This is a genomic window from Streptomyces sulfonofaciens (assembly GCF_014656295.1).
In the GTDB taxonomy this organism is placed as follows: domain Bacteria; phylum Actinomycetota; class Actinomycetes; order Streptomycetales; family Streptomycetaceae; genus Streptomyces; species Streptomyces sulfonofaciens.
Window position 1 is genome coordinate 286,567 of sequence record NZ_BNCD01000006.1, and the last position, 57,102, is coordinate 343,668.

Here is a 57,102-nt window from a genome sequence, read left to right on the forward strand (position 1 = left end):
CGTCGATGGAGTCGATGGCCACCCCGACCTTGCCGACCTCGCCGTGCGCGAGGGGCGCGTCGGAGTCGTGGCCCATCTGCGTGGGCAGGTCGAAGGCGACGGACAGGCCGGCGGTGCCGTGCTCGATGAGCTGCCGGTAGCGGGCGTTGGACTCCACCGCGGTGCCGAACCCGGCGTACTGGCGCATGGTCCAGGGGCGGCCGGTGTACATGGTCGGGTACACGCCGCGGGTGAAGGGGTACGCGCCCGGCGCGCCGATCCTCTCGGCCGTGTCCCGGCCCTCCAGCGCGTCCGGTCCGTACACCGGCTCGATGGGCAGTCCGGACTCCGACTCGCGCGCCATGATGGGGCCTCCCGCTGGAGCCGCCGGCGAGGGCACCGGCCGGCTCCTCTAGTGATGAGCGTTGGGTGGGTCAGGCAGTGCCTGCGTCCGGCGACGCCGCACTGGAAGGACGGATGGTAAGGGCGATGACCAAAGGCGGAATTGCGCCGATCTTGCGACGGACTGTAGCGGCCGCGGAGCAGCCGGTGGAGGGCCACACGCTGGGACGTTCCTCACAGCATGCGTCCGGGTGGCCGAAACCGCCGAGTTCACGGCGGGACGGGACCGGGCAGCATCCTGGTGGGCAGCCGAGCAGAGCCGGGGGGTCTCATGCGCACATCCGCCCTGTCCTTCGCACGCATCGCCCTCGCCGTCGCGGTGGTCGCGGCGCTCGCGGTGCTGAGCGGGTGCAGACCGGTCCAGGTGACGGGCACGGCGGGCGGTCCCGCGGCGCGTCCACCGGGCTCGGCGGGCACGGCCGGCGGTGCGGCCGGCGGTGACGCCGCGCCGCACCAGGCGCCGGCCGGCCACGCTCCCGCGGCGCAGCGGCCCGTGCTGGTGATGGCCGAGGGCACCCGGAGCGGCCGGGTCCGCGAGTTGCAGGCCCGGCTGCGCGTCCTGTCGTACTTCGACCGCTCACCCACCGGTTACTACGGCACTGTCACGGCCGCCGCGGTCTCCGCCTTCCAGGGCGCCCACGGCCTGTCCCGCACCGGCGGCACGGACAGCGCCACCTGGCAGCGGCTGCTCTCGCTGACGCACGCCCCGACGCACGACGAGCTGTACCCCCCGACGGCCCTGCCGGTCGGCAGCCCGGACGCGCGCTGCCTGACGGGCCGGGTGCTGTGCATCGACAAGGAGAGCCGCACGCTGTCCTGGATGGTCGACGGCAGGGTCCTGTCGTCGATGGACGTCCGTTTCGGCTCGGAGTACGCCCCCACTCGCGAGGGCGCCTTCAAGATCTTCTGGAAGTCCCGCCACCACGTTTCGACGATCTACGACACGCCCATGCCCTACGCGATGTTCTTCAGCGGCGGCCAGGCCGTCCACTACTCGGCGGACTTCGCCGCCCGCGGCTACGCGGGTGCCTCGCACGGCTGTGTCAACGTCCGCGACAAGCAGCGGATCGCCGCGCTCTTCGACGAGGTCAGAACGGGAGACAAGGTCATCGTCTCCTGACCTTCCAGCCGCGCGGGGAACGGCCGCCGGCGCGGGCACGGAAGAAGGCGCGGGCGGGACCGGGGGAACGTGTCCCGCCCGCGCCGATCGCACCGAGCCGCGGGTACGGGGGGAACCCCGGCTCGTGCAGCGCCGATGACCAGTCGGCTCATTTCTTACTGCGTCACGGGCTCGGAAAACGTCACACCGACGGTCGGGCTGGAAGTTTCGGAGGGGGCCGGGGCGGTGCCGGACGCGCTCGGCGAGGCCGCGCCACCGTGGTTGCCGGTGTTCTCGCCGCCGCTTTCGGGGCCGCCCCCCGAGCCGGGGCCGTGCTCCTGGCCGTCCTTGCCGTCGCCGCCCGCACCGGCGTTTCCGCTGGTCTCGTGGTTGTCGCCGGCGCCGTCCTGGGAGCCGTCGGGCCGATCGCCGCCCGCGCCCTGGTCGTCGAGGAGGCTGTCGCAGAAGCGGGCGACGCGCTCCGAGCCCTTGGCGGCGTCCTCCAACTGCTGCTCGCTGGTGTCGTCGAGTTCCTTGCCGCCGCGGTAGTCCTGGCAGGCATTGATCATCTTCGCCCACCAGTTTTCGGCCGTTTCCCCGTGGCGCTTCGTGTCCTTGCCGTGGGACGTTCCCGACGTGTCGCCGTCCGGCCCGCCGCCGGTGCCGCCCGACGGCGGCCGGCCGGTGCCCGTGCCGGGCGCGCCGTCCGGCGCGGAGGGCGCGCTGCCGGAGCCGCGCACCGCCGGGGCCGGGCCCTCGGGCGTGTCCTCGCCGGACACGGAGACGGCCGGTCCCGGCCTGCCGGTGTCGCTCAGCGGGGACGGCACGAGGCCGGCGACGACGGCGGCGCCGCCGAGCATGCAGCCGGCGAGTGTGGCGACGAGCCCGAAGCGCAGCGGCCGCCAGCGCAGGCGGTCAGCGCGCGTAGCGTCGCCGCCCGCCGGCACCGCGGTACCCGGTCCGCCGGCCAGGCGCACGGAGCCGATCTCCACGGCCACCGGCTCGCCGGGGGTGTAACCGTCGCCCGTCCGTGGCTGCGGAATCCGCGGGATCCCGGCGCCCGCGGCCGTGGCCTCGGGCCGTGCCGCCGCGTCGCGGGCCTGCCGGAAGGCGGCGAGCGCCGCGGCCTCGCCGGACGGGGCGGCGGAGGGTCCCGCGGGAGCGGCCTGCGCCGTGGGGTTCGGCGCGGCGCCCGCGCCGTCCGCGGCCAGTGCCCGCAGGGCGTCGAGCACCTGTGCGAGCCGGGCCATCTCGGCGGCCGTCCGGGGGTCGTGACCTGCGCCGTTACCAAGGAGGGCATCGAGAGACGCGCCGGAAAGAAGGCGCTCCGCAGCGTCGCGGTCGAGCCATCTTCCCGGGGTTGGGGGCGGTTCTCCTGCGTCCTCCGGGAAGACACAGCTCTCGTCGGCCATCACATGTCCTTCTGCGTCCGCGCGTGTGATTGCGTCACACCCGCAGAGGTCACCGTACGCGTGCGCGGTCGTGGGCGCGGAACCGAGTCGAGCTCGCCCGCGAGGTCCGAACGGGCACCGTCCGGCGGCCCGTTCAAAGCGCCCTCGGCCGGGTCGAGCAGCTCGGCGAGCCGTTTCAGGCCGCGGTGCGCGGCGGTGCGGACGGCGCCGGGACGCTTGCCGAGCGTGTCGGCGGCCGTCTTGGCGTCGAGGCCGACGACGACGCGCAGCACGACGGCCTCCGCCTGGTCCTGCGGCAACTGGGCGATCAGCGCCAGGGTGCGGCCGGTGGCGAGCGACTCCATGGCCTCACCCGCGGTGTCCGACCCCGACGGCTTCCCGGTCAGCTCCGACTCGTCGCCGCCGACCGACGGGCGGCGGCCCCGCATCCGTATGTGGTCGAGGGCGCGGTTGCGGGCGATCCGAGCGGTCCAGCCGCGGAACCGGTCCGCGTCGCCACTGAACCTGCCGAGGTCCCTGGCGATCTGCAGCCAGGCCTCCGACGTCACGTCCTCGGCCTCGACGTCGCCGACCAGCGTGCGCACGTAGCCCAGCAGCCGCGGGTGCACGGAGCGGTACACGGTGCGGAACGCGTTCTCGTCCCCGTGCTGTGCCGCACTCACCGCGGCGGTCAACTCCGCGTCGTCCCCCAGCACTACGGGCACCCTTCTGTGCGCCTGGGCCGGCGCCGCGTGCGCGGACCGGCTCGCTCGCCGTTTCAGTCGCTCAATCGTCGGTTGCGGTCGGTGGTCGTCTGCCGTGCGGCCCTCGGCCGCCGGGTCCCGGTCGGCCGGGCCATGTGCAGGGTCGAAATCCGGTCATCGGTAGTCGGGGCGTGGTTCCAGTGGTTGGCCTCGTGTCCGTGGTGGTCGCTGGTCGGATGCAGTGTGGTCGGAGTGGTGCCGGGGTGTCCTCGCCCCCGGTCGTCGTGGTACGTCCGTCCGGCTTGGAGGGACGCTACGGCCTGAAAGTGTTCCCGTCCATGTTTGTACAACGTGCAACTAGCACGCGTCGGGGCGGGGTGTGACACAAATGGGCCCGACGGCGCTGAAGAAGATACGGGCCGCCGCGCGGCCCGTGCCGTGCGGCGGCCGGGGCCTCTCCTGTGGGGGGTGGCGGCCCCGGCCGTTGCCACCGGCGGGCCCCACGCGATCAGGGGTCGGCGTGAGGCCCGCCGCCAGGCGGCTGCGCGTCACCGGCGGACGTGACCAACCGGTCAGACGGCCGCGCGTCACTCGGTCCACGATCTCCACGATCCAGCAGAACGCGGCACCGCTCGCCCCGTGCCTCGGCCTACGCGCAGGCTGATGGTCGCTCGTCAGGACGCGGCGAAAGCCGTCCCCAGCGTGGTGACGGCGAGGGTGATCGCAGCCCGTGCAGCGTGGGTCTGGCTGAGGGCGTCGAGCATGACGAAGTCGTGGATGATGCCCTGGTGGCGCACCGCCGTCACCGGGACGCCGGCCTGGCGCAGCTTGTTCGCGTACGCCTCGCCCTCGTCGCGCAGCACGTCGGCCTCGCCCGTGATGACGAGGGCCTCGGGCAGGCCCTTCAGCTCCTCCGTGGTGGCACGTAGCGGCGACGCGGTGATCTCGGCGCGCTGTGCCGGGTCGGTCGTGTACTGGTCCCAGACCCACTGCATGCCCTCTCGGCTCACGTAGTAGCCCTCCGCGAACTGCCGGTACGACGGGGTGTCGAAGGCCGCGTCGGTCACCGGGTAGAACAGCACCTGCTGCAGGAGGGGCACGTCACCGCGCTCCTTGGCCATCAGCGTCAGCGCAATGGCCATGTTCCCGCCGACCGAGTCGCCGACCACGGCGATGCGCGCCGGGTCCAGCCGCTTCTCGCTTCCGTACTGGACGACCCACTGCGCCACCGTGTAGTTCTGCTCGATCGCGACCGGGTAGCGGGCCTCCGGGGCCAGGCTGTATTCGGGGAAAAGGACTGCGGCGCCCGCCCCGACGGCAAGCTCACGCACCAGCCGATCGTGCGTGTGGGCGCTGCCGAAGACCCAGGCGGATCCATGGATGAAGAGGATGACCGGTAGCTCACCGGCGGCCGACTTCGGACGGACGATCCGCACAGGGACGCTGCCGGTCGGGCCGCCCTCGACAGAGATCCACTCCTCGTCGACGTCCCGCTTGGCGACATCCGTCGTCTGTACCTCGTCCACCACCTTGCGGCCCTCGGCCGGGGACAGTTCGAACAGGAAGGGCGGACGAGAGGTGGCCTCGGCGAAGGCTGCGGCTGCGGGCTCCAGGACGGGGGCCTCGGTGCTTGCGGCGGGCGTCTCAGTCATGAGGTGTCTCCTTCGGAGGGGTGCCGGTCGTTACCCACCAACACAGGGGGAACCAGGCACTCATTCAGTGAGTGCACGTTGAACGGGGGGTTCAAAATCGTGTACCAGGGTGCTGTCGCCCGAACGGAATCCAGTGATGAGCCCCCATCCCGAACAGGCAGGGAAAGCCTCTCCCGGCTCCTCGACGACCAGTTGTGCATCGCGTTGTATGCCGCGTCCCCTGCAGTCACGGCATTTCACCGTCCGCTACTGGAGGAGGAACTGGGCCTGATCCATCTGCAGTACCTCGGGGATTGCGACAACGTTCCCTGCAAACGCTCCAGTTGAGCTATGGACGCTGACGCGGCTTGAGGCGGCGGATCTTGTCCGCCGGGAGCGCAGCGTGGGCAACGAGCGGACCATGCGCACCACCCAGACCAGGGCCGTCGGCGCTGCGCGATCGCACCCCGTGCCGTTACGGGCGCGGCCGGACCGCCACGAGACTGGACGACAAGGACTCCGGGCGCACCGAAGCCACCCTGCGCACACTCCAACGTCCCGGCGCGACCGACCACGTCGGCGAACCCGGCACCACCCAACGCGTCACGACGCGTTCGTCCGTCTGCTCTCGGGAAGCCAGGAGGACGGGGGCCCGTCCGCCCACTGCTGCGTGCCGAGCGGGCTCATGCCCCCGTGGTACCTGAGCGGGTGCGCTGGTAGTAGCGCGCCACCCGTGCCCGGTTCCCGCACAGGTTTGCAGTACACCACAACCGGCGCTTGGTCTCCGCCAGGAACAGCATCGAGCAGTCGGGATTGGCGCAGCGGCGCAGACGGGCCATGCGTTCGGGATCGGTGATCAGTAGCACGGTCTCGCGGGCGATCGCGGCCAGCGGGGCGTTGCCGCCCGTCTCGACGTGCCAGCGGGTTTCGGCCTCGACCTTCGCCCCGTCGCTCGCGATGCGAACACTGGTGGGCACTGCGGCGGCGAGCGCGTTGACGTCCTCCACGGACGTCGCCTGGGTCGACCGTCCTTCGAGGTGGGAGTCGAGGAGGTCCCGAACGGCGTTCCGCAGCCTTCGGGAGGTCATGGGGTCCGGTGGCGGTCCGGTCGGCAGGCGAGCGGCCTGCACCTTCCACCAGCGCGCCGCGGCGGACGGATCTGCCAGCAGATCCGTCCACGGGTCGGTGGTGGTCACGAGCGTGTCGGCGAAGTCCACGGCCACGGATGATTCGCCCCCCATGGGGAACCCCGCCCGCTGAAGTTCGTCAAGCGAAGGACTAACGGTCACGCACCGAGTGTACCCATAAGCATCGTCTCATAACCAGACCTCTTCAGCGACCCAATCTGTTCAGGAAGGAGCACACAGAGAGGCTGCTTGCATCGAGTGACTAACGTGTATACCTTCCAGCTATCCATTAAAGCTCAGGACGGCGAGGAGGGAGAGTTCCTCGCCGTCGCCTGCGAGAGGTGAAGTCATGCCTGCCATCCGCCACCGGTTTGTGAACGTCGACGGCCTGAACGTGTTCGTGCGAGAGGCCGGAGAAGCAAGCGAGCCCACACTGGTGCTGCTGCCGGGGTACCCCTCCAGCACCGCGGCCTTCGTCCGTCTGATCGATCGCCTGGCTGGCGACTGGCACACCGTCGCCATCGACTACCCCGGCTTCGGCCCGTCGGACCCGCTGCCCGGCAGCCCCACCTTCGACAAACTCGCCGAGGTAACGGGCAAGACCATCGATGCACTGGGCATCGGCGACTACGCGGTCTACATGTTCGACATCGGCGCCCCGGTCGGCTTCCGCATCGCCCTGGAGCACAACCAGCGGATCAAGGCGATCATCTCGCAGAACGCCAACGCCTACACCGAAGGCTTCGGCCCCGGCGCCGCGGCACTGACCGACTGGTGGCAGGACGAGGAAGCCGGGTCGGCAGCGGTAGACAGCTTGGTCAGCCTGGACGGCACCCGCCTGCAGTGGGGTATCGGCGCCCGCGATGCGGAGCACGTCAACCCCGATCAGGCCGTCGCCGATCAAGCGGTCATCGACCTGCCCGGTCGCGCCGACTACATGAAGTCTTTGCTGTGGGACTACCAGAACAACCCGCCCCTGTACCCGGCATGGCAGGGCTGGCTGCGTGAGCGCCAGCCCGCACTGCTGGCCATCTGGGGCAAGAACGACCCCATCTTCATCCCAGCCGGCGCCGAGGCCTACGCCCGGGATGTCCCCGAAGCCGAGGTCGTCCTGCTCGACACCGGTCACTTCGCCCTGGAGGAAGAGGTCGACCAGATCGCCGCCCGCACCGGTGGGCTGCTGCACAAGGCATTCGCCTGAGCGTCAACGGCCACCACGCGGGTGTCTTCGCCATGCCTGCGGGCCGGCCGGAAGCCGATTCTCCCCTTCCGATGGACGTTCCCTCGCTCAACGACCGACCGCAGGCGCCCTCACCAAGGCCGCCACTCCCCCACAGAATTCGTCCCACCTCTCCAAGGAATGCATCATGACCTCAGGTTCCGCACGCCCGACCTACGTGATCCACGGTGTCAACGGCGCCCAGGGCGCCCCTGTCGTCGCTGCTCTCGCTGCAGCCGGCAAGTCCGTGACCGCCCTGACCCGCAACCCCAACGCCGTCGTACGAGGCGCCCAGCGCGTCCTGGCCGCCGACTACTCCTCCGCCGCCGACCTGACCGACGCCTACCGAGGCGCCGAGGGGGTCTTCGTCCACCTGCCTGCGATGGCCGCCAAAGAGGACCGCGAAACGTTCGCCCACAACATCCTCACCGCTGTTCGCCAGGCCCGCCCGGACCGCATCGTGTTCTCCACCAGCGGCTTCCCCATCGACCCAGCCATCGGCGGTGCCTTCGCAACGCTGGCCACCGGCTTGGCCGACAGCGGCGTGTCCCACGCGGTCATCGCGCCCGAACTCTACTTCGAGAACCTGCTGATGCCGTTCATCATCGACTCCGCGCGTGAGCGCGGCGTACTGCCCTACCCGATCCGGCCCGACTTCCCCGTCTCCTGGGCCTCCCACCTGGACATCGCCGACGTCGCCGCCGCCCTGCTCGACCGCACGGACGTCACCGGCGTGGTCTCCGTCGGCCAGTACCCGGCGGTCACGGGACCGGAACTGGCCGAGGCCTTCAGCACTCGGCTCGGCCGGAAGGTGGTCTTCACCTCGATCACTCCTGAGGAGTTCCGTGCTTCACTGGCTCCGCTTTTCGGGGAGCAGGCCGCCGCTCAGATCGCAAACAACTACGAGGCGATGAGCGCTCTGCCCGGCCGCTCGATCGCGCCGGAGACTTCCGCCCAGAAGCTGCTGGGAGTCACCCCCCGTACGCCCAGCCAGTGGCTGGCCGACATCGGCATCTGACCAACGCCCCTGCCGGCTCCGGCCACGCCTTCACCTGATGCCCGAGAGTCCACGCAAAGCGGAAGCAGGTGGGCTGCCTGCCGACTACCTGTCGCGTGGCACGGGGCCGGGACGCGGGTGTGTCGTGCAGCTTCACCCGCGTCCGGAGGTGGTCGCGTCTCCGGCGGCACAACGAGCAGCCTCGTGGGTCCTGCACCGAAGGCGGCGCTGCTGATCCGTCGGCCGGCGCCCATGCCGCCCGACTCCCCGTTGAGCCGGTCGGTCAGCGGCAACCGGTGCCGTCGCGAAGCGTCCCAGAGGGCGCGGATTGAGCAGTGCCGCCTGCGCAGCGGGTCCCGCCGAAGCGAACGCGGCCGCCAAAGCCGACTCCAGTTCTGGATTCGGGACGGGCTCGATCATCTCGGAGCAACGGTCGAGATCCGTTTGGTGGTTCCGCCCGACCCCGTCGAGGGCGGAACCCTGCAGGCGTGCGATCAGCCGGCGTGCTCCTTGAGGTAGGAGACCAGCCCGATGACGTCCTCTGGCACAAGGCGACCGATTGCCCCGTTGGAGTACACGGCAGTCAGGACACGACCGTCAGGACCGAGGACGAAGCCCGTGGACTGCAGATACTCAGGGTCTTCGTTGACGAATGCGCCTGTCGCCCGGGCGATCGCGCGAGCATCCGCGCTGTGACCGACCGGGAAGGTCAGTTTGTGTTTCGCCACGAGCTCCTTCGTCGTCACCTCGCTGTCGACCGAAAGCGCGATGACCTTGATCCCTGTCTCCGCGAGCCGATCGCCCGCCCGTTGGAAGGCTCTGAGCTGCGCGTTGCAGTAGGGGCACCACGAACCGCGGTAGAAGAGGACGACACCGTATCCGCCGGCGAGTTCCTCACGGACATCAAGGGTGCCGCTCCCTGCTACGTTCACGGCCATGGCCGGAAAGGCATCGCCGGCATTCAAGAGACTCACGGTTTTCCTCTCGTCGAGAAGTCGATCGGTCGGGATGGACACACCTCGGACGTGATCGGATGCACATCAGCCCCGCTGTGTCCCGGCGGGGGCATATCTCGCCTTCAGGACGCCTGGACAATCGTGGGCGTGAAGAAGGTTCCGTTCTCGTGAGGCGACGCAGTGCGCGTACGTACCGGCGCCAACCAGGCGAACGCACTCCATGAGTAGTGAGCCCCACGACCCGGGCCCGGCCGGTTCCCGAGCAGCACCGGTGATCAGAACAGCCCTTCCGCCCAAGGCCGTCCTGCCTCCTTCGATCACGGGTACGCCTGGCCTTCGAGCGGTCACGTCCTCCTATATGCGCCACGGGATCGCGGATGCTTACCAACGCAATGCAGCCCGCTGAAGTGGGGGTGCAGGTGTGCTCGAAGAACCGGAGGTGAAGCGGCCACAAGTCGCACCGTTGCAGGCCAGAGGCACCTTCTCGCGTGCGTGGCCACGGCTCGGACAGCCCACGCCCTGAAGTCTCGACGCTAGTTCAGCCAGTCCACCGCTCGCCGCAGCAGGTCGAGGAGCTGATCGTGCTCCTCGGTCGAGAACAGCGCGAGTATCTGCTCGCTCACCGCGACGGCCGCCGGGGCGAGGCGGACGATGAGTTCCCGCCCCTCTTCGGTGATATGCACCACTTTGCGCCGCCGATCGCTCGCGTCCCGGGTGATACTCACCAGCCCTCGCCGGTTCAACCGTTCGAGCAGCGGGGCTGCGGTCGACTTGTCGAGATGGGCCAGAGCGCCGAGGGTTCCCTGATCCATGTCGCCGTGAGCGTCCAGGAGAGCCAGCACGGTGAACTGGGGCCCCGTGAGGTCCTGGTGCACTCGCTCGTACCAGAGTCGGGTGTGTATCTGGTTGAGCCGACGCGCCAACGGCCCCACGCCCTGGACGGCGTCGAGGGGGGCGCAGTGGGGCGGATCCTGCCGGCTCATGGTCACTCACTTCATCGCGGTTGCTTTAGGACGTACACCTAGCGTATCTTGCCGAAAGGACGTGTACGTAGTAACTAATAGCGACGGGATGGTGCTGACAGGTGAGCTGTCACGGGTGACAACCGGAACCACCCGCGGACACCGAGATGCGGTTCCACCTGAAGGCTGGAGGGTTTCTCGGCGCAATCATCCCTCGTCGCAACCCGCACTCGACGCCGAGCGCATACAAGAAGTGTTGTGCGATACCGGATGACGTGCTGCCATTTCGCCTGTCGAGCACGTAAGCGAATTCGCCTTCTTATGCTTCCCCTTCGAGAAGGACCATGATGAACCCCTCATCACCCAAGCCCACTATCGTGCTCGAACACGGGTCTTTCGAGGACGGGTCGATCTGGAACGGAGTCATCCAGCGGCTCCAGCGCGACGGCTACCCGGTTGTCGCCGCCGGCAACCCGCTGCGGGGCGTGGCAGTCGACGCCGCTTACCTGCGCAGCGTGGTGGACAGAATCAAGGGCCCTGTGATCCTGGTGGCCCACTCCTACGGCGGAGCGGTCATCACTGAGGCCGGCGCGGACGACCCGAAGGTCGAGGGCCTGGTCTACGCGGCCGCGGTAATGCCCGCGGCGGGCGAGAGCTGCATCCAGTTGATCAAGCGCTTCCCCGGTAGCTCGTTCCTCTCGTCCGTCGAGCAGGTCCCCTACACCCTGCCCGACGGAACCAGCGGGACGAACCTCTTCTACCAGGCCGGCAAGTTCCACAGCCAGGTGGCCGCCGATGTGTCCGCGAACGAGGCTGCCCTGATGGAAGCCACCCAACGCCCCATCGACATGACAGCCCTGAGCGAGACGCTGACCTCCGCCGCATGGACGAACAAGCCGGTCTGGCAAATCATCACCACCCAGGATCTCGCCATCCCTCTCGCCGAACAGAGATTTGAGGCAGATCGTGCCCACTCCCGTGTCACCGAGGTGGACTCATCCCACGCCGTCACCGTCTCTCACCCGGACGTCGTGACCAACGTCATCGAACAAGCGGCCCGCGCAACCATGCACTGACGGGAGTCTGCTGAACGGCGGTTCGTACGACATACCCTTCCAGGGTCAGGGAATATCTCCTCGCTTCTCCCTTATCCCTCCCCCGCGACGACCATGCTGCGCGGCGACGCGGTAACCGGCGCCATGGACGGCCCAAGCCGACCGCAACCGTTGAAGGCGACCGCCGCGGCACCGTTCCAGAGACTGGGGCGACTGCCGGAACGGGACAACGGGCCGGCGGCCCATCGGCCCGCAGGAGGACGTGAGATTGAAGAAGGCATCTCCTCTGCCGGCATACGAGGAGCGAAGAGGTGAGTCATGGATTCAGTGAGTCGTCTGTTGCACATGGCAGGGCTCGTGGCCAGCCTTGACGGCCACTTCCTGCTGGGTGAGGCCACCCGTCTCGACGTGCCCCGGTTCCGCGAGACTCAAGTGCCCTTCCATGTACTGCTGGAAGGCGAGTGCACGCTGGAGGTCGGCACCAGCCTGCTCGATCTGCACCCCGGAGATGTCGTGCTGATCCCAAGCGGTATTCCCCACCGCCTGACCACCCGGGGGAACGTCAGACCGCGCGGTACGGTCGAAACTCCCGGCGACGTCTTCGTGACCACACGCAGCCAAGGCGGTGGAACGACGGTGATCGACATGTTCTGCGGTCACTACTCGTTCCGCACGGGCGCCGGCCGACTGCTTCTGCGGAGCCTGCCGGAACTGGTGCACGTCCGCTTCGGACAATCAGATCACAGCGACGAGGTACTGCGGATGCTTGGTGACCTCATGCGCAGCGAGGCGCGGCGTGAAGGCGAAGGCACAGCGGTGATCCTCTCGGCGCTGTCCACGGTCCTTCTGGCCATGGTGCTGCGAACCGTGCAGGGCAAGTCCGTCAAGTCCACGTTGTGGGCGGCGGCGGCCGGCGGCCGCGTCTCCCGAGCCGTCGAAGAGATGCTGAACGACCCGGGACAGAACTGGACGATCGACCGGCTCAGCCGTGTGGCGGCAATGTCACGTTCGGCGTTCCTACGGCACTTCACCCAGGAGACGGGGATGACCGTCGGTGGGTTCCTGACCAGGGCCCGGCTGATGGCCGCGGCCGACCTGCTCGGCACCACTGATGCGACGGTCGCCACAATCGCCCGCGGGGTCGGCTACCAGTCCGAGTCCGCCTTCTCCCGTGCGTTTCGAACCGAGACAGGAACGTCGCCGGCCCGGTTCCGACGTGATCAGGCATCAGGTCGGACAGAGGGCAAGTCGAGGGGAGAACAGGTCAGATGACGATGGTGCCGGCTGACCCGCTCCAGGACGTGGAAGCCCACCCGGACGAGGGCTCACCACACGGCCCCCGCACCGGTATGGCAGGGCAGGCCAGCAAAACGAGTAGCCGTCGGGATGGGTTTCCCACAGCAGCAGGGATGAACGTTGCCTCCCGGCTCATGCTTCGCCACGCACCCGGGTGCCACTCAGGTGGCCACCCAGCCTCTTGCACGAACGGAACTCGGGGAGACAGCCGTGGAACAACTGAACGGGCAGCACACCGGCACTGAAGATTTGCTGTTCACCCCCTTCGACATTGGCGCTGTCAGACTGAGAAACCGGACCGCGCTGTCTCCCATGACGCGCATAAGTGCCACCGAGACCGGCCTCGTGACCGATCTAAACACCCGTTACTACGCGGGCTTCGCACGGGGCGGATTCGGGTTGATCATTACTGAGGGCATCTATCCGGACACCGAGTACAGCCAGGGGTACCTGCATCAGCCCGGGCTTGCGACACCAGAACACGCCAGGGCATGGCGACCGGTGGTGGAGTCGGTGCACGCCGAGAAGAGCGCCGTATTCGCCCAGCTCATGCATGCGGGCGCACAGTCACAGGGGAACCGCTACCGCGATGAATCGGTCGGCCCGTCGTCCGTGGCTCCACGCGGCAATCAGATCGCCTTCTACCGGGGTGCCGGCCCCTACCCCACCCCCAGACCCTTGGATGCACATCAGATCAGGGACATTCGTCGCGGCTTCGCGGAAGCAGCCCGCAATGCCCTGGCCGCGGGTTTCGACGGGGTCGAGCTGCACGGCGCCAACGGCTACCTCATCGATCAGTTCCTCACCGACTACCTCAACCACCGGGAGGACGCCTACGGCGGCACCGTCGAGAATCGGGTGCGTCTCGCCGCCGAGGTCCTGGACGAGGTGCTCCAGGCCGTGGGTTCGGAGATCGTGGTCGGTATTCGCATCTCCCAGTCGAAGGTCGGCGACTATGACCACCGATGGGCCGGCGGCGAGGAGGACGCCGAGGCGATCTTCACCACGTTGGCCCGTACCGGTGCGCACTTCGTGCACACCACCGAGTACCGGGCCCTCCAACCCGCGTTCACGAACAGCACCGCGACACTGGCAAGCCTTGCGAAGAGGTTCAGTGGGCTTCCGGTGATCGTGAACGGCCACCTGGGGGACCCGAGGGCTGCCCGGTCCGTACTGGAATCCAGAGCCGGCGACCTCGTCGCGATCGGCAAGGGTGCTCTGGCCCAGCGTGACTGGCCCCGACGCGTACGCGATGGGTTGGAGATCGCCGGCGAGCCGCACCCCGACACGTTCCGTCCACTCGCCACTATCAAGGACTGGGAACTGGAGCTATGACATAAACACCGGGGCGGAACGCAAATGGGACTCGAACGAGTACTTCCCGACGGTCGTGCGGCCCACCCGGAAGTGGCTGAAGCACTCGCCGCCGGCAGGCGGATACAAATTCCACCGAGCCGACAGCAGACCTATCCATAACGGAGATGCAGATCATGCAGCAGAAGAACAGGCCCTTCGAACTTGCACATGTACAGATGCGCGCCGTCGAGCTCGGTGACGGGGTCCACGCAGTCATGGCAACAGACGTCGACGAAACAGACCACACGGCGACCAACGCCGGCTTTGTAGTCGGCAGTTCGGGCGTGTTGGTGATTGAATCACTGACCAACGGCCGCTTGGCGTCCCAAGTAATGGGCGAAGTGCGCAAAGTAACCCCACTACCCATTCGATTCCTGGTGAACACCAGTTACCACGGCGATCACTGCTTTGGGAATTTCGCCTTTCCTTCGCAGACGGTGATCATTCATCATACGGCGACCAAGCGCGTTATCGATGAGCGCTTCGAAAAGGATCGGGCCTTCATGATCGACTTGCTCGGCACAAATGCCGGAATCGAGGAGGCGGTAGCCCGCTCGGCGGACATCACAGTCTCCAGCTCATGCTCCCTGGACCTGGGAGGCAAACATGTGGACATCGAACACATCGGTTTCTGCCAAACGGACGGCGACCTGATCGTTCGCATGCGCGAGGACAACATCCTCTTCGTGGGAAACATGCTGCAGGCACCGCCTCCGGCATTCCCGTGGCTGTTGGACGGGCGAGCCGAAGAAGCGCTCATCACCTACCGCCGCCTGTACGACATCGTCGATGATGACACTCTGATCGTGCCTGGTCACGGCAGGACCATGCGTCGCGCCGACATCATTCACTCGATCTCTTACATTGAGAAGCTGTGCGGCCTGGCAAGGGATGTCCGGAGTAGGGAACTGCCGACCGACCAGGTCAACGAGGCGCTCGCGATGAAGGAGTACAGCGACTACAGCATGTATGAATTCATCCACTTCCAGGTGAATATTCCCGCCGTACTGAACACGAAGTGAGCCGCACTGCATTCCGCGACATTTCCGATGCATCTCCGCGAACCGGCCAGAATGATTTCGTAACCGAAAAATAGCTGTCCTTGAACGGGCGATGACACCATGGCGCCTGGCGGGCGGTGGTCAGCCTGCGGATCGGCGACGGCGCGGTCGGCCGTACCGCCGCGCCGCAGCACCGACCGGATGCTCACCAGTGCCGGGCTGACGTCTGAGCGGGGCAGGCTGGTGGATCAGTCGTGAGGACTCACCGGATGTCAGGAGAGACACGGCCGGTTTCCCAGGAGCGCTCCCGTGATCAGGCGCGGCGGCTCCCCGCCGGTTCTCAAGGTCGTCCTTCCCTCCGACGACGCCGCCAGAACCCCCGGGCCAGGAATCAGTATTCCACCGTTCCACTCGTTACAGTGAGCGTTTTCAGCGTTGCCTCTCCAGGGTGAGGACGGCTTTGGCGATGACGGTCCTGCGGTTGGGGATGGTGCGGGATCTGCGCAAGATCTGCCAGGACTTCAGTCGTGCCATGCCTCGTTCGACAGGTGCCTGGCCTGCGGCCAGGGCCCGGTTCCGGGCCGCGGTCAGGAGGGCACGCGCTCATGCTGGGCGTAGTGAACGCCGACGGCAGTATTGCGTCCGGCTCCCTGATTAAGGACCACGAGGATCCGACTTTCTTCCGGCAGGCCGGTCAGGTCGCACAGGCGTCCGCCGCTGTGATCGCGGCCGTAGGGCGCCGGTGATCAATTGTGCGGCCCGGCCGGGAGGTCCGGGCGCCCGTCCGCAGGTCGGAGGCGCGCGGGGTCGTCCAGAAAGGAGCTCCTTGGGCGGTCTCAGGGTGGGGACCCGCGAGGGGGCCCGCGGAGCCGTCCACGACGTGGGGTCCGCGGAAGGGCTTCGTGCAGGGAGCCGCGAGGGGGCGCGCGTTACGGCCGCCGCACGGCATCGACGGCCAGCCGCAGGATGCGGTCACGCTGGGCGTCGGAGCCGAAGGGCGAGTTGGTGACGCCGATGACGAAGCGCATGACGTCGTCGATGTCGACGTCGTCGCGGGCGGCGCCGGCCTCCTGGGCGGCGGTCAGCAGGCGCCCGCCGGAGGCGAACAGCGCGTACTTGCAGGCGAGGAAGGCGCCCGAGGAGCGGTCCAGGGCGGCCAGCAGGTCGCGCTTGGTCGCCATGTAGGTGACGAAGCGGCGAATCCACTCGGCCAGGGCCTCCCCCGGCTCGCGGGTGGCGGCGAACTCGTCGCCGTAGCGGCACAACTCGTCCACCTCGGAGACGTAGACGGCTTCGGCGAGGTCCTCGCGGGTCGGGAAGTGCCGGTAGAGCGTCGCCGCACCCACGCCGGCCCGCTTGGCGACGTCCGCGAGCGTGACCTGGGTGCCGAGCGTGGCGAACAGGTCGCGGGCCGCGGCGAGGATCGCGTCGAAGTTCCTGGCCGCGTCCGTGCGGTGCGGTCGGCGCGCGGCCAGGAGGTCGCTCACTGATGTGACCATGCCCGCTCGGTCCCCGCCTGTCGTGGAGTGCTGCCGTCGACGCCCCCTCGGCCTTGCCCCCGCCGGCCTCCTGCCGCGGCGCGGTAGGTGGCCGGCGGGGGCAGACCGAGGGCAAGCCGGTCTCCACTATAGGCGGGCACCGCGGGCGCGCCCCCTGAGCTGCGTCTCCCCCGGCCGGGCGCCGGTCAGCTCCGGCCCGGCACGGGGACGGCGAGCGTCTCGTCGGTCGGTTCCGGGGCCAGCGCGGTGAGGGCGGCCACCTCGTCCTGCGTGAGGCGGACGTGCGCGGCGGCGAGGTTCTCCCGCAGGTGCGCGGGGTCGGTGGTGCCGGGGATGGGCAGGGCGTTCGTGGTGCGGTGGAGCTGCCAGGCCAGCGCGATCTGCTGGACGGTCGCCCCGTGCCGGTGCGCGATCGGCTCGACGGCGGCGCGGATCGCGTCGCCCGCCTCCCCGGTGGGGATGGCGGTCGGGCGCCACGGGGAGAAGACGATGCCGTGCTCCTCGGCGACGCGGCGCACGGGCCCACCGAGGCGGATGGCGAGGTTGTACGGGACGGTGACCGCGGCGATGTCGGTGAGGGTGAGCGCGGTGCGCAACTGGGCGGCGCTGACGTTGGACAGGCCGATGTGGCGGATCACGCCCTCCTCGCGCAGGCCCGCGAGGGTCTCGACGGCCTCCTCGAAGGGGACGTCGGTCATGGACGGGGTGTGCAGGTAGTACAGGTCGATGCGGTCCAGGCCGAGGCGGCGCAGGCTCATGCGGGCGGCCTGGCGCAAGTAGGCCCGGTTCCCGACGGCCCCCATTTCGGTGAATCCGGGGCCGCCGCTCACGAAGCCGCCCTTGGTGGCGATCACGAGGTCGTCCGGATAGGGGTGCAGGGCCTCGCGGACGAGTTCCTCGTTGGAGTGGGGCCCGTAGACGTCGGCGGTGTCGAGGAACGTCACGCCCTGGGCGACGACCTCCCGCAGCAGGGCGACGCCCTTGGCGTGGTCGGGGTAGGGGCCCCAGAACTTCGGGCCGGTCAGCTGCATGGCGCCGTAGCCGATGCTGCCGAACGTGAGGTCGCCGCCGAGGGTGACCGTGCCGGGCGTCGGGCGGGTGGCCGGAGTGTCGGTGCTCATGGTGCCTTCCGGGGGAGCGCGAGGAGTGACCTAGCCGAAATGGAGGCCAACTCTCACATTAGTGAGAGTTGGATTCCATTTCAAGCGGGTGCGGGCCGTCGCCGATGGCCGGACGGGTGGATCCGGGCGCTCTCGCCGCCGGGGGACGGTGGCGGGCGAGCGGGCCGGGAAGGCGAGCCGGGACGGAGCCGGGACACCGGGGCGAAGGACCGGCGCCGGAGCCGGGTGGACGAGCCGGCCGGAGCGAGCCGGTCCGGGCGGCAACCCGTCAGCGGCCGAACGGGGCGGGCCTCCTACTCCTCCAGTTCGACCAGCAGTGCTTGCCGCTCCGCCGCCTCCCGCTCGAGAACAGCCTCGTGCACAGCGCCGTCCCTCCGGCTTCGGTGGGGGTGCCCGATCCCGATCCCCGGCCGTGCCGGTGGCCTCTGGCTGGCCCGCCCACTGATAGGACAGTTACTGAGCGTTTTAAGGGTGACCACTGATCGGGTAACGGCGCGATGTGGGCGTCGGGGTGCGCAACGGACAGGGCTACCGGGCCGTTGAGGGAGGTGTTTCAACGCCTCAACTCAGCAACACGGGAGCCCTGTTGGTTCCGTACCCTGCCGCACTCGACCTGCCCCACGCCCTGGTCGAGTGGGTCACGATGCCCATCGGACGCTGCGCGAGCACGATCCGGACTTCGTCCTCCTGGACGGCACCTTCGCAGAATGTGACCGCGTCGGCGACGGCAGGGCCGACTACTCCACGAAGCACAAGCGGCACGGGGTCAGCGTGCAGGTCGTCACCGACCCGGCCGGACAGATTCTGTGGCTCTCGCCCGCGCTGCCGGGCAGGACCCACGATCTGACGGCCGCCCGCACCCACAAGATCCTCCGGATCTGCGAACGCCAGGGCGTCCCGGTCCTCGCCGACATGGCCTACATCGGCGCCGGCGACTGGGTCACCACCCCCAAACGCCGCCCACCACGCGGCGAACTCACCCTCACCGAGCGAACCCGGAACCGGGCCCTGTCCGCGGCCCGGGCACCCGTCGAACGAGGCATGGCACGACTGAAGTCCTGGCAGATCTTTTGCAGATCCCGCATCAGCCCCACCGCATGACCGTCATCGCCAAAGCCGTCCTCACCCTGGAGAGGCAACGCTGAAAACGCTCAGTGAGCCACTGGCCGCATTACACATCTTCGCCGGCAGGTGCTGTTACGGTCCCCCCGGAGCCGGACGTGGCATTCCCTGATGGAACACCTGGACAAGAGGTTCTTGTGGAAATCGGTTTTGTGCTTCCCTATCTGCACAACCTGGCTCACCAGGTCGCCCGGACGGCCGAATTCGCCCATGAGGCCGAGAGGGCCGGCGCGGCAAGCCTGTGGGTGGGGGATCGTAACTTCGCCGCCGTCCATCCCAAGAGCGGTGCCGGCGGCCGGGGCAACGCCATTCCTGTTGAGTACAGGACCGCTGCGGATCCATTCGTCGTGCTCGGAGTCGCGGCCGCCGCCACCGAATCCGTCCGTCTGGGTTCGCACGTACTGATCGCACCGGTTTACCCGCCCGTACATCTGGCTCGGTCCCTGACCACCATCGACTTGATCAGCGGCGGACGTCTGATTCCGGGCTTCGGTGTCGGCTGGTCTGCGGAGGAGTACGAGGGGGCGAACCTGGACTTCTCGAAGCGCGGCGCTCGGATGGATGAGCTGCTTGACGCACTGGAGCTGCTATGGACACAGGACCCGGCCGAGTACCACGGTGAACACATCGAACTCCCGCTCCAGCACGCTCCGCTGAAGCCGGTGCAACGGCCCCGTCCGCCGATCTACATCGGCGGGTTGTCTGAACGCGCGCTGAGACGCATCGGCCGTCGCGCCGACGGCTGGCTGCCGATGTGCAGCGTGCCGGCCTTCGTGGACACCGACATGATGCTCGCCCAGCGTGCACTGATCGACGGATTCGCCACCGAGGCCGACAGGGACCCGTCGGACATCAACACGATCATGCGCGTCAACATCGTCCAGGGAACGCCCTTGGGTCAGGTCGCCGATGCCATCGAGTCTATTGCAGATCGTACCCGTATCAACCATTTCATGGTCGAGTCGACATCCCTCCCGGACATCGACGCCGCGCTGGAGCTAGTCGCCGCGGTCCTGGCACTGGTTGGAGGCGAATGAGATGCCCGCTGGGCTGCTTGGTGACTTCCGCGGCCTCGCCAGTGCGTCAGACACCACATCGGAGGTCGGACTTGGCCTAGGTCAGATGGACCCTTCCGTTCAACGCCTCGAAGTTGCCGGCGCGGAAGGCGCTGGTCAACGCGCGGACGCCGGCAATGGAACGAGCGAAGAACTCCTGCGCGACAATCCTCAAGTCGCTTTGCGTTCGCATAATGGACGAGCATCTTGGTGGGAACGCAGTCGACGTTGGGGCAGGTTCCGCCATACATGTTCTCGGACCGCTCGACCATGACCACGCGCCGCCCGGCATCGGCGAGCACACGAGCAGCGGTCTTGCCACCCTTGCGAAAGCCCATGACCAGGACGTCCGCGGTGAGCTCTGTGGTGATCTCCATGCACCGAGTCTCCGAGGCGACCACTGGTACAAATAGACCGACCGTCCCACCTTCCTGCCTGAGAGTTCCACTACTCGGTCAGTCGCCTGCCGCGCCAGGCGTGGCCGGCCGGGCCGGGCCGTCCCGGTCACGGAGCGGTGGCCCTCGGCCGGCGGATCGCCGGGGCCGCCGTCCGGCGAGGCCCGGCGACGCGGCAGGCTCCCAGGTGGGATCGGAATGATCCGCTACAGCAGGCACCGCACATCGATCAGCGAGCCTTTCAGGACGTCGCCCACCTCTCGGCACCACCCGGATGGTCATCCCTGGCAACACCACACGTGTCCTGGCCGACCGTGTAGGCGCGTTCACTGTCAGGGCATATCCGCAGGGGGTCAGCAGGGGGTCAGGACGGGCACTGGACGGCCGGCACCGATTGCAGGCCGAGAGTCCTCAGCGGCCGGTCCGTCGCGGGTCACGGCCCGCTGTCACGGCGTGCGGTCCACTTCGTGGGGGCGGTCCGTACGCTTTTGATCGTGACGGCACCCAGGTTCCCACCCGCAACTGCATCGTCACCGAGCAGTCAGGGACGCCCCCTGTTGCCGTGGCCGGCCGGACAGGGGCCGTGCTCCGGCGGCATGTCACGTCGGGTGCCCCTGAGGCATGCCGCTTCACCTGACGCGTGCGACGCCCGAGTAGATGGCGCTGACCTCGTACTCGGGCGCGGGGGTGTCCTTGTACCACTCCGGAGCCGTGACGAGGCCCGGGTCCACGAGGTCCAGGCCGTCGAAGAACCGCTCCACCTCCGCGCGGGAACGGAAGCGCGAGGGGACGCTGCTCGCGTAGGTGTTGTTCTCGCGCTCCTCCGGGAAGAAGTCCATGCTGCCGTGCGACAACACCAGGTAGCTGCCCGTGGGCAGGGCCTCGACGAGGGTACGGACGATGCCGTAGGGGTCCTGCTCGTCGAGGACGAAATGCAGCAGCGCGACCAGCGAGAGGGCGATCGGCCGGTCGAAGTCCAGGAATTTCCTGGCGTGTTCGAGGATCCGCTCCGGCTCGCGGGCGTCGGCCTGGATGTAGTCGGTGGCCCCCTGCGGCGCGCTGATGAGCAGCACCTGCGCGTGGCGCAGGACGAGGGGGTCGTTGTCCGCGTACAGGATCCGGGACGCCGGGTTGATCTCCTGTACGACCTGGTGGAGGTTGGGCTCGGTGGGGATCCCGGTGCCGATGTCGAGGTACTGGTCGACGCCGTCCCGGGCGACCCAGGCGACGGCGCGGTGCATGAACGCACGGTTCACGCGCGCCGCGTCGCGATACAGGCCGGGTATCCGTTCCCCGAGTTCGCTGTCGACCTCGTAGTGGTCCTTGCCGCCGAGCAGGTAGTCGTAGACGCGTGCCGGGTGTGGCCTGCTGGTGTCGACCTGGGAGTTCGGGCTCATCGGGTGACTCCGGTGAAGAGCGTGGGGGGCGGGGCAGCGGCGGGAGCAGGCGCAGTGCAGCCTCGGGAGGGAGCAGACTCCATGACCGGTTCCGTGGGCCGCTGCCTTGGAGGAAGTCTGCCACAGGCAGATATCCGGGAAGCAGGGGCGACAGACGCTCCCGGCGTCCGCGGCCGCGATGTGACCGGACGACGGGCCCATCACCTGCATCCGGTGGAAGCCGGTCCGAGGCACGTACCGGGACCAGGTCCGTGCCCGCTCCCCCGGCCGGCCAGCAGCGGCGCTGCGGCCCACGACTCAACGCGGCGGTCTCGCCGGCATCCCAGCACTCAGGAAGGAGCGGGGGGATGACGGGTGGGGGGCCCAGCGCGGGAAGCCCCTTCCGGAGCCCGTGACCGGACGCGCCCAGAAGCACCCGATCGGACGCGCCTGAATGGGCACCGTGCGCGCACACACGAAGAATCGGGAGACATGAACGGCTCCGGAAGCTTCCGTGCCCGTTGGAGGTGGCCATGCTCGCTCAACTGCGGCCCGACCGCACCCGCCGTACCACCCGCGTCCGGTACTCGGCCTACCGCAGGTACCCCGCGTTCATCGCCGCAGGACTCCTGATCCTGACCAGCCCTGTCGTCGGCTTGCAGGGCGAGCCTACTGCGTCGGCCCCGCTCCCGTACGGACCCGACACCTGTAGGCCGGGCCTGGTGTGGCGCGAGGCAACCCCTCAGGACCACGTCTGCGTCAACCCCGACGTCAGGCGGTTCACCCGGATACAGACGCAGGAAGGCGAGCAGCACCGGGATCCCCAGGATCGTACCTACGGCCCGGATACCTGCCGGCCGAACTTCGTGTGGCGCGAGGCAACTCCCGACGACCACACCTGTGTCGCCCCCCAGGTCCGCGAGGCCAAGATCAGGGAGAACATCGAGGCATCGCGCAACTGGGAAGCCACCAACAGCAAGACCCCTGGACGATATGACACCAGCCCGTTCGTGCGCCCCGATGAGGTCGCCGCGATCAGGAGCGCCTACTCGGGCCGCGACGACCTGGTCATCGAGGCACAACCCGGCCGCCCCCTGCACCGGAGGTCGGCGACCGTCCAGAAGCGGGGCTACGAGGACATCAAGAGGTTCCGTTTCGTACGGCGGGGCAACGCAGCCGCCTATCAGAACGCTTTTCAGATCATGAACATCCAAACCGGGCTGTGCCTGAGTGTGGCAGGCGGTCGCACGGGCAACGGGGACCGGGTCCTCAGTGGTGCCTGCAACTGGCATCCCTCCCAGACCTGGTACTTGCAGCGGCGCGACGACGACCGCTGGCAGATCCGCGCCATGCACAGCGAGAAGTGCCTCGACGCGCACAATCCGGCTCTCGACGTACCGCCCGAGGGAACCTACCTCCAACAGTGGGACTGCCTCGGCGGGAAGAACCAGGCCTGGCTCTACCCAAGCCTCTGACCCGGCCGCAACGGCGAACAGACGGCACGACAGCCGTCCGGAGCCGGAGCCGGAGCCGGGGCCGGGGCCGGAGCCGTGCAACGACGACAGACGCCGCATCCGCGAGCCGAACCTCACCCCCGCCTCGACCTGCACCACAACCGCTCCAGCGCCGTCACGAGCACCGGCGGCCCCACCCTCCCCGCTCGGGCCCTGCCCGCCGTCCATGACTCCGGTCGGGCCAGGGGCCGCGGTCCCGGCCGCTGCCACCGGCGGCCCCCACCCGATCAGGGGTCGGCGTGGGGCCCGCCGCCAGGCGGCTCAGTCCCAGGTCGGATGCCGCCGGCCGTCGTCCACCGTGACCGACGGCGCGGACCCGGGGAAGTCCGGCGACAGCGCGCCGCAGGGTTCCAGCTCGCCGAGCACCAGACCGGCCAGGTACCCGGTCAGGTCGCGCTCGACCTCCTCCCAGCCGTTGTCGGCGCCGCACACCACGACCGTCCACGCCTCGGGCCCGTCCGGGTGCGTGCGCCAGTAGAAGGTGTCGCCGTCGATCGAGCCGCCCCAGGGCATGAGGCCGCGCGGCCGGGGATAGGGCAGGTGGCCGCCCGAGTCCCCGGTCGTCCAGCAGACCTCCAGCTCCTGGAGGCAGTCGCGCATCCCGTCGACGTACCACCGCTCCCAGCCGGGCCGCGGCATCCGGATGCCGAGCCGGTCGTCGATCACCAGGCCCTGGTAGCGGTGCACCAGTTCCACGTAGTCGCCGGGCAGCCGGGTGCCCAGCTCGCCCGCGATCAGCCTCCAGTCGACCGCGCGGCCCGCCGCCGGATCGTGTCCGGATCCCGGAGCCCGGTTGCGCCGGGCCGTCCGGGCGGCGCCGTGCCGCGATGACGGCGGCCGGGACGGCGCCGGCGGCCGCGACAGTTCCGCCAGTGCCGGCAGTGCTCGCTCCAGCATCTCCAAAGGCATGACGATCGCCCTCCCCACCGTGTCGGCACCGGGCGCCACGGCCTTGCGGCCCGGCCGTGCGCCGGGCCCCCGCAGGCCCGGTGGTGCGCCCGGCTCGACGGCGTCACGCAGTCGCCGCCATGGCCGCCCGGTTCTTCGATGACCAGCGCACGAACAGCGGGAAGTGTCACGCACGCCCGGCACAGGCCCGGTACACGCCCGGCGTGCGCCGGGTACGGCGGCCACCTCCGCTGCACGGCCGGATGGAGCGCACACGGGTGGCCGCACCGCTTTCGCACGCGTCCGCACCGCCTTTCGCACGAGCCCGCACCGCCTTTCGCACGCGTCCGGCGGGACGGCCGAGCGCACGGGACGGCCTGCCCGGTGAGCGGTGCCGGGTGGCGGGGTGCCCGGGTCCCCGGGTGCCGAGGTACCGGGGTGTCCGGGATCCCCGGGGCGCCGGGTGCCGAGGTGTCCGGGATGCCGAGGTACCCGGGGTGCCGGGCCCCGAAGTGCCCGGGGTGCCGGAGTCCGGAAGTGCCCGGGGTGCCAAAGTCCCGGGCGCCAGGTGTCGGGCGCCGGGGCCGTGCCACGGCCGCCGGGGCCGGGGCGCCGCTCCGACGGTCATCGCACCCGGGTCCGGCGGGACACCGCGGCGCGCAGGATGCGCCGGCCCTCCGTGGAGGTTTCGAGCGCCTGGCGCAGCGCACCGGCGCCGTGCTCGGCCAGCAGGGTCAGGATCTCCGACTGGCGGCGCAGTTCGGCCGCGGCCAGCGGGGTGATGCCCTGCGTGCGGCCCTCGCGGTACGCCGCCACGGGCGCGGGGTCCCCGCCGGAGCCGTCGAGCAGAGCGTGGACGCGCAGGGCGGCCAGCGAGCAGGCGTCGGCCCAGGAGTGCAGCGCCTCGTCCTGCGCGCCGGCCCCGGAGCCGATCGGGGCGGGGACCGGGGGCAGGTCGGCGGGCGCGGTGTCGAGCATACGGAGCACCAGCGCCCTGCCCTCGGCCACCGGCGCCGCCCCCTGGGCCGCCCCGGGCGCCTGGGACGATCCGCCGTCCGATGTGTCGAGCACGGCCCGGGCCGCCGCCAACCGCTCGGGCCAGCCGTGGCCGTCGGCGAGGCTGGACCACAGGGGGCGCAGGGTCTCGTCGCCACCGCCCAGCAGCGGCAGGCAACGATCGAGGCAGGCAAGACCGGTCGTCGCCAGTCCCCGCTCGTCGGCCGCGGCGATCAGTGCCACCAGGCTCATGACGTCTTCCTCTCCGCAAAGGGCACGTTCAGAACTGCGTGCGCCCTTGCAGGAACGTCACTTCCCTGCCGCTGCCCAGGTGGCCGGAGTGGTCCGCGCTGCGGGTCGGATCCGGGGGGCGAGAGCCCGGATCCACCGGCAGCGCGGCCGCTCCGCTGTCTCCGCTCCCGCTCCTCAGCCGCTGTGCTGGACGGCTCGGACCACGACGCCGGTGACCGCCTCGGGGTCGGACACCATCGACAGGTGCGGGGCCTTCACCCTGACGGTGCGGGAGCCTGCTCTCTCGGTCATGACTTTCTGCTCCGCCGGAGGAAGAACCCTGTCCTCGGTGCCGATCAGCGCCCAGGACGGAATGGTCTTCCAGGCCGGTTCCCCAGAGGGCTGGTTCAGCACGCTGGCGGCGATGGGCCTCTGTCCCGCCGCCAGTACCGAGGCCCTGTTGAGGGGTACACCCGCGGCGAAGAACCGGGGGAACAGCTTCTGCTTCACGTACAGGTCCACGTCTCCGCCGCCCTTGGGGATGGGCACGGAGTTGAAGACCGTGCTGGGGTCCGAGACGGCCAGCACCGATCCGGGCTCGGCAGCGGTGAGCTGCCCCACCGTCTCCCCCTTGTCGGGGATGAAGGCGTCGATGTAGACGAGCGCCTTGATGTTCTCGTTGCCCGTCGCGGCGTTGGAGATGACGAATCCGCCGTAGGAGTGCCCCGCCAGCACCACAGGCCCGGTGAGGGTCTTCAGGTACGCCCGCAGATTGGCCGTGTCGGTGGCGACCCCGCGCAGCGTGTTGGGAGGAGCCAGGACGGTGAACCCGCGCCTCTGGAGGCGCTCGGTGACCTCGGCCCAGCTTGAGGCGTCCGCCCACGCCCCGTGCACCAGAACGATCGTGGGCGTACGGGCCTGTGACGGCCCACCTGCGGACGCGTGACCGGTGCTGGCGGACGCACAGCTTGCCGCCAGGACGAGTGCTGTGCTCGTCGCCAGCGAGACCAGGGTGAACTGCGGCTTGTTCTTCACGTGAGTCTCCCCTTCGTCTGGTTCATCGGGCGGATCCGGAAGTCGGCATGCGCACGGAGGTCCTCGTCGAGATGAGGATGGGAATGGGGATGGGAATGGGTGCCGGCATTCGGTTGCCGGCTGGGCCCACAAATGAAAGAGAGTCCTACGGACTTGGACGATTCCCTGCTCTTGCCTCCATGGATGCATTCCGGACTGCCGCCCGTTCCCGGTCGGTTTCACCGGGCCACGGGTATTCAGGGAGATGCATCTCGGGCTTCATCTGCGACGAAGCCGCGCTATCCGCTCCGATCGTCCGTGTCATATTACTTCGGCACCCCCCGACCCGCTCGCCGAGCAGGACACGGGGAAGCGCAGGCAAAAGGTCGGCCGCAACCGATCACCGAACGGCGCAGCCGCAGTGCGCGTCCGGTGGGGATGAGCAGCCCCGCTCCCGGTGCGCACAGGACGAGCCTCTCGCCGGTCGCGCGACGACAGCCACCGCGGCGGTGTCCGTCACGGGGTCGTGGTCGTCGGCGTCCCGGGGTCCGTGGACGGCGTCGGCCCTCCGGGCGGCGTGTGCCCGTGGTGCGGCGGTGTGGGCGTCGCCGAGGAAGAAGAAGGCGACGGCGACGGCGACGACGTAGACGTCGGGGACGGAGAGGGAGAGGGCGCGGTCGAGGTCGTACGGTCGGCAGACGGTGAGGGGGACGCCGTCCTAACCCGTCCCCTGTCTCCCGCGGAGTGCTTCTTCCCGTGCGCCGCCGTCCGCGACGAGGCGGTCCGTGCCGACCGGCCCGGCACCGGGGGGCCGTCGGCTGCCGTGCGGTGGGGGCCCGCGGAGACGGCCGAAGGGGACGTGTTCCCCGCCACCGGGGAGTGCGCGCGCCCGGAGGGCGGGGCGTTGCCGGGGCCGAAGGCCGTGGCCGACAGGCCGAGGACCGCCGCCGAGGAGAGCACCGCGACGGCCAAGCCCGCCAGGAGCCGCGGTTTGCGCAGCGGGGCCCCGCGCTTCTCCCGCGTCCCCTCTTCGCGCTCGCTCCCCGGCGGCGAGCCGGCCGTGGCAGCCGTGGCAGCCGTGGCAGCCGGTAGGAACGCCTCGCGCTTCCCTGCCGGTTCCCGGCGGATGCCGCATGCCTGCGGGGTGCCGAGGAAGGCCATCGCCTCCTCGGCCGTGGGCCGCTCCTCGGGCCGCTTCGCCAGCAGCCGGAGAACGAAGGCGTCCAGCGCCTCGGGTATGCCGCTCCTGTGCCGCCCAGGAGGCTCGGCCATGACGTCGACGTGCTGGTAGACCACGCCCGCGGCGGTGTCGGCGTTGAACGGCGGCCTGCCGGTGAGGAGCTCGTACAGGACGCAGCCCAGCGCGTAGACGTCCGCCGGGGGCCCCGCCGGCCGGCCCAGGCAGCGCTCGGGGGAGAGGTAGGCTCCGGTCCCGAGGATCTGACCCGCCGTGGTCACCGAGCCGGTGCCCTCGTCGGCGAAGCGTGCGATGCCGAAGTCGGCTATCTTGACCGTCCCGTCCGTGGCCAGCAGCAGGTTCGCCGGTTTGACGTCCCGGTGTATGACCCCCTGGCGGTGGGCGGCGGCCAGTCCCGCGGCCACGTGCCGGCCCGCCTCGGCGGCGCGGCGCGGGGCGAAGGGCCCGTCCGCGGCGATCTCGGCGGCGAGACTCCGGCCACCCAGCAACTCCGTCACCAGATACGGCCGGTCCTGTTCGACCCCGGCGTCGTACACGGCCACGACGTGCGGGCTGTTCAGTTGCGCGGCGGTTCTGGCCTCCAGGCGGAAGCGGGCCATCGCCGCCTCGTCGCCCTGCCGGCCCAGCAGCAGCTTGACCGCGACCGGCCGCACCAGCACGTCGTCGACGCCCCGCCACACCTCGCCCATGCCGCCGCGGCCGAGCGGTTCGAGAAGGCGGTACCGGCCGGCCACCGTCCGCGCGGGGCCGGCTGCCGGGGAGGGGTGACTCCCGCAGCCGGAGTACGGCTCTTGCCTGGTTCGCCGGGTCCCAGGATGGGTGAGCACGTGCTCCTGCGACCGTCGGGAGAAGTCCGCCATGCTCTTCGCGTGCCCGCCCGGCGGGAGGGCACGCCACCCACCGGCGCCGGACCTCCGGGACCGCGCGGCATCCCGTGGCGGGTCTTTCGCGGAGGGGAGGGCGGGGCGGCGCGCAGGTGAGGCTCAGCCCCGGGGGGCCACGGCGGCCATGGCGCGGTCCAGGGTCCCGGCGAAGCTGTCCTTGGCACCGCCCGCCAGCCACGCGTGCTGTGCGGCCAGCAGACAGCCGAACGCGGCTCCCGCCACGGCGCCCGGCACGGGGTCGTCGGCTCCGTAGGGGCGTCCCGATGCCTCGGCACGCTCGCGCAGGGCGCTCACCACGGCGTCCTGCATGCGCTGGAGCTTCTCCAGGTAACTCGCAAGGAGCCCGCGGTGGGCGAAGACGATGCGCTGCATCGGTTCGGCGACCTCGTGTTGTCCGGGGGCGTCCACGTACGCCACGAGCAGGTCGAACGTACGGCGCAGCGACTCCCAGACGGGCTCGGCGGCGGGGCGTGCGCGCAGCGCGACGAGCATGTCCTGTGCGACGAAGTCGAACTTCCCGACGACGATGTCCTCCTTCGTCGGGAAGTACCGGAAGACACTGCGGCGGGACATGCCGACGGCCGCGGCGATGTCCTCGATCGTCGTGTTCTCGTAACCGCGGGCGACGAACAGCCCGTTCGCGGTCTCGACGATCTCCTGCTGGACCGCGCGACGCGTGCGCTCCCTCAGTCCCGGTTCTCTGCCACCCATGATGACAAGGACCCTAACACGCAGGGCCTAACTTGACACCGGGTGACACATCCAGCCTACAGTGCCGATCCAGACACAGTGGGCACCCGGTGGTTGCCCCATCCCTCCAGGAGGCCGGATCATGCCCAGGACCATCGTCATCACAGGAGCCAGTGACGGCATCGGCGCGGCCGGTGCCCGCCGACTGCACGAGGACGGTCATCGTGTCGTCGTCGTGGGCCGCGACCCCCGGCGGACGACCGCCGTCGCCGAGGAACTGGGCGCCGATCACTTCCTCGCCGACTTCACGCGGCTCGACGACGTGCGCGAGCTGGCCGACTCCCTCGACCGGGCGCACCCCCGCATCGATGTCCTCGTGAACAATGCCGGCGGCATCTTCGGCACCCGTACGAGGACGGTCGACGGATTCGAGAAGACGTTCCAGGTGAACCACCTGGCCCCGTTCCTGCTGACCTCCCTCCTCATGGACAAACTGCTCGCCAGTCATGCCTCCGTGATCCAGACCTCCAGCTCCGGGGCACGCTTGTTCGGCAGGCTGGACCTCGACGACCTGGAGCACGACCGGGACTTCACCCCGCATCTGGCGTACGGCACCGCCAAGCTGGCGAACATCCTGTTCACCCGGGAACTGCACCGTCGCTATCACGCGAAGGGTCTGGCTGCCGCCGCCTTCCATCCGGGAGCGGTCGCGACGAGTTTCGCCACCACGAGCGAGAGTTTCATGAAGCGGATCTACCGCAGCCGCCTCGGCCGCGCGTTCATGGTCACCCCCGACAAGGGGGCCGACCAGTTGGTGTGGCTCGCCGAGACCGCACCGGGCGACGGATGGAGTTCCGGCGAGTACTACGAGAAGCGGAAACCAGCCCGACGCCGAAACCCGCAGACGACCGACGAGCTCGCCGTCGCACTCTGGCGCCGTTCCGCCCGGCTCCTGGGTCTCCCGGAAGACTGACCGCCGCACTCCGGCACCGGCGTACGCGACGCCACGGCACGCACGGGCACGGCACGGCACAGGCACGGCAGGGCGTCACGCGCCCGGGCCGACGCCCCGGCCGGCCGCCGACGGGGGTCGAACGGCGGTGATGCCGACGGGTGCCGAGCGGCGAGAAGCCGACGGGTGTCAAGCGGCGAGAAGCGGCAAAGCGGAGGTGGTCACATTCGGGGCCTGCCGCAGCAGGCCCGCCCGTCTTCGGAAAGGACTGCCGGCCATGGGACACGGCGGGAACATCATCCAGGAACTGACCACCGACCACCGCGAGGTCGACGAGATGTTCGAGCAGATCGAAGGGCTGCCCGCCGGTGACGAGAGGCTGCGCAAGCTCGCCGATCAGCTCACCATCGAACTGGTGCGCCACTCGGTCGCCGAGGAGGAGTACCTCTACCCGGCGGTTCGCCGCCACGTCGACGGCGGCGACGACCTCGCGGACAGGGAGATCGAGGAACACGCCGAGGTCGAGCGGATCCTGAAGGAGTGGGAGGGCTGCGAACCCGGCGACAGCCGGTTCACGACCCTCGCGGCACAACTGAAGGAGTCGGTCACCTCGCACGTGCGCGACGAGGAGAACCGGCTCTTCCCCCAGCTCGCCGCCGCCTGCTCCGCCGAGGCCCTGGACGAACTGGGCGAGAAGATCCGCTCGGCCAAGAAGACCGCCCCCACGCGGCCGCACCCCTCGGCACCCGACACCCCGCCCGCGAACAAGCTCCTGGCTCCCGGCGCGGGCATGGTCGACCGCGTGCGGGACATGATCACCGGCCGCGGCCGCTGAGAGCCGGCCGGTCCTGCCGCCGCCGGGTCGCCCGTCGTCCACGACGTCCCCTCCGCACGGTCGTGGGAGATCGCCGGCGCGGGCGATCCCGGCCCGCGGCGGCCACGAGGTGCCGGTGAGAGCCGGAAAGTTGTCGGCGGACAAGTTTTTTGAGGCGAAGACGGTTTGCCGGCAGCGCGGCGGGTCAGAAGAGTGATCACAGTGCTTCGGACAGCAGGCACCGCCGCGGGAGGCCGCGCACCCAGTGCGCCAGGTCCCCGGAGTGTGCCTGTCGCCCTCCCGTGTGCCGCCTGAAGGCAACAAGCCGGGAGGGACACAACCGATGAGCGCCACCCCCGTACGCGCCCGCCGACGTCACGACGACGCCCCTGACACCGCAGCCGAGTTCGAGCGGATGGCCGCCCTGCCCGAGGGGCCGGAGCGGGAGGCGCTGGCAGGCAGGCTGATCTCCGCGTGGCTGCCGATGGCCCACCGCCTCGCCCGCCGCTACCGCGACCGCGGCGAGAACCTGGAGGACCTGGAGCAGGTCGCCGCCCTCGCCCTGGTCAAGGCCGTCCACCGCTACGACCCCTCGTACGGCACCCCGTTCGAGCCGTACGCCATCCCCACGATCGTCGGAGAGCTGCGGCGCCACTTCCGCGACTCCGCCTGGGCCGTGCACGTCCCGCGCCGGGTGCAGGAGCTGCGCAACAAGGTCCGCGCCACCATGCGACAGATGCCCACGGCAACGACGACCGTCGCCCGGATCGCCGAAGCCGCCGCGATGAGCGAAGAGGACGTGCTGACCGGCATGGAGGCCATCCACAGCTTCCGCTCCCTCTCCCTGGACGCCGAACTGGCCGGTACGGACCAGGGTTGCTCCCTCGCCGACACCCTCGGCAAGCCCGAAGGCCGGTACGACACCGTCCTCGCCCGCGAAGCCGTCAAGCCGTGCCTGCACCGGCTGCCGGAGCGGGAGCGGGAGATCCTGTACATGCGGTTCTTCCGCGACATGACGCAGTCCCGCATCGCCGAGGAACTGGGCATCTCCCAGATGCACGTCTCCCGCCTCATCACCCGGAGCTGCCGCAGCATCCGCGAGCAGGTGGAAGCCGAGCCGACGCGGCTCCCGACCGCCGCCTGAGACCGCGCGACCGGCCGCCCCGGACCGCGCGCCCAGCCGCCTCGGACCGCGCGCCCAGCCGTCCGCGCCTCGCACTCCGCACTCCGCACTCCGCCGAAGGAGACCAACGTCGTGCTCATGGCCCACCCCGCCCTTGTGAACAACCTCATCCAGCAGTACGAGGCCCTCCGGGCCCTGCACGCCGAGAACGGCAGCCCCCGAACCCGGCAGCGTCTCGAAGACCTCGCCTGCTCCCTGTGCGTCACGACCGGGACCCGCGACGTCGAGGCCGCCCTCGTCGCCGCCCGCCGCCGGCTCCACGCCGGCCACGGGGAGGAGGACTGCCTCCTCGCCACCTGACCGGCCGGCCCGTTCGCCCACCACCGCCATGAACACATGAGCACCAGTACCCGCAGCGACACCAGCACCAGCACCGTCCGCAGCCGGGCAGCCGGGCAGCCGGGCACCGGCGCGGTCCGGCTCCGGGGCCGCTGCCGCCGTCCCGGCGCACGGCCGCCGGGCGCCGCTCAGTCGCCCAGCCGGTGCGCGAGGGCGCGAAACCGCTCCCAGGTCAGCGGGGGCCTGCCGGGGTCCCAGAGCTTCTGGACCAGCGCCCGCAACGGCATCCGGATGCCGGCCGCCACCTGGTCCTCGGTCTGGGCGTCGGCCTGGTCGCACCAGACGGCGAGGGAGCCGCCCACCACCTGCCGGTCGTAGCGCTCCGGCACCGGCCTGGTGCCGCGCAGCACCAGCGGGGTCCAGTCCTCGTAGATGCGCCGTCCGGTGGGGTAGCGGAAGCCGTGCGGCTGGCCGAGGACGTAGTAGAGGAACTCGTCGTTGTAGTTGATGAGCTGCCGGCCGGTCCTCAGATACGCCACCGGGTCGCGCGCACCGGGTTCGCGGCCGGTCCAGTACGCGACCTGGAGCGCCTTGTCGGGCTGCACCTTGCCGCCCGCGAAGAACCCGTCGTTCCAGGCGCGGACGGTGCGGTGGGCGCGGCGCAGCGTGGCGGCCCGGTCGTTCAGCCAGCCGGTGGCCAGGTCCTGGACCCGCGCCCCGCGGCCGTACCGGCTGCGGGCCGCGGCGGCGAGGGACGGGTAGGCGGTCTGCGGATCGCTCGCCAGCAGGGCGGTGTACTCGTCGCCGCCGAGGTGCCAGTAGCGGCCCGGGAACAGCCGGGTGTACTCCTTCAGCAGGTCGTCCACGATCCTGGCTGCGGCCGGGTCGGCGATGTCGACGGCACCGCTCGGCGCCCTGCCGTCCGCGCCGCGCAGTTGGAGTTCCGGATGGGCGGCGATCACGGCGCCCAGGTGGCCCGGTGAGTCGATCTCGGGGACCACGTTGATGTGCCGCGCATCGGCCAGGGCCACGATGCGGCGCACCTCCGCCTTGGTGAGGTGGTTGCGGGAGACCACCTCCGGGTGCGAGGTGGAGGCGATCCTGAAGCCCTGGTCGTCGGAGAAGTGCAGGCCCAGCTCGTTGTACTTGAGGTCGCCGAGCTCACGGACCAGGTTCTCGATCCAGCCGGCGGTGAAGGGCTTGCGTGCGATGTCGAGCATGAACCCGCGCTGCGGCTTGGCGGGACCGTCGCGGACCACGCCCTCCGGTGCGGTGCCGCCCGCGTGGACCTCCTGCTTGAGGGTGCGGGTGCCGTAGAAGACACCGGCCTCGGCGGGCCCCGCGATCCGCACCCGGTCCCCGCGCACGGTGAGGGTGTAGGACTCGGGGCCGCCCGAGCCCGACGCGAGGGCGAGTGCGACGTCTCCGGCGCGCGCGCCGGTCCGGCCCGCGTAGCGCAGCCCCAGCTCGCCGGCCAGCAGCCGGCCCTCGTCCGCGAGCCGGTCGTCGCCGACCACCACCCGGCCGTCCGGGCCCGGCCGCCAGCCGGGGCCGTGCGCGGGCGTGGCGGAGCGTACCGACGGGATGGTCCTGGGCGGCTCGGACAGCGGGTACGAGTGGGTGGCGGTCGGGGCGGGCGAGCCGCCCGACCGGCCGCCGCCGGTGGACCACAGGGCCAGGGAGAGGGCGGCCGCCCCGGCGACGAGGACGCCGGCGCCCACGCCGACGGTCCTGCCGTTCATCGGCACACGTCCTTGTCTCCCGTCCCGTGCGATGAGGCCCTTCCGGACGCCCGGCGCGCGCGTCCGGCAGCGCGCCCGCGAGCCCGGCCCGCCCGCACCGACCCTAAGCCCCGCCACCGGCCGGCCGTCCACCCCACGCCACGAAAGCTCCCGTACGGGTGATGTGCGCGCACCGGCCGTCCGACCCCCGCGGGGCCCCGTGTGACGCGGCACTCCCCCGCCGCAGCCGGTTCGGGCGGGCGCGGGCGTTCCGGGCGGCTGCCCGCGGCCGGAGCGCACGCCCGGTGCGCAACGGGGTGCGCCGGTGCGCGGGACGGCCTCAGCCACGCCGGCCGGATAACCCGTACGTGCCCCCTTTGACCGTCGGATGGACCAGGGCCGCCGTGTGGCGCCGGCCCGGGCGCCGGACGTCCCGCACGATGGCGGCAGCCGGTGGACCACAGCCGGCCGGGCCCGAGTCGGCGGCGCAGCCGGCGGGCTCCCGTCCCGTCCCCGGAGGGTTCTTCCGTGCCGGCTGGAACGCTGTACCGCGGCCGGGAAGGCATGTGGTCGTGGGTGGCCCACCGGGTCACCGGAGTCCTCATCTTCTTCTACCTCTTCGTCCACGTCCTCGACACCGCGCTGGTGCGGGTCTCGCCGGACGACTACGACCGGGTCATCGCCACCTACAAGACGCCGGTGGTGGCTCTGCTGGAGTACGCGCTGGTCGCCGCCGTCCTCTTCCACGCGCTGAACGGCCTGCGGGTGATCGCCGTCGACTTCTGGTCGAAGGGCGCCCGCTACCACCGGCAGATGCTCTGGGGCGCCGTCGGCGTCTGGGGGGTGCTGATGGCCGCCGCGCTGTACCCGGTGCTCGGCCACGCCACCCGTGAAGTGTTCGGGAGCTGACGGCCGTGCCCACCGACGTCACCAGCGGCGCGGGCCGCGCCCCGGCGGAACCCGGCCCCGGCCGCGGCAGGGGTCCGGGCCCCGGCCACCCGGCTCCCCTCGTCGAGCCGCCGCGGCAGCGCACGACCCGCACGCCGAGGTCGACCCGCGGCAACTTCGAGATGTACGGCTGGCTGTTCATGCGGGTGTCCGGCGTGGTGCTGGTGCTGCTGGTGCTCGGCCACCTGCTGATCCAGCTCATGCTGGACGGCGGCGTGTCGAGGATCGGCTTCGCGTTCGTCGCCGGGCGCTGGGCCTCGCCGTGGTGGCAGGTGTGGGACCTGCTGATGCTCTGGCTGGCGATGCTGCACGGCTCGAACGGCCTGCGCACGGTCATCAACGACTACGCGGAGCACACCGCGACCCGGCTCTGGCTCAAGGCCCTGCTGTACACCGCCACGGCGTTCACCGTCCTGCTGGGCACGTTGGTGATCTTCACCTTCGACCCGGACATCACCTAGAGCGCCGGGCCGAGAAGACCGAGGTGACCATGGAGTACGGGCAGACCCGGCAGCTACGGCAGGTCCACACCTACGACACCGTGATCGTGGGGGCGGGCGGCGCGGGGATGCGGGCCGCGATCGAGGCCGCACCGCGCTGCCGCACGGCGGTGCTCTCCAAGCTCTACCCGACCCGCTCGCACACCGGCGCGGCCCAGGGCGGCATGGCGGCGGCGCTCGCGAACGTGGAGGAGGACAACTGGGAGTGGCACACCTTCGACACCATCAAGGGCGGTGACTACCTGGTCGACCAGGACGCGGCGGAGATCCTGGCGAAGGAGGCCATCGACTCCGTGCTGGACCTGGAGAAGATGGGCCTGCCGTTCAACCGCACCCCGGACGGCACCATCGACCAGCGACGCTTCGGCGGCCACAGCCGGGACCACGGCGAGGCCCCGGTGCGCCGCTCCTGCTACGCCGCCGACCGCACCGGCCACATGATCCTCCAGACGCTCTACCAGAACTGCCTCAAGCTGGGCGTGGAGTTCTTCGACGAGTACTACGTGCTGGACCAACTGCTCACGGAGGTGGGCGGCGTCCGGCACTCCGCGGGCGTGGTGGCCTACCGGCTGGCGACCGGCGAGCTGCACGTCTTCCGGGCCAAGTCGGTGATCTACGCGTCGGGCGGCTGCGGCAAGTTCTTCAAGGTGACGTCGAACGCGCACACGCTCACCGGTGACGGCCAGGCCGCCGTCTACCGCAGGGGCCTGCCGCTGGAGGACATGGAGTTCTTCCAGTTCCACCCCACCGGCATCTGGCGGATGGGCATCCTGCTGACCGAGGGTGCCCGCGGCGAGGGCGGCATCCTGCGGAACACGCACGGCGAGCGGTTCATGGAGAAGTACGCGCCCGTCATGAAGGACCTGGCCTCCCGCGACGTCGTCTCACGCGCCATCTACACGGAGATCCGCGAGGGCCGCGGCTGCGGGCCCGAGGGCGACCACGTGTACCTGGACCTGACCCACCTGCCGCACGAGCAACTGGACGCGAAGCTGCCCGACATCACCGAGTTCGCCCGCACCTACCTGGGCATCGAGCCGTACACGGACCCGATCCCGATCCAGCCGACCGCGCACTACGCGATGGGCGGCATCCCCACCACCGTGCACGGCGAGGTGCTCGCCGACAACACCGCGGTGGTGCCGGGTCTGTACGCGGCCGGCGAGGTGGCCTGCGTGTCGGTGCACGGTGCCAACCGGCTGGGCACCAACTCGCTGCTGGACATCAACGTCTTCGGCCGCAGGGCGGGCCTGGCCGCCGCCGCGTACGCCGCCACCGCCGCCCTGCCCGAGCTGCCCGAGGACCCGGCCGGATGGGTCGAGCGGCGGATCGAGGGGCTGCGCGAGGCCACCGGCTCCGAGCGGGTCGCGGTGCTCCGCGCCGAACTCCAGGAGACGCTGGACGCCAACGTCATGGTCTTCCGCACCGAGCAGACCATCGGGGCGGCGCTGGCCAAGCTCGCCGAGCTGCGCGGGCGCTACGCCGAGGTGTCCGTGCAGGACAAGGGCCGGCGGTTCAACACCGATCTGCTGGAGGCCGTCGAACTGGGCAACCTGCTGGAGCTGGCCGAGGTGATGGCCGCGTGTGCGCTGGCCCGCAGGGAGTCCCGTGGCGGCCACTACCGCGAGGACTTCCCGCACCGGGACGACGTCCACTTCATGCGCCACTCCATGGCGTACCGCGAGGTGGCCGCGGACGGCACCGAGTCCGTCCGGATCGACTACAAGCCGGTGGTGCAGACCCGCTACCAGCCGATGGAGCGCACGTACTGACGGCACATCCGCGCGCGGCCCGGCCGGGGCCCGCACCCACCGGCGGCGGCCCCACCCGGGCGCCGCACCCGCCCTACCGACACCAGCCGTCGCCCGGCCCGGACGACGCACCAGGGAGTGAGCAGTGAGGGAGCGTACGCACTGATGGCCACCGCCGCCCCGGACCCGGGCGCCGCCCAGCCGGACGCCGTTCCGGTCAGCCCGTCCCCCGGTGCGAACCTGATGGCGGTCACCTTCCGGATCCGCCGTTTCGACCCCGAGGCCGCCGCGGAGGCGTTCTGGCAGGACTTCCGGGTGGAGATCGACCCGAAGGAGCGGGTGCTGGACGCCCTGCACTCGATCAAGGGCGAGCAGGACGGCAGCCTGACCTTCCGGCGGTCCTGCGCGCACGGCATCTGCGGCTCGGACGCCATGCGGATCAACGGCCGCAACCGCCTGGCCTGCAAGGCGCTGGTCAAGGACCTCTCCCCGCAGCGGCCCGTCGTCGTGGAACCCCTCAAGGGCCTCACGGTCCTCAAGGATCTCGTGGTCGACATGGAGCCCTTCTTCCAGGCCTACCGGGACATGCTGCCGTTCCTGGTCACCAGCGGGAACGAGCCCACCCGCGAGCGGCTCCAGTCGCCCGCCCAGCGGGCCCGCTTCGACGACACCACCAAGTGCATCCTGTGCGCGGCCTGCACCTCGTCCTGTCCGGTCTTCTGGAACGACGGGCAGTACTTCGGTCCTGCCGCCATCGTGGGCGCGCACCGGTTCATCTTCGACTCGCGGGACGAGGCGGGCGAGCGGCGCCTTGAGATCCTCAACGACAACCACGGCGTCTGGCGCTGCCGCACCATCTTCAACTGCACGGACGCCTGTCCGCGCGGCATCCAGGTCACGAAGGCGATCCAGGAGGTCAAGCAGGCGCTGGTCACCAGGCGGCTGTAGCGTTCCGCGGGCCGCGGCGCTCAGCGCGGTGCGGCCGCGGCGTGCTGGGCGGCGAGCCGCACGAGGGCGTCGGCCGCTCCGTAGCCCTGGTAGCCCGCGTCGCGCTGGACCAGTTCGAAGAACAGCCGGCCCATGCTCTCGGTGCAGCAGTGCAGGAACGCGCCGCCGTCGTCCCGGTCGTGGAGGACGCCCGGCTCGCGCCAGGCGTCCAGGAGGTCGTCGGGCAGCTCGAAGCGGGCCGCGAGGTCGTCGTGGTAGTTGCGGGGGATGGCGAGGAGCCGGCCGCCGGCCGCACGGAAGGCGCGGGCCGTGGCGACGACGTCATCGGTGGCCAGCGCGATGTGCTGGGTGCGGGGCCGGTGGGCGGCGCCGGAGCGGGCAGGGCGGCGGCGCCCGCGGCCTCCTGGAGGGCGAGCAGGGAGCGGCGGGCGTCGATGGCGGTCGGGCCGGGGTCCGCCTGCCTGAAGACGTCGTTGAAGACCTCCAGGGACAGCGGGCCCCGGTAGCCGGCGGCCAGCGCATGGGTGAGCAGCGCGGGCAGGTCGAAGCCGCCCTGCCCCGGGAAGCAGCGGTGGTGGCGGCTCCACCGGAGGACGTCCATGGCCATGATCGGGGCGTCGGCGAGCTGGAGGAAGAAGATCTTCTCGCCGGGGATCGCCTCGGTGCCCCGTGGGTCGCCGCCCCGCGCCAGGATGTGGAAGCTGTCGAGGCAGACGCCCAGCGACGGGTGGTCCGCGGCCTCGACGATGCGCCACGCGTGCTCGTAGGTGCTGACGTGCCGGCCCCAGGCGAGGGCCTCGTAGGCGACCCTGACGCCGTGGTCGGCGGCGAGTTCGGCGAGCCGGTGCAGGTGTTCGGCGGCCAGGGCGTCGTCGTCGACCGCCTGGCGGTCCAGGCTGGAGCAGACGAGGACCGTGTCGGCGCCGAGCCGCCGCATGGTGCGGAACTTGTGCCGGGCGCGGCGCAGGTTGGCCGCGAAGTCCGCCTCGGGCACCGCCTCGATGTCGCGCATCGGCTGGTAGAGGTCGACGCCCAGGCCGAGGTCGGCGCAGCGGGCGCGGACGTCCTCGGGGGTGAGCGTGGCCGGCCGGCAGGTCGTTCTCGAAGATCTCCACGCCGTCGAAGCCGGTCCGGGAGGCGGAGGTGAGCTTCTCGGTCAGCGAGCCGCTCAGGCTGACGGTGGCGATGGCGGTGCGCACGGGGCGCTCCTTTACGGTGGTGGGTGATCAGGTGCGGGCGGGCGGGGCGCCGGTGAGGTCGGCGAAGTCGGCGAGCATCCGCGCGCGGTCCGGTTCCAGGCCGGTGAACAGCCGGAACGCGTCCGCCGCCTGGTGGACGGCCATGCCGCCGCCGTCCAGGACGCGGCAGCCCAGGGCGCGCGCGGCCCGCAGCAGCTCGGTGTCGAGCGGCCGGTAGACGATGTCGGCGACCCACAGCCGGGGGTGCAGCAGGCCGGCGGGGAGCGGGATGCCGGGGTGGGCGGCCATGCCGGTGGGGGTGGCGTGCACGAGGCCGTCGGCGCGGGCCAGCTCCACGGCGAGGTCCCGGGGCGGCCTGCTGTCCGCGCGGGCGGCGCCGACGTGCTCGTTCAGCGCCGCGGCCAGGGCGTGGGCGCGCTCCGGCACCGTGTCCACGAGGGTGAGGTGCCGCGCCCCCAGGCCGAGCAGGGCGTGGGCGACGGCCGCGCCCGCACCGCCCGCACCGAGCTGGACGACGTGGTCGAGCGGGGCGTCGAGGCCGTCCGCGAAGGCGCCCGCGAACCCGGTGACGTCGGTGTTGTGGCCGACCGCGCGGCCGTCCGGCGTGAGGACGACGGTGTTGACCGCCCCGAGCACGGCCGCCTGCCCCGAGAGTTCGTCGAGGTGCCCGATGACGTGCTGCTTGCAGGGGTGGGTGACGTTCAGGCCGGTGTAGCCGGTGTCGCGGGCCGCCCGCAGCAGCCGTCCCACCCCGGTGGGCGGGATCCCGAGCCGGTCGATGTCGAGGATCCGGTAGAGGTAGCGCAGACCGTGCCGGTCCGCCTCGCGCTCGTGCAGTGCCGGGCTGAGCGAGGGACCGATCCCCGAACCGATGAGGCCGACGAGGTGGGAGTCCTGGGCCACGCTGCCTCCCTGAATAATGTACGAACTGGTTCGTTATGCATATCAAGCACTCCGAGCCCCGGGGAAGCCCCCGGTACGGGACACGGCCCGGTCCGGTAAGTAGCGGCCCGATGCCAGGGCAGCCCGATGCGGGAGCGGCCCGGTCCGCGGGCGGCCCGGCACCGCGCGGGAACCCCGGACACACGGCGGTCCGCGGGACAGGTGCGCCTAGGATTCGGCGGGAGGCCCGGGCACGCCGACCGGACCGCCGACCACGCCCCGCGTCACCGAGGATGCAGATGCCCCCTGCCGAGAAGCCGGCCGCAGGCCGTACGCGGGACGCCGCCCGCACCCGGGCCGAGATCCTCGACGTGGCCACCGCGGAGTTCGCCCGGGCGGGCTTCACCGGCGCCCGGGTGGACGAGATCGCCGCACGCACCCGCACCACGAAGCGGATGATCTACTACTACTTCGGCAGCAAGGAGCAGTTGTTCACGGCCGTGCTGGAGCGGGCGTACGCGGTGATCCGGGGCGCCGAGCAGGACCTGGACGTCGAGCACCTCGATCCCGTGGCCGCCATACGCCGGCTGGCCGAGCTCACCTTCGACCACCACGAGGCGCACCCCGACTTCATCCGGCTGGTCAGCATCGAGAACATCCACGAGGCGGAGCACATCGCCGCCTCCGAGAAGCTCAGCCGGCTCAACTGGCCGGCCATCGACGTGATCGCCCGGATCCTGGAGAACGGCCGGGACAGCGGCGCGTTCACCGCCGACGTGGACGCGGTGAACCTGCACGCGATGATCAGCTCGTTCTGCTTCTTCCGGGTTGCCAACCGGCCCACCTTCGCCGCCCTGTTCGGGCGCGACCTGCTGGCCGCCGGGGAGCGGGAGCGCTACCGCGCCATGCTGGGCGACATGGTCATCGGCTATCTGACCGGCGGCGCCTCGTCCCGGTGAGGGCCCGGCGCGCCCCTGCGCCGGCGCCCCCCGCACCGGCGCACCGCGTGCACGGCCCTTGACACCCGCCCCCGGGCGCAAGCAGCATCCGCCCCACGACACTATGAACTATCTAGTGGGTTATTCATGGTTCCGGTGCGCGCCGCCTTCGCCCGCCGTTGCCGCGAGCCGCCCGTCCCCGCAGCCGAAGGAGTTCGCCGTGCCCTCCTCCGCCACGCCGCCCGACGCCTGCCGGGCGCAACCGCGCCAGGCGGCGTTCGCCGCCTGGCTCGGCAGCGCCCTGGAGTACTACGACTTCTTCGTCTACGGCAGCGCGGCCGCACTGGTCTTCCCGAGGGTCTTCTTCGACGCCTCCTCACCGGCGGACGCGACGCTGCTGTCGATGGCCACCTTCGGCGTCGCCTACGCGGCCCGGCCGGTCGGCGCGCTGTTCCTCGGGCACTTCGGCGACCGCGTCGGCCGCAAGAAGATCATGGTCTTCACGCTGGTGCTGATGGGGCTCTCGACGTTCCTCATCGGCTGCCTGCCCACCCGCGCACAAGCCGGCGGCCTCGCGCCCGTCCTGCTCGTGCTCTGCCGGATCCTGGGCGGCATATCGGCAGCGGGCGAGCAGGCGAGCGCGAGCTCCATGACGCTGGAGCACGCCCCGCAGGCGCGCCGCGCCTACTTCACCAGCTTCACCCTGAACGGCACCCAGGCCGGGCAGTTGCTGGCCACCCTGGTCTTCCTGCCCGTCGCCGCCCTCGGGGACGACGCGCTGCTGTCCTGGGGCTGGCGGCTGCCGTTCCTGTTCAGCGTGGTCGTCGCGGTCGTCGGCTACGTCATCCGCCGCACCCTAAAGGAGCCGCCCGCCTTCACCCGGCAGGCCGCGGCGGACGGTGTCGACCGGATGCCGCTGGTGGCGCTGCTGCGCGGGCACTGGGCGGACGTGCTGCGCGTGGTCGGCGGAGCGCTGGTGGCCTCGGTCAGCACGGTCTTCACCGTCTTCTCGCTCGCCTTCGCCACCGGCGACCAGGTCGGCATGGACCGCACGTTCATGCTGTGGGTCGGCGCGCTGGCCAACCTGGTGGCGCTCGGGGCGATCCCGCTGTGGGCCGTGCTGTCCGACCGGATCGGGCGCAGGCCCGTGTTCCTCGTCGGCGCGATCGGCAGCGCGGTGCTCATGTTCCTCTACCTGTGGGCGATCGCCGCCGGCTCCTGTCCGCTGACCGCGCTGCTGGGCGTCCTGGCCTTCGGCGTGGTCTACAGCGCCGCCAACGGCGTCTGGCCCTCGTTCTACGGCGAGATGTTCCCGACGCGCGTGCGGCTGTCCGGGGTCGCCGTCGGCACCCAGATCGGTTTCGCGCTCTCCGGCTTCGCCGCCGCCTTCGCCGCCCGGATCGCAGGACCGGACGACGACTGGGCCGCCGTCGCCCTGTTCACCGCCGCGCTGTGCGTCCCGCCGGTGATCGCCGCGCTCACCGCGCGCGAGACCCACCGGGTGCCCACCGACCGGCTCGGCCACCGGGCGGGCACCGCCGTACGCCCCGTCACGGCCGACTCGGAACCGGCCCCCGGCCGGTGACCCTCCCGTCGTCCGCGCCGGGTCGGCCGGGGCGCCGGGCCGTACCGCCGGGGCGCCGGTGGCCGTCGTTCACGCCTGGCGCGAGGCCAGCTCCACCACCGTGATGTCCGACGGGGCCCCGACCCGCACCGGCGGCCCCCAGGCCCCCGCGCCCCTGGTGACGTAGAGCTGGGTGTCCCCGTAGCGTTCCAGTCCTGCGACCGTGGGGTTCGCCAGGGCGGCGAGGTAGTTGCCCGGCCAGAGCTGGCCGCCGTGGGTGTGGCCGGAGAGCTGGAGGTCCACGCCGTACCGGACGGCGTCGTGGATCACCACGGGCTGGTGGGCGAGGAGGACGGCGGTGCGCGACCTGTCCCGGTCGCCGAGGGCCGCGCCGAAGTCGGGGCCCTGCCCCTGGCTCTCGCCCTGGATGTCGTTGACCCCGGCGAGGTCGAAGCCGGGCAGCTCGGTGCGGGCGTTCTCCAGCGGGATGAGGCCCAGCTCGCGGACGTGCTCGACCCACTGGCGGGCACCCGAGTAGTACTCGTGGTTCCCGGTGACGAAGTAGGTTCCGAACCGGGCTCGCAGCCCTGCCAGCGGCGCCGCGGCGGGGCCCAGGTCGTGCACGCTGCCGTCGACCAGGTCGCCCACCACCGCGATCAGGTCGGGCTGGGTGGAGTTGACGGTGTCGACGACGCGCCGGGTGAAGTCGCGTCCCAGGATCGGCCCGAGGTGGATGTCGCTGACTACGGCGACGCGGAACCCGTGCGCACCGCGCGGGAGTTTCGCGAGCGGCACCGTGAGCCGCTTGACCCGCGGCCCGCGGAGCACCTGGTACGTGCCGTGGCCGACGGTGCCGAGGGCGGCGGCCGCCGCGGCCCCGCCCACGAGGCGGGAGACGAGCAGCCGCCGCGAGGGCCCTGACGAGCCGGACGGACCCGACGGGCCTGACGGGCCGCCGTCGGGAGTACCGGGAGCCCCGGGCCCTTCGGCGAGGCCGGCCGGCTCCTTGCCGGGCGCCGTCTCCCGTGCGGCCCCGCGCTCGTGCGCCGCCGCCTCGGCCGCCGCCGGGCCGGCCGCGCCTGCCTCCGGCGCGGACCGCGCTTCCGCGGAGGGTCCGCCGTCCGGCGCGGACCGCGCTTCGGGGGAGGGCGCGCCGCCCGCCGGGAGCGCCGTCGCCTGCCCGGCCACCGGTGCGGCGCGCCGCTCCAGCCAGCGGCGCAGCAGGGGCCGCACGAGTTCTCCCACGACCACCGCGAGCAGCAGGTACAGCGAGAGGGCCATCCACAGGAACCCGGGCCAGCCCAGCACCCGCTGCAACCAGAAGGGCGCCCCGGCCCGTTCGCCGACCAGCGCCCCGACCATCAGCAGCGGCCCCACGACGAAGAGGGCGGAGCCCGCCCTGCGCAGCGCCGACCCGTCGGCCGTGGTGTCCCGCACGAGCCGGTGCCAGACGTACCGGTACAGCGCCACGACGACGGCCAGCGCGACCAGCCCGGCAAGCACCCCCACGATGACCACAGCGCCCGTACCGCCCCTCACACCCTGTGCACACGACCGAGGCGCATCCTACGGCGGCCGCGCACCGGGCGGTCGGCCCGCCCCGGCCGCGGTCGATGACGCCCCGGCCGCGGTCGATGACCCCTGTCCGGCGCCCGTGCTCCGCCCGGGCACGGCCGCGGGAGCCGGGTGTCCCGGCACACCGGCCGCCGGGGGCGGGGGCATCACGACCGCGTGACCGGGACTGGCCTCGTGTGCCGGCTCGCCCCGTGCGGGGGCAGGAGTCCTTCATTCGAGGAATTCCGCCGTGTACAGCGAACACAGCTCCCGCAGAATCAGCGCCAGGGCCCTGGCCTGGTCGGCGGCGGATTGCAGCCCCTCACCGGAAGTCAGGCTCAAGCGGTACCGGGCCTCGGTCACCGTGCCTGTCGCGTCGGTACGCCGGGACGCGGACCGAAGTTCCGTGATCCTCGGAGCGGTGTGGGCAACCATGGACCGGAGGAACTCGCGCAGTTCGTCGGAGAGGGCGAGGACGTCCCTGTACCTGGGCAGGGGGCCCGACACCATGGCCAGTGCCTGATCCGCCGCGGCCAGCACCCTTTCCGGATCCACGCCGGTCGGGGCGCCGGGGACGCCCACGCGGGAGTCACCGGTCATGATTCCCCGGTGGCAGTCCGGACGCGGAAGGCCTTGGCGCGCTCACGGCTCCACCGCCACGTCCATCAGCACGTCCAGCAGGTGACAGGCCACGTCCCGAATCTCGGTGCGGGTGGCGGTCGGGTTGTCCAGCACGTCACCGGCCGCCCTGACAATGCCGGCGAGGCCGTCACGAAGGGGAGCTGCTTCTTCCTCCGCCATGTCCTGGAGCAGCGACCCCGCGCCAGGACTGGAGATCAGCAATCCCCCGCCGGGCAATCTCCCGACGTAGTCCCGGTTCATGCCTTGCAGAACGAGGGGGAGCCGGGTGCGGCCCGGGAACACCTCACGGGGTGCGCCCGCTTTCCCTTTCCCCGTGCGGCTGTGGTCGATCACGTTGCCTCCTACCAGGCAGCAGGCCCCGGGGCACTGACACGTTCCGGGGCACATCCGTGTGGATGCCCAGGTAACCGTGGGCGGCGGTCTGATGACCCGGTGACCGGCGGTGACTAGGATGACGGTCACCAGTCATCGGGAGTTGGCGTGGACGAGTTCAGCGGCACGGTGCGCAAGGCTCTTACCGACCGAGGTGTCAGCATCCGGGCTGCGGCAAGGCAGTTGCACTACGATCCGGCTTACTTGAACCGCGTGGTCAACGGCAGGCAGGCAGCTTCCCCCGACCTGATTGAAGCCCTGAATGAGTTCCTGGGCCTCTCGCTGAACGTTCCCGAAGCACCGCACGATGACGAAACAGACGCATGGGAATTGACACGGCGCGTCCAGTCCAGCGATGTGGGGCCGGCAACGTTGGAGCGGCTGGAAATGGCGTTCGACGCCTTGGCCGTTGCCTACCCGCGCACGTCACCGGAAGTGCTGCTACAACAGGTCCGAAAGCACGCGGGGTACGTGGCGAAGCTGCTCGACGGCAGAAAGACGCTTTCAGAACACCGTCGGCTGCTGGTGCTCGGTGGCTGGCTTTCCTTGCTGGGGGCAACGGTCCACATCGACATGAACCAGAACTCAGCAGCGACAGCGAGGCTACAGACGGCTGTGACGTTGGCGCGGGAGGCAGGGCATGCCGATATCCAGGCGTGGTGCCTTGAAACCGAAGCGTGGCGAGTACTGACGGCCGGAGAATTCGAACGTGCCGTCGAACTCTCCCGTGCTGCCCAGGCCACAGCCCCCGCCGGCTCCTCGGCCCTGATTCAGGCGACGGCACAGGAGGGGCGTGCACAGGCGCGGTTGGGTCGGTCGCGAGAGACACACGCGGCCATAGAGCGGGTACAGCAGATGTCGGCGGCACTGGGAGATCCAGGAGCCCCTGAGCACCATTACCAGTACGACCCCGCCAAATCGGTTTCGTACACGGCGACCACCCTTGCCTGGCTCGGGGACTCCGCCGCGGAGGCCTACGCGCGGGAGGTCGTCGCCCGTCTCGGACCGGGTGACGACTTGTCCCGCTGGCCCCGCCGCGTAGCCTCAGCGCACATCGATCTGGCGCTCGCACTGCTCGCTGCCGATCGGCATGACGAAGCGTGTGAGTCGGCACAGAAAGCCCTTCTCAGCGGGAGGGTGGTGCCGAGTAACCACTGGCGCGCGCTGGAAGTGGTGCGGGCGGTCGAGAGCCGTGGACTGCCCGAGGCAGCCGGCCTGCGGGAGGCGTACCAGGACATGCGACGGCCCAAGGCGCTGCCCTGAGGACACGGCCACAGCCGAACGGTCCCTCGACCGCGGCAGCACTTTCCCAAAGGGACCGGCCTGTCAGCCCGCACTCGCGAGCACCCCGGTCATGAAGACGTGCGGGCCCGGACCCGGCCCGCATGTCCCAAGTCCGGTTGCAGCGGCGGTGACCGGGGACTGCATCGAGGTCCACGGCCCAGGGCTGCGTCGTTCAGGCGGTGCGCCCGGGTTGATGCGGCTTCAGGAGCCGGAGGCGGACCACGGGTGGTCGCCGGGTGCTGACGCGGCGGCCGGCGCGACCTCAGTGATCACGAGGTGTCGAGTCCCGCTCACCCACGGCGGAGGACCGTGCCTGCCGCTCGTCCTCCCCCGCACTCCACCAGGTGTTCTTCAGCCGGGTGGGTGGGCCGTCACGCATCATGGGGTAGGCAACTCGAACCACACCGTTTTTCCCCTGCCGCTGGGCGAGTTCCCCCACACGCTCGCCAGCGCGGAAACGATGAGCAACCCCCGCCCGCCCTCCGCCTGGTCGGACTCCGCGCTGCGGAACCGCTGCCGGGCTGGTCGTGGATCACTGTCGCGGACCTCCACCCGGATACAGCGGTCGTACTTGCGCACATAAACGGATACGTCACTGCCGCCGTGGACCAGACCGTTCGTCACCACTTCCGACATGAGCAACTCCGCCTCATCAGCGACGGCGGCCAGCTCCCATCCCTCCAGCCATACCCGCAGGAGCTTCCGTGCCTTGTTGGCGCCCCGAAAATCGCCGCGGTAAAGGTGCAGTTGGCGCAGGTTATGCATATGCCGGAGCGGAGATCCTTCGTACCGCACCAGAAGGAGTGCCGCGTCATCGCTTCTCCGTGCCGAGTGGGTGTCCGGCTCCGAAATGAGGCGGTCGGCCAGGGACTCCAGCTCGGACCCGGTTGCCTGTATCGCGCTTTCGAGCTCGTCCGTGGCGAGTTCATGGCCCTGGCCGGTTACGCCGTCGGTGTAGAAGGCGAGGAGGGTTCCCGTGTCCAAACTCATTTCCGATGCCGTGAACTCGAAGCCGGCATCCACTCCGAGCGGCACACCGGCGTCAGGCTTGTACGTGCGGAATTCCCCGTCTCCGCTTCGGACGAGAGGGACCGGGTGGCCGGCCGTGGAGATCCGGGCCCTTCCCGTGTCGGGTGCCAGCCAAAGACAGCAGCAGGTCGCGAGCAGACCGGACCTGAGGTCGCACAGCAGACGATTGGCACGCGTCAGTACGGCAGCGGGGCCGTGCCCCTCGGCCGCGTAGGCCCGCACCGCACTGCGCAACTGCCCCATGACGACCGCGGCCTGGGTGTTGTGTCCTTCGACGTCCCCTATCACGACGCCGACACCGCCGCCCGGCAGGTCGAACAGGTCGTACCAGTCCCCTCCGAGTTCGATCCCGCCGGTAGCGGGGCGGTACCTGCTCACGCTCAGCACGCTTGGCAGTTGGGGGAGGGTACGCGGCAGCAGGGTCTCCTGCAACTGCCGGGCCAGGGCGTGCTGCGCCTCGTGCCATCGCGTGCGTTCCAGGGCGTCGGCGAGCATCGACGACAACGCGATGAGGGTGTGTTCGCCGACCTCCTGCCTGCGGGCATCAAAGCCGATGGAAACGGCACCGATCGTGTACTCGCCAACCGCCAGCGGCAGGACCTCCCAGAAGCACTGCCCTCGCTCTTCTTCACCACGGAGCCGATCGCGGGTGCGCGGATCCGTTCGCTCGTAGGAATAGGGGCGCCTGTGAGTTATCGCCTCTGATTCAGGAAGCGCTGCGGCGATCGAGGCACCGTTCAGTGATTTCAAGTATTCGCTGCTGCATCCTTCGGCGTCGAGAACGACGAGCCTGTCCCCGGAAGTCAGGCTCACCGCTGCCGCGCTGGCCGCAAAACCGTGAACAATGCGTTGGATCGCCAGATCCGCGGCCTCCTCGGGACTCGTCGCCTTGTTCAGCAGTATGGCGAGTTTGTTCAGATGGAAGAGAAGGGGCGCGTACCTGTCGCTGCCTCCCGTCCGGGTTTCTCCTGCAATCACGAGCGGAACATCAGGAGGAACGAGCGAGACGCCTTCGCGGTCCAGCGCACTCAACCGCGCGGCGAGTCCCCCCGCCTCTTCCCGCAAATACTCGGCACTGTCGTCGCTGATGGTGCAGCCGTGCGGCCAGTAGGCGCTCAATGTACCGTATGTTTTTGCTTCACCAGAGATCAGCGGTGCGGCCGAGATCGCATAGTAGAAAGGACTGAATGAGAGAATACCCGGATCCTGTCCGACAAGATCCCGTGCTGTTCCTCTCACTACCTTTCCGCTTCGGTATGCCCTTGCGGACGGATAGACGTCCTCCGCAGCCGGAATCTTCTCGAGCAAGCCGATCCCCATCGGCGTCACGGCAACCAGACCGGCGCGGACAACAGGCGCATGGGGCGCAGGAAGGTACACGGCCACGCCTATTGCGTCCAGCTCTCGCAAGGTCCGCAGTCCGACCTCGGCGAGTGCGCGGTCGCGTTCGGACAGGGTGGATGCAACTTCTGCGGATTCCAGGGGAATCGAGAGGCCCATCGCCACGCTCCGTCCTCTGCCCTCACTCACTCACTCACAGTTCCAGAGTACTGCGCGAAGAGTGGTACAGCCATCGAGCATCAGACCACCCCGATACTGGCCGGGAAATGAGCTGCGGCTGATTCTTCCAACACCAGGCGTTCCCTCTGTGCATGCATTGTTTCGACCATGCGGACATGCATGACGCAAAGGCGGGGAGAGAGCCACATCACCAAGATTTCCGTGCTGTTTTTCGGCCGAATTTCCGGCGCCCAGGGCATGCGACGTCCCAGGGACGTGGCGCTCGGGTGGGACGTGCCCCCGGTCGAGCGCCTGATGCCGAGCCCGCTCAGTGGACGGTTGGCCTCGCGGGTGTCGCGGCGGAGCTGGACGACGCCGCCCTGGGACGTGGACCTCGTACCCGAATGCGTCCCGTCCGCGACAGCGAGTGCCCCACCGGCCCCGGCCGTGCTCTTCCCGGTCGGAAGCCGGGCCACCTTCGCGGCCGCCGTCAAGGCCGGGTCGCCGCCCCACGGAGATCCTTGCCCACAGGGAGCGCAGGAGGCCGCGGCCGCCCCGGTCGGGCTACGGCCGCCGGCCGGCCGGCACGCTCGGGTCCGGGTCCGCAGCGGGCTCCGCGGGGGTGCGGCCGGCCGCGCGGTGCGCCCTGACGCCCCGCAGGCCGATCCCCCCGATCACCGTGCCGAGCGCGAAGGAGACCACGGCCAGCGCCAGGTGGACCCAGAAGTAGGCGGTGGGGTGGCCGGCTGCGTCGAAGGCGAGGCCGCTGCCGTCCTGCCAGAGGTTCTTGGCGAAGGTGACCCAGATCACCCAGCTCCAGACGCCGAAGGCGAGCAGGAACCAGGAGGTGCGACGGCTGAGCTTCATGCCGCCAGTGTGCCGTAGCCCCTGGCGGAGCGGGACCGCGGCCCGCTCCGCCAGGGGTGGGGGCACCCGCCGCGGCGGTCACCCGGTGGTCACGCCGGTGGTCACCCGGTGCCACCCGGTGGTCGTGCGGTGCCCGCGGCCGTCACGGGGTGTTGTTGGCCAGTGCCAGCAGCCGGTCGTGGGAGCCGTTGAACCGGTCGCGGTCCACGGCGCCCGAGACGCCCCCGACCGCGCCGGCGTCCGTGTACTGCCAGACCGTCCACGCACCGAAGCCGCCCGGGAGACTGGGGCTCGACGCGGTCGTCCAGTGGGCGACCCACAGCGGGGTCAGGGCGGCCATGCCGTTCCACGAGCCGGTGCAGGAGTTCCACCAGCTCGGGCTCGTGTAGATGACGATGTCCCGGCCGGTCCTGTTCTTGTACGTGGTGTAGAAGGCGCTGATCCACGAGCGCATCGACGCCTGGGACAGGCCGTAGCAACTGCCCTCGATGTCGAGGACGCCCGGCAGCGTCAGGTTGTCCCTGGACCAGGCGCCGCCGCTGCTGGCGAAGTAGTTCGCCTGGCTCGCCCCGTCGGAGACGTCGGGCCGCGCGAAGTGGTACGCGCCGCGGATCACTCCGGCGTTGTAGGCGTTCAGGTAGTTCGTGTTGAACGTCGGGTCCTTGTACGTGGTGCCCTCGGTCGCCTTTATCCAGGCGAACTCGATACCGGCCGCCTTCACGGAGGACCAGTTGATCGACCCCTGGTAGTGCGAGACGTCGATGCCCGCGGGGTAGGCGGAGAGGTTCGGGCCGAGCACGCCCTGCGCGTCCAACTGGAGCGTCCTCGTGTCCGGCTTGAAGTCCTTGCTGTCCTGGACGTAGCCGACGCCCATGTAGCCCTGGCCGAGCGGCACGGCGGCGCCCGAGGGCTGCGGCCTTGCGGAGGCGGTGCCCGCCGCCATGGTCAGGGTCAACGCGGCGGTGGCGCCGACGACGCCGGCCACGGTGAGTCTTCGCTGCACGCCCTTCGCGAAACGGAATCGGGAGAACAAGGCTTCCTCCTGGCGCTTCTGTGGTGTGGGAGGGACAGGGGTGGAGAAGGGTGCTCGTGCTGTGGATCTACCCGCGTAGCCGACGGGACGGCGCGATCCGCGCGACCGTCGGCAGGGGGTCGCCCGCGGGGGGCCGGAAGTGCCTCCGGCCCCCCGGGCCGTCAGGGGGTGTTGTTGGCGAGGGCAAGCAGCCGACTGCGGGTGCCGTTGAACTTGTCGCGGTCCACGTTCCCCAAGACGCCGCCGACCCGGCCCGTGCTGGAGTACTGCCAGACCGTCCAGAAGGGGAACCCGGCGGGGATGGTGGGCCCGGCCGCGGACGTCCAGTGCGCGGCCCACAGCGGGCTCTTCGCGGACATCCCGCGCCAGGAGCCCGTGCAGCCGTTCCACCAGCCGGCGCTCGTGTAGATCACGACGTCACGGCCGGTCCTGGCCTTGTACGTGGTGTAGAAGTCGGTGATCCAGGTGCGCAGCGCGGCGGCGGACCTGCCGTAGCAGTCGCCCTCGATGTCCAGGACGCCGGGCAGGGTGAGGTTGTCCCTGGACCAGGCGCCGCCGTGCCCGGCGAAGTAGCGGGCCTGCGCCGCGCCGCCGGAGAGGTCGGGCCGCGCGAAGTGGTAGGCGCCGCGGATCACCTTGTTCCTGTACGCGTTCAGGTAGTTCGCGTTGAACCTGGGGTCCTTGTACGTGGTGCCCTCGGTCGCCTTGATCCAGGCGAACTGGACGCCCGCCGCCCGCACGCCCGCCCAGTTGACCGCCCCCTGGTAGTGCGAGACGTCGATGCCCTGCACCCCGCCGCTGCCGGACAGCGGCCCCGCGGAGCGCTCGCCGGTGTCCGCCTGGTAGCCGATGCCCATGTGCCCGGTGCCGAGCGGCAGCGCGTCACCGGACGGGCGTGGTGCCGCGGCCGCCCCCGCGGTGGCCGTCCCCGCGGTGATCGGCAGGGTGGCGGCGGCTGCGCCGAGGACGCCGGCCAGGGTGCGTCTGCCCCGGCGGAGTCCGAACGTGGGGGGTCTGTGGGAGAGCAAAGCTTCCTCCTGAGCACGTCAGTGGTGTGTGGGGGACGTGGGCGTGCCGGGCGGTGCTGTGCATGCGTGGCGATGCTGCGCGGGAGGCGTGTCTTTGACGTAGACGCGTCATGAGTGACGCATGGATGGAACCGGATGTACAGAGGTTTCACGCACGCTCTGTGGTCTAGCCCAGCGAAGAAACCGAAGAGCTGCGTTGATGGCCCGCGGCTGGCAGAAACTTTCAGGATCTGAAGCCTCCTCCGGTGCGGCGGCGGAACGGTGGAGGACGCGCGCACGGCCGCGGGCAGGGCACACGGCCGGCGGGTGGTACGCCGCCGCGGCCGTGGGCGGCCACCCGGCGCGGCGCGGGGCGGGACCGGCGGCCTGCCCCCGGGTACCGCGCGTGACCCGGCCCGCGGCAGGTCGCCGGGGGCGTCGCGGCGGCGCGGCGGGGGCCGGAGAAGGGCGCGAATCGGCCACCGCGGCGGCCGCCGCGGGCTGCTTGCCGTGTACGTTTTCGATCGTGTCTGCGTTGAGGAAGATCGTCGTCGTGGCGTCCGCCACCGCCCTGCTGTCCGTCCCGGCCGTCGCGCCCGCCCTCGCCAGTGGCGACCCCGACTGGAGCAAGGCGGAACCACCGGCCTCGATGTCGACGGTCGGCGGGGCGCGGCTGGGCGAACGGGGCACGCAGGCCGAGCTGGGAGCCGACGCCCCGGTGCTGCCCAAGGGCCTGACCGCACGGGCCTGGATCGTCGCGGACGCCGAGTCCGGGGATGTCCTCGCCGCGCACAACGCGCACTGGAAGCTGCCTCCGGCGAGCACCCTGAAGATGCTCTTCGCCGACACCCTGCTGCCCAGGTTCCCGAAGACCGAGAAGCACAAGGTCGCACCCGCCGACCTGGCCGGGATGGGCGAGGGCTCCAGCCTGGTCGGCGTGAAGGAGGGCGAGACCTACGAGGTCGGCGATCTGTGGCGCGGGGTGTTCCTGCGCTCCGGGAACGACGCCGTGCACGTGCTCGCCGCGATGAACGGCGGTGTGCCCAAGACCGTGCGCGACATGCAGCGGCACGCGGACGACCTCCAGGCCGACGACACCACCGTGGTCAGCCCGGACGGCTACGACGAGCCGCGCCAGGTCTCGTCCGCGTACGACCTGACGCTGTTCGCGCGCTCCGGGCTGCAGAAGAAGGACTTCCGCGACTACTGCTCGACGGTGCGTGCGCAGTTCCCGGGCGAGACCAGGAAGACCAAGCACGGCACCGAGCGGGAGTCCTTCCAGATCCAGAACACCAACCGGCTGCTCACCGGTGCCCTGGGTCTGTCCCCCTACAAGGGCCTCGCCGGTGTCAAGAACGGCAACACGACGAACGCGGGCGCGACCTTCACCGGTGTCGCGGAACGCGACGGCCGGGTGCTGCTCGTCACGGTCATGCACCCGTCGGGCGGTGGCATCCTGCCCGTCTACAAGGAGGCGGAGGGCCTCCTCGACTGGGGCTTCGCGGCGGCCGGGAAGGTGGCCCCGGTCGGCGCACTGGTGGCGCCGAAGAGCCAGGCGCCCGCGGGCGGCGGGGCGGGCGCGCACGACGACGGCAAGGGCGCCGGCGGCCACCGGAGCGCGGACGGCGACCAGAAGGCCGCGGGCGCGTCCACCCGGGGATCGAGCGGTGCCGGAATCGCCCTGGCGGTCGCGGGCGGGGTGCTCGTGCTGCTGGCGGCCGGTGTCTTCGCGGTCCGCAGGCGCTGGCCGCTGCCCCGGCGCTGACGGCGCCGACCGGGTCGGCGGCAGCGGTTTTCGGCCGGTCCGCGGCTTCCGGTTCACGGTGTCCTGTCCGCTACACGGACGGGGCCGGGGCCGGGTGCGTCGGCGAAGACGAAGGTGCGGGTGCCCCAGAAGCGCAGCGCGGTGGCCAGCACCATGCCGACGCCGGCCCCGGACACCGCGTCCGCCCGCGGCGAGGTGAGCCCGAGCCCGTAGTGCGAGACGGCGATGCACAGCAGTTGGACGACGGCACCGGCGAGGTTGACGACGAAGAAGACGGCGTAGCGGCGGAGCCGGGCCGTCCGCGTTCGGCCATGCGCGCGGGGGGCGGGGGCCCCGCGGTAGGTGCCGAGCGCGTTGCCCGCGTAGGCGACCGTGCAGGCCGCGAGGAACGACAGCGCCTTGGCGGCGAGCGGGCCGAGGCCCACCGGGCCGCGCAGGAGGACGAAGAGGGCGAGGTCGGTCGCGTAGGCGCACAGGCCCGCCGCGGCGAAGCCGAGCAGTTCGCCGGACAGGCCGCGGGTGCCCGGCGACCGCCCGGGTGCCGGTGTGCGCGCCTTCGGTGCGCGCCGTCTGAGGACCGCCGCGCTCACCAGCCGGCGACCGCCAGTCCGTACATCGCCAGCCAGAGCACGCCGATCACCGCGAGGGCCCGGTCGTGCAGGACGACGTCCTCCGGCTCGCCCGCGGTGCCGCGGTCGGCGAAGACGGCGTACCGCAGGACGGCGAGGGTGAAGGCGACCATGGAAAGCTGGCGCCAGGGCAGCAGCCCGTGGCCGGGGCCGCCGTCCTCCAGGGCCCACAGGCAGTAGGCGAGCACCGCGACACCGGCCGCGAGCTGCCAGACGAACCGCAGGTAGCCGGTGGTGTACTCGGTCAGCAGCGCCCGTGTGGCACCCGCCCGGCCCGCCATCTGCACCGCCTCCGAGTACCGCTTGGCGGAGACCATGAAGAGCGCGCCGAACGCGGTGGTGATCAGGAACCAGCGGGACAGCGGGATGCCGAGCGCCAGTCCGCCGATCATCGTGCGCATCACGAAGCCGGTGGTGACGACGGTCAGGTCCACCACGAGCACGTGCTTGAGGCTGATGCAGTACGCGAGCTGCATGCAGAGGTACGCGGTCAGCACGGCCGCGACGAGCGGGGGGCAGAGCAGCGCCGCGGCGAGCGGTGCGGCCAGGGCGAGCAGGGTTCCGACGGCGTAGGCGACGGGCACGGGCACCCGGCCGGCGGCGACCGGGCGGCGGCACTTGACCGGGTGCGCGCGGTCGGCCGCGGCGTCCCGCGCGTCGTTGACCAGGTAGACCGCGGACGCGGCGGCGGTGAAGAGCGCGAAGACCACGGCGAGCCGGCCGAACGCGAACCCGGAGAAGAGGTCGCCGGCGGCCGCGGGGGCGGCCACCACCAGGACGTTCTTCACCCACTGGCGGGGACGGGCGGTCCTGAGCAGGCCGAGCAGCAGCCCGGCCAGGGCCCGCGGGGCCAGCCCGGCGAGGCGGCCGGCGGCCCGCCGCCCGCCGTCGCCCCCGTCCTCGGGCGCCAGTCCGCGGCCGGGCGGCCGGTCGCGGCCGAGCAGCGCGGCGGGTTCAGACATGACGGTGGCCTCTCGGGCGGGCGGCGGGCGGCCGCGGGGGCCGGGGGGCCGGGTGCGGGGCCGTGCCGGGCAGCGGACGGGTCATCCAGGAGGTGCCGAGGCGGGCCAGCAGACCGCCGAGCGCCGCGCCGGCCGCGACGTCGGAGGGGTAGTGGACGCCGACGACCAGCCGGGAGACGCACATGGCGGCGGCGAGCGGCGGCACGAGACGGGCGCCGCGGGCGCCCGCGGGGCGCAGCACCCCGTGGACGACGGCGGCCGCCGCCGCCGAGGTGGCGTGCGAACTGGGGAAGGAGTGCGTGCCCGCGGTCCGCACCAGGGGCCTGATCCAGGCCGGGCGCGGCCGGCGGACCAGCCGTTTCACGCCCATGCTGGCGAGGTGGGCACCGGCCGTCAGCGCGGTGCCGCGCAGCCAGGCGGCACGCCGCTCCCGGTCGGCGGCGGCCGCGGCGAGCCCCGCGGCGAGCCAGAGCGCGCCGTGCTCGCCGCTGAAGGAGAGGGTCCGGGCCGCGGCTGCCACCCTCGGTCGGCGGCCGCAGGCGTGCAGGGCGGTCAGCAGCCGGCGGTCCATCTCGCGCAGCCGGCCGGGCGGCGGCGCGCCGGGCGGCCGGCCTTTCGGATCGTGGTGCATGCGCTTCCTCGCGTGTGTCGCGTGGTGGACGTCCCGACTCTGCTACGCCCCCCGGAAGAAAGGACGATCCGATAGACCGACACCCCACTAATCCACCCAGTTCAGTGATGGAATTCGACAGACAACCACAGAATCGTTCAAACCGCCCGGACATCGACATACCGTCGCGTCCATGTCCTCCGACACCGCCGCCGGCACCCGTCCGCACCCTCACCGCCCGGCGCCCGCACCCGCCGCCGCGCCCGCGTCCGCGTCCGGCGGGGCCATGTCCGGCGGGGCCCGCCCGAGCGCGGCGGGCCCTGCGGGCACCGGCGGCCTCATGGCCCGGTCCGGTTCCACGGCGGGGGCCGCCGCGGGTCCGCCCCACGGTGCGGCCGAAGGCGCCCAGCGGGTCGCCGTCACCGGCTGGGGCCGCACCGCGCCCACCGCCGCCCGTCTCGTGCGCCCGGGCAGCTACGCGGAGGCGGTGGCCGCGGTCCGCGCCTGCGGCCGGGCGGGGGCGCGCGGCGGTATCCCCCGGGGGCTCGGCCGCGCCTACGGGGACGCCGCGCAGAACGCGGGCGGTGCGGTGCTCGACATGACGGCGCTGGACCGCATCCACGTCATCGACTCGGCGAACGGCCTGCTGCTCTGCGACGCGGGGGTCAGCCTGCACCGGCTGATGGAGGTGCTGCTGCCGCTCGGCTGGTTCGTACCGGTGACGCCCGGCACCCGACATGTGACGGTCGGCGGGGCGATCGGCGCGGACATCCACGGCAAGAACCACCACGGCGCCGGATCCTTCTCGCGCCACGTGGTCCGCCTGGAACTGCTGACCGCCGACGGTGAGGTGCGCACCGTGGAGCGCGGCACGCCGCTCTTCGACGCCACCACCGGCGGCATGGGCCTGACCGGTGCGATCCTCACCGCGACGGTGCGGCTGCTGCCGGTGCAGACCTCGCTGATGTGCGTGGACACCGAACGGACGGCCGACCTCGACGACCTGCTGGC

Annotated in this window: 49 protein-coding genes and 5 pseudogenes (2 of these 54 cut by a window edge); 24 read left to right on the top strand and 30 right to left on the bottom strand. The window is 71.0% G+C overall.

Annotation, left to right across the window (positions count from 1 at the left end; all coding sequences use genetic code 11):
- Positions 1–343, bottom strand: the beginning of a protein-coding gene (locus IE313_RS12945; RefSeq protein WP_189931444.1) for an acyl-CoA mutase large subunit family protein. 1,241 nt of this gene lie to the left of the window's left edge; only the first 343 of its 1,584 coding nucleotides appear in the window; its start codon is at positions 341–343; its stop codon lies off the left edge, out of view.
- 309 nt (positions 344–652) lie between these two features.
- Between IE313_RS12945 and IE313_RS12950 the strand changes: the two genes are divergently transcribed.
- The gene (locus IE313_RS12950) at positions 653–1,501 is read left to right on the top strand and encodes a L,D-transpeptidase family protein (RefSeq protein WP_189931446.1); all 849 of its coding nucleotides are present in this window, start codon (positions 653–655) and stop codon (positions 1,499–1,501) included.
- 155 nt (positions 1,502–1,656) lie between these two features.
- On the opposite strand, the gene IE313_RS12955 is transcribed toward IE313_RS12950, so the two are convergent.
- The 4 genes from IE313_RS12955 to IE313_RS12970 form a co-directional block, all read right to left on the bottom strand.
- Positions 1,657–2,730: a hypothetical protein gene (locus IE313_RS12955; RefSeq protein ID WP_189931448.1), complete on the bottom strand. Its 1,074-nt coding sequence runs from the start codon at positions 2,728–2,730 to the stop codon at positions 1,657–1,659.
- A 161-nt stretch (positions 2,731–2,891) separates the two neighbouring features.
- Positions 2,892–3,587, bottom strand: coding sequence for an RNA polymerase sigma factor (locus IE313_RS12960; protein WP_189931622.1), 696 nt, complete (start codon positions 3,585–3,587; stop codon positions 2,892–2,894).
- A 662-nt stretch (positions 3,588–4,249) separates the two neighbouring features.
- On the bottom strand, positions 4,250–5,227 hold the full coding sequence (locus IE313_RS12965) for an alpha/beta hydrolase (protein WP_189931450.1): 978 nt from the start codon (positions 5,225–5,227) through the stop codon (positions 4,250–4,252).
- Positions 5,228–5,889: 662 nt separating this feature from the next.
- Positions 5,890–6,495 (bottom strand): CGNR zinc finger domain-containing protein, encoded by a 606-nt coding sequence (locus IE313_RS12970; protein WP_229924584.1) that lies wholly within the window; start codon positions 6,493–6,495, stop codon positions 5,890–5,892.
- A gap of 187 nt (positions 6,496–6,682) precedes the next feature.
- On the opposite strand from IE313_RS12970, the gene IE313_RS12975 reads away from it, so the two are divergent.
- Positions 6,683–7,534 (top strand): alpha/beta fold hydrolase, encoded by an 852-nt coding sequence (locus tag IE313_RS12975; protein ID WP_189931451.1) that lies wholly within the window; start codon positions 6,683–6,685, stop codon positions 7,532–7,534.
- Positions 7,535–7,700: 166 nt separating this feature from the next.
- Positions 7,701–8,570, top strand: a complete 870-nt coding sequence (locus IE313_RS12980; RefSeq protein WP_189931453.1) for an SDR family oxidoreductase — start codon at positions 7,701–7,703, stop codon at positions 8,568–8,570.
- Between the two features lie 473 nt (positions 8,571–9,043).
- Here IE313_RS12980 and IE313_RS12985 read toward each other — a convergent pair whose 3' ends face one another.
- Together IE313_RS12985 and IE313_RS12990 are read right to left on the bottom strand one after the other, a co-directional pair.
- Positions 9,044–9,565, bottom strand: a complete 522-nt coding sequence (locus IE313_RS12985) for a peroxiredoxin family protein (protein WP_229924585.1) — start codon at positions 9,563–9,565, stop codon at positions 9,044–9,046.
- 473 nt (positions 9,566–10,038) lie between these two features.
- On the bottom strand, positions 10,039–10,488 hold the full coding sequence (locus IE313_RS12990; protein WP_189931455.1) for a MarR family winged helix-turn-helix transcriptional regulator: 450 nt from the start codon (positions 10,486–10,488) through the stop codon (positions 10,039–10,041).
- A gap of 323 nt (positions 10,489–10,811) precedes the next feature.
- Between IE313_RS12990 and IE313_RS12995 the strand changes: the two genes are divergently transcribed.
- The 4 genes from IE313_RS12995 to IE313_RS13010 all read left to right on the top strand — a co-directional run bounded on the left by IE313_RS12995 (position 10,812) and on the right by IE313_RS13010 (position 15,196).
- On the top strand, positions 10,812–11,543 hold the full coding sequence (locus IE313_RS12995) for an alpha/beta fold hydrolase (RefSeq protein WP_229924586.1): 732 nt from the start codon (positions 10,812–10,814) through the stop codon (positions 11,541–11,543).
- A gap of 297 nt (positions 11,544–11,840) precedes the next feature.
- Positions 11,841–12,794, top strand: a complete 954-nt coding sequence (locus tag IE313_RS13000; protein ID WP_189931457.1) for an AraC family transcriptional regulator — start codon at positions 11,841–11,843, stop codon at positions 12,792–12,794.
- A gap of 234 nt (positions 12,795–13,028) precedes the next feature.
- A complete protein-coding gene (locus IE313_RS13005) occupies positions 13,029–14,153 on the top strand; it encodes an oxidoreductase (protein WP_229924587.1) in 1,125 nt (374 codons plus the stop codon).
- Positions 14,154–14,308: 155 nt separating this feature from the next.
- Entirely contained in the window at positions 14,309–15,196 is an 888-nt protein-coding gene (locus IE313_RS13010) for an MBL fold metallo-hydrolase (RefSeq protein WP_229924588.1), read from the top strand.
- A gap of 408 nt (positions 15,197–15,604) precedes the next feature.
- Here IE313_RS13010 and IE313_RS13015 read toward each other — a convergent pair.
- The 3 genes and pseudogenes from IE313_RS13015 to IE313_RS13025 form a co-directional block, all read right to left on the bottom strand.
- Positions 15,605–15,751: pseudogene (locus tag IE313_RS13015) on the bottom strand (IS5/IS1182 family transposase); the annotation flags it as partial.
- A 353-nt stretch (positions 15,752–16,104) separates the two neighbouring features.
- The gene (locus tag IE313_RS13020) at positions 16,105–16,674 is read right to left on the bottom strand and encodes a TetR/AcrR family transcriptional regulator (RefSeq protein ID WP_189931461.1); all 570 of its coding nucleotides are present in this window, start codon (positions 16,672–16,674) and stop codon (positions 16,105–16,107) included.
- Between the two features lie 185 nt (positions 16,675–16,859).
- Positions 16,860–17,795 carry an aldo/keto reductase gene (locus tag IE313_RS13025; protein WP_189931463.1) on the bottom strand — a complete coding sequence of 312 codons (936 nt, stop codon included), beginning with the start codon at positions 17,793–17,795 and terminating at the stop codon, positions 16,860–16,862.
- Between the two features lie 648 nt (positions 17,796–18,443).
- Between IE313_RS13025 and IE313_RS13030 the strand changes: the two are divergent.
- A pseudogene (locus IE313_RS13030) lies at positions 18,444–18,940 on the top strand (HARBI1 family protein); the annotation flags it as partial.
- Between the two features lie 75 nt (positions 18,941–19,015).
- The gene (locus tag IE313_RS13035; RefSeq protein ID WP_229924589.1) at positions 19,016–19,954 is read left to right on the top strand and encodes a TIGR03619 family F420-dependent LLM class oxidoreductase; all 939 of its coding nucleotides are present in this window, start codon (positions 19,016–19,018) and stop codon (positions 19,952–19,954) included.
- Between the two features lie 248 nt (positions 19,955–20,202).
- Here IE313_RS13035 and IE313_RS36390 read toward each other — a convergent pair.
- Positions 20,203–20,349: pseudogene (locus IE313_RS36390) on the bottom strand (pyridine nucleotide-disulfide oxidoreductase); the annotation flags it as partial.
- Positions 20,350–20,996: 647 nt separating this feature from the next.
- Positions 20,997–21,764 carry an SAM-dependent methyltransferase gene (locus IE313_RS13040; RefSeq protein WP_189931465.1) on the bottom strand — a complete coding sequence of 256 codons (768 nt, stop codon included), beginning with the start codon at positions 21,762–21,764 and terminating at the stop codon, positions 20,997–20,999.
- Between the two features lie 512 nt (positions 21,765–22,276).
- Between IE313_RS13040 and IE313_RS13045 the strand changes: the two genes are divergently transcribed.
- Entirely contained in the window at positions 22,277–23,218 is a 942-nt protein-coding gene (locus IE313_RS13045) for an RICIN domain-containing protein (protein ID WP_189931467.1), read from the top strand.
- 300 nt (positions 23,219–23,518) lie between these two features.
- Here the strand turns inward: IE313_RS13045 and IE313_RS13050 are convergent, their stop codons facing one another.
- The 5 genes from IE313_RS13050 to IE313_RS13070 all read right to left on the bottom strand — a co-directional run bounded on the left by IE313_RS13050 (position 23,519) and on the right by IE313_RS13070 (position 29,179).
- Positions 23,519–24,166, bottom strand: coding sequence for an SMI1/KNR4 family protein (locus IE313_RS13050; RefSeq protein ID WP_189931469.1), 648 nt, complete (start codon positions 24,164–24,166; stop codon positions 23,519–23,521).
- A gap of 603 nt (positions 24,167–24,769) precedes the next feature.
- Positions 24,770–25,393, bottom strand: coding sequence for a hypothetical protein (locus IE313_RS13055; RefSeq protein ID WP_189931471.1), 624 nt, complete (start codon positions 25,391–25,393; stop codon positions 24,770–24,772).
- A gap of 174 nt (positions 25,394–25,567) precedes the next feature.
- Positions 25,568–26,407 (bottom strand): alpha/beta fold hydrolase, encoded by an 840-nt coding sequence (locus IE313_RS13060; protein ID WP_229924590.1) that lies wholly within the window; start codon positions 26,405–26,407, stop codon positions 25,568–25,570.
- Between the two features lie 495 nt (positions 26,408–26,902).
- The gene (locus tag IE313_RS13065) at positions 26,903–28,318 is read right to left on the bottom strand and encodes a serine/threonine-protein kinase (protein WP_229924591.1); all 1,416 of its coding nucleotides are present in this window, start codon (positions 28,316–28,318) and stop codon (positions 26,903–26,905) included.
- A 249-nt stretch (positions 28,319–28,567) separates the two neighbouring features.
- On the bottom strand, positions 28,568–29,179 hold the full coding sequence (locus IE313_RS13070; RefSeq protein ID WP_189931476.1) for a TetR/AcrR family transcriptional regulator: 612 nt from the start codon (positions 29,177–29,179) through the stop codon (positions 28,568–28,570).
- Between the two features lie 121 nt (positions 29,180–29,300).
- Between IE313_RS13070 and IE313_RS13075 the strand changes: the two genes are divergently transcribed.
- From IE313_RS13075 to IE313_RS13090, 4 genes are all read left to right on the top strand, one after another.
- Complete coding sequence (locus tag IE313_RS13075; RefSeq protein ID WP_189931478.1) at positions 29,301–30,131, top strand: SDR family NAD(P)-dependent oxidoreductase; 831 nt, start codon at positions 29,301–29,303, stop codon at positions 30,129–30,131.
- 256 nt (positions 30,132–30,387) lie between these two features.
- A complete protein-coding gene (locus IE313_RS13080; RefSeq protein ID WP_189931480.1) occupies positions 30,388–30,945 on the top strand; it encodes a hemerythrin domain-containing protein in 558 nt (185 codons plus the stop codon).
- A 322-nt stretch (positions 30,946–31,267) separates the two neighbouring features.
- Positions 31,268–32,068: a SigB/SigF/SigG family RNA polymerase sigma factor gene (locus IE313_RS13085; protein WP_189931481.1), complete on the top strand. Its 801-nt coding sequence runs from the start codon at positions 31,268–31,270 to the stop codon at positions 32,066–32,068.
- Between the two features lie 111 nt (positions 32,069–32,179).
- Complete coding sequence (locus tag IE313_RS13090) at positions 32,180–32,407, top strand: DUF5133 domain-containing protein (RefSeq protein ID WP_189931483.1); 228 nt, start codon at positions 32,180–32,182, stop codon at positions 32,405–32,407.
- Between the two features lie 167 nt (positions 32,408–32,574).
- Here IE313_RS13090 and IE313_RS13095 read toward each other — a convergent pair whose 3' ends face one another.
- On the bottom strand, positions 32,575–34,128 hold the full coding sequence (locus IE313_RS13095) for a beta-N-acetylhexosaminidase (protein WP_189931485.1): 1,554 nt from the start codon (positions 34,126–34,128) through the stop codon (positions 32,575–32,577).
- Positions 34,129–34,635: 507 nt separating this feature from the next.
- Between IE313_RS13095 and sdhC the strand changes: the two genes are divergently transcribed.
- From sdhC to IE313_RS13115, 4 genes are all read left to right on the top strand, one after another.
- Positions 34,636–35,016: a succinate dehydrogenase, cytochrome b556 subunit gene (gene sdhC, locus IE313_RS13100; protein WP_189931487.1), complete on the top strand. Its 381-nt coding sequence runs from the start codon at positions 34,636–34,638 to the stop codon at positions 35,014–35,016.
- Between the two features lie 5 nt (positions 35,017–35,021).
- Complete coding sequence (locus IE313_RS13105) at positions 35,022–35,516, top strand: succinate dehydrogenase hydrophobic membrane anchor subunit (protein WP_189931489.1); 495 nt, start codon at positions 35,022–35,024, stop codon at positions 35,514–35,516.
- 29 nt (positions 35,517–35,545) lie between these two features.
- A complete protein-coding gene (sdhA, locus tag IE313_RS13110; RefSeq protein WP_189931633.1) occupies positions 35,546–37,327 on the top strand; it encodes a succinate dehydrogenase flavoprotein subunit in 1,782 nt (593 codons plus the stop codon).
- A 144-nt stretch (positions 37,328–37,471) separates the two neighbouring features.
- Positions 37,472–38,254 (top strand): succinate dehydrogenase iron-sulfur subunit, encoded by a 783-nt coding sequence (locus tag IE313_RS13115; RefSeq protein ID WP_189931635.1) that lies wholly within the window; start codon positions 37,472–37,474, stop codon positions 38,252–38,254.
- A 20-nt stretch (positions 38,255–38,274) separates the two neighbouring features.
- Here the strand turns inward: IE313_RS13115 and IE313_RS13120 are convergent.
- Positions 38,275–39,453, bottom strand: a pseudogene (locus tag IE313_RS13120) (sugar phosphate isomerase/epimerase and 4-hydroxyphenylpyruvate domain-containing protein).
- 27 nt (positions 39,454–39,480) lie between these two features.
- Positions 39,481–40,356, bottom strand: coding sequence for a shikimate dehydrogenase (locus IE313_RS13125; protein ID WP_189931491.1), 876 nt, complete (start codon positions 40,354–40,356; stop codon positions 39,481–39,483).
- Positions 40,357–40,634: 278 nt separating this feature from the next.
- On the opposite strand from IE313_RS13125, the gene IE313_RS13130 reads away from it, so the two are divergent.
- Complete coding sequence (locus tag IE313_RS13130; protein ID WP_189931493.1) at positions 40,635–41,294, top strand: TetR/AcrR family transcriptional regulator; 660 nt, start codon at positions 40,635–40,637, stop codon at positions 41,292–41,294.
- Positions 41,295–41,493: 199 nt separating this feature from the next.
- Positions 41,494–42,858 carry an MFS transporter gene (locus IE313_RS13135; protein WP_229924592.1) on the top strand — a complete coding sequence of 455 codons (1,365 nt, stop codon included), beginning with the start codon at positions 41,494–41,496 and terminating at the stop codon, positions 42,856–42,858.
- 69 nt (positions 42,859–42,927) lie between these two features.
- Here IE313_RS13135 and IE313_RS13140 read toward each other — a convergent pair whose 3' ends face one another.
- The 3 genes from IE313_RS13140 to IE313_RS13150 all read right to left on the bottom strand — a co-directional run bounded on the left by IE313_RS13140 (position 42,928) and on the right by IE313_RS13150 (position 45,366).
- Entirely contained in the window at positions 42,928–44,355 is a 1,428-nt protein-coding gene (locus IE313_RS13140) for a metallophosphoesterase (RefSeq protein WP_189931497.1), read from the bottom strand.
- A gap of 267 nt (positions 44,356–44,622) precedes the next feature.
- A complete protein-coding gene (locus IE313_RS13145) occupies positions 44,623–44,991 on the bottom strand; it encodes a DUF6415 family natural product biosynthesis protein (protein ID WP_189931499.1) in 369 nt (122 codons plus the stop codon).
- 42 nt (positions 44,992–45,033) lie between these two features.
- Entirely contained in the window at positions 45,034–45,366 is a 333-nt protein-coding gene (locus tag IE313_RS13150) for a hypothetical protein (protein ID WP_189931501.1), read from the bottom strand.
- A gap of 147 nt (positions 45,367–45,513) precedes the next feature.
- On the opposite strand from IE313_RS13150, the gene IE313_RS13155 reads away from it, so the two are divergent.
- Together IE313_RS13155 and IE313_RS36395 are read left to right on the top strand one after the other, a co-directional pair.
- Positions 45,514–46,668: a helix-turn-helix domain-containing protein gene (locus IE313_RS13155; RefSeq protein WP_189931502.1), complete on the top strand. Its 1,155-nt coding sequence runs from the start codon at positions 45,514–45,516 to the stop codon at positions 46,666–46,668.
- Between the two features lie 221 nt (positions 46,669–46,889).
- A pseudogene (locus IE313_RS36395) lies at positions 46,890–46,958 on the top strand (hypothetical protein); the annotation flags it as partial.
- A gap of 109 nt (positions 46,959–47,067) precedes the next feature.
- Here the strand turns inward: IE313_RS36395 and IE313_RS13160 are convergent.
- The 4 genes from IE313_RS13160 to IE313_RS13175 form a co-directional block, all read right to left on the bottom strand.
- The gene (locus IE313_RS13160) at positions 47,068–49,218 is read right to left on the bottom strand and encodes an ATP-binding SpoIIE family protein phosphatase (RefSeq protein WP_229924613.1); all 2,151 of its coding nucleotides are present in this window, start codon (positions 49,216–49,218) and stop codon (positions 47,068–47,070) included.
- 564 nt (positions 49,219–49,782) lie between these two features.
- The gene (locus IE313_RS35160; RefSeq protein WP_229924593.1) at positions 49,783–50,085 is read right to left on the bottom strand and encodes an SCO4848 family membrane protein; all 303 of its coding nucleotides are present in this window, start codon (positions 50,083–50,085) and stop codon (positions 49,783–49,785) included.
- Positions 50,086–50,227: 142 nt separating this feature from the next.
- Positions 50,228–51,028 carry a GH25 family lysozyme gene (locus tag IE313_RS13170; RefSeq protein WP_189931637.1) on the bottom strand — a complete coding sequence of 267 codons (801 nt, stop codon included), beginning with the start codon at positions 51,026–51,028 and terminating at the stop codon, positions 50,228–50,230.
- 251 nt (positions 51,029–51,279) lie between these two features.
- Complete coding sequence (locus IE313_RS13175; protein WP_189931506.1) at positions 51,280–52,146, bottom strand: GH25 family lysozyme; 867 nt, start codon at positions 52,144–52,146, stop codon at positions 51,280–51,282.
- 505 nt (positions 52,147–52,651) lie between these two features.
- Between IE313_RS13175 and IE313_RS13180 the strand changes: the two genes are divergently transcribed.
- Positions 52,652–53,890: a D-alanyl-D-alanine carboxypeptidase family protein gene (locus IE313_RS13180; RefSeq protein ID WP_373316976.1), complete on the top strand. Its 1,239-nt coding sequence runs from the start codon at positions 52,652–52,654 to the stop codon at positions 53,888–53,890.
- Positions 53,891–53,943: 53 nt separating this feature from the next.
- Here the strand turns inward: IE313_RS13180 and IE313_RS13185 are convergent, their stop codons facing one another.
- The 3 genes from IE313_RS13185 to IE313_RS13195 all read right to left on the bottom strand — a co-directional run bounded on the left by IE313_RS13185 (position 53,944) and on the right by IE313_RS13195 (position 56,112).
- On the bottom strand, positions 53,944–54,402 hold the full coding sequence (locus IE313_RS13185) for a GtrA family protein (RefSeq protein WP_189931639.1): 459 nt from the start codon (positions 54,400–54,402) through the stop codon (positions 53,944–53,946).
- Between the two features lie 74 nt (positions 54,403–54,476).
- Complete coding sequence (locus IE313_RS13190; protein ID WP_189931511.1) at positions 54,477–55,481, bottom strand: decaprenyl-phosphate phosphoribosyltransferase; 1,005 nt, start codon at positions 55,479–55,481, stop codon at positions 54,477–54,479.
- Entirely contained in the window at positions 55,474–56,112 is a 639-nt protein-coding gene (locus tag IE313_RS13195) for a phosphatase PAP2 family protein (protein ID WP_189931513.1), read from the bottom strand. Before IE313_RS13195 ends, IE313_RS13190 begins: the two co-directional genes overlap by 8 nt.
- Before the next feature lie 319 nt (positions 56,113–56,431).
- Between IE313_RS13195 and dprE1 the strand changes: the two genes are divergently transcribed.
- On the top strand, positions 56,432–57,102 hold the start of the coding sequence (gene dprE1 / locus IE313_RS13200; protein ID WP_189931641.1) for a decaprenylphosphoryl-beta-D-ribose oxidase. Its footprint extends 745 nt past the window's final position; the window shows 671 of its 1,416 coding nt (coding positions 1–671); its start codon is at positions 56,432–56,434; its stop codon lies off the right edge, out of view.

Excerpts from the sequence above, each read along its gene's own strand:
- IE313_RS12950 (WP_189931446.1), top strand. The coding sequence starts at position 653 with ATGCGCACATCCGCCCTGTCCTTCGCACGCATCGCCCTCGCCGTCGCG.
- IE313_RS12955 (WP_189931448.1), bottom strand. The coding sequence starts at position 2,730 with ATGGCCCGGCTCGCACAGGTGCTCGACGCCCTGCGGGCACTGGCCGCG.
- IE313_RS12965 (WP_189931450.1), bottom strand. The coding sequence starts at position 5,227 with ATGACTGAGACGCCCGCCGCAAGCACCGAGGCCCCCGTCCTGGAGCCC.
- IE313_RS12975 (WP_189931451.1), top strand. The coding sequence starts at position 6,683 with ATGCCTGCCATCCGCCACCGGTTTGTGAACGTCGACGGCCTGAACGTG.
- IE313_RS12980 (WP_189931453.1), top strand. The coding sequence starts at position 7,701 with ATGACCTCAGGTTCCGCACGCCCGACCTACGTGATCCACGGTGTCAAC.
- IE313_RS12990 (WP_189931455.1), bottom strand. The coding sequence starts at position 10,488 with ATGAGCCGGCAGGATCCGCCCCACTGCGCCCCCCTCGACGCCGTCCAG.
- IE313_RS12995 (WP_229924586.1), top strand. The coding sequence starts at position 10,812 with ATGATGAACCCCTCATCACCCAAGCCCACTATCGTGCTCGAACACGGG.
- IE313_RS13000 (WP_189931457.1), top strand. The coding sequence starts at position 11,841 with ATGGATTCAGTGAGTCGTCTGTTGCACATGGCAGGGCTCGTGGCCAGC.
- IE313_RS13010 (WP_229924588.1), top strand. The coding sequence starts at position 14,309 with ATGCAGCAGAAGAACAGGCCCTTCGAACTTGCACATGTACAGATGCGC.
- IE313_RS13020 (WP_189931461.1), bottom strand. The coding sequence starts at position 16,674 with ATGGTCACATCAGTGAGCGACCTCCTGGCCGCGCGCCGACCGCACCGC.
- IE313_RS13025 (WP_189931463.1), bottom strand. The coding sequence starts at position 17,795 with ATGAGCACCGACACTCCGGCCACCCGCCCGACGCCCGGCACGGTCACC.
- IE313_RS13040 (WP_189931465.1), bottom strand. The coding sequence starts at position 21,764 with ATGAGCCCGAACTCCCAGGTCGACACCAGCAGGCCACACCCGGCACGC.
- IE313_RS13045 (WP_189931467.1), top strand. The coding sequence starts at position 22,277 with ATGCTCGCTCAACTGCGGCCCGACCGCACCCGCCGTACCACCCGCGTC.
- IE313_RS13050 (WP_189931469.1), bottom strand. The coding sequence starts at position 24,166 with ATGCCTTTGGAGATGCTGGAGCGAGCACTGCCGGCACTGGCGGAACTG.
- IE313_RS13055 (WP_189931471.1), bottom strand. The coding sequence starts at position 25,393 with ATGAGCCTGGTGGCACTGATCGCCGCGGCCGACGAGCGGGGACTGGCG.
- IE313_RS13070 (WP_189931476.1), bottom strand. The coding sequence starts at position 29,179 with ATGGGTGGCAGAGAACCGGGACTGAGGGAGCGCACGCGTCGCGCGGTC.
- IE313_RS13075 (WP_189931478.1), top strand. The coding sequence starts at position 29,301 with ATGCCCAGGACCATCGTCATCACAGGAGCCAGTGACGGCATCGGCGCG.
- IE313_RS13080 (WP_189931480.1), top strand. The coding sequence starts at position 30,388 with ATGGGACACGGCGGGAACATCATCCAGGAACTGACCACCGACCACCGC.
- IE313_RS13085 (WP_189931481.1), top strand. The coding sequence starts at position 31,268 with ATGAGCGCCACCCCCGTACGCGCCCGCCGACGTCACGACGACGCCCCT.
- IE313_RS13095 (WP_189931485.1), bottom strand. The coding sequence starts at position 34,128 with ATGAACGGCAGGACCGTCGGCGTGGGCGCCGGCGTCCTCGTCGCCGGG.
- sdhA (WP_189931633.1), top strand. The coding sequence starts at position 35,546 with ATGGAGTACGGGCAGACCCGGCAGCTACGGCAGGTCCACACCTACGAC.
- IE313_RS13115 (WP_189931635.1), top strand. The coding sequence starts at position 37,472 with ATGGCCACCGCCGCCCCGGACCCGGGCGCCGCCCAGCCGGACGCCGTT.
- IE313_RS13130 (WP_189931493.1), top strand. The coding sequence starts at position 40,635 with ATGCCCCCTGCCGAGAAGCCGGCCGCAGGCCGTACGCGGGACGCCGCC.
- IE313_RS13145 (WP_189931499.1), bottom strand. The coding sequence starts at position 44,991 with ATGACCGGTGACTCCCGCGTGGGCGTCCCCGGCGCCCCGACCGGCGTG.
- IE313_RS13160 (WP_229924613.1), bottom strand. The coding sequence starts at position 49,218 with ATGGGCCTCTCGATTCCCCTGGAATCCGCAGAAGTTGCATCCACCCTG.
- IE313_RS35160 (WP_229924593.1), bottom strand. The coding sequence starts at position 50,085 with ATGAAGCTCAGCCGTCGCACCTCCTGGTTCCTGCTCGCCTTCGGCGTC.
- IE313_RS13170 (WP_189931637.1), bottom strand. The coding sequence starts at position 51,028 with ATGGCGGCGGGCACCGCCTCCGCAAGGCCGCAGCCCTCGGGCGCCGCC.
- IE313_RS13190 (WP_189931511.1), bottom strand. The coding sequence starts at position 55,481 with ATGTCTGAACCCGCCGCGCTGCTCGGCCGCGACCGGCCGCCCGGCCGC.
- IE313_RS13195 (WP_189931513.1), bottom strand. The coding sequence starts at position 56,112 with ATGCACCACGATCCGAAAGGCCGGCCGCCCGGCGCGCCGCCGCCCGGC.